Source organism: Micromonospora sp. NPDC047756 (genome assembly GCF_055587245.1).
This window is the reverse complement of sequence record NZ_JBVJGQ010000004.1, coordinates 56,754-111,884: the sequence shown is the minus strand read 5'-3', so window position 1 is coordinate 111,884 and position 55,131 is coordinate 56,754. Positions and strand designations below refer to the sequence as shown.

52 protein-coding genes and 1 pseudogene (2 of these 53 running past the window's edge) are annotated in these 55,131 nt (G+C 70.7%); 18 read left to right on the top strand and 35 right to left on the bottom strand.

The annotated features are described in order from the left end of the window. Window positions 1–1,203, top strand: partial view of a bifunctional phosphoribosylaminoimidazolecarboxamide formyltransferase/IMP cyclohydrolase gene (gene purH / locus ACZ6NZ_RS13660; RefSeq protein WP_465858501.1) — the 3' portion only. Its footprint begins 369 nt before the window's first position; the window shows 1,203 of its 1,572 coding nt (coding positions 370–1,572); its start codon lies off the left edge, out of view; the stop codon is at window positions 1,201–1,203. 132 nt (window positions 1,204–1,335) lie between these two features. Here the strand turns inward: purH and ACZ6NZ_RS13655 are convergent, their stop codons facing one another. The 5 genes from ACZ6NZ_RS13655 to ACZ6NZ_RS13635 all read right to left on the bottom strand — a co-directional run bounded on the left by ACZ6NZ_RS13655 (window position 1,336) and on the right by ACZ6NZ_RS13635 (window position 7,093). After that, on the bottom strand, window positions 1,336–2,373 hold the full coding sequence (locus ACZ6NZ_RS13655; RefSeq protein WP_465858500.1) for an ABC transporter ATP-binding protein: 1,038 nt from the start codon (window positions 2,371–2,373) through the stop codon (window positions 1,336–1,338). Next, window positions 2,354–3,385 carry an ABC transporter ATP-binding protein gene (locus ACZ6NZ_RS13650; RefSeq protein ID WP_465858499.1) on the bottom strand — a complete coding sequence of 344 codons (1,032 nt, stop codon included), beginning with the start codon at window positions 3,383–3,385 and terminating at the stop codon, window positions 2,354–2,356. The genes ACZ6NZ_RS13655 and ACZ6NZ_RS13650 overlap by 20 nt, the downstream gene beginning before the upstream one ends. A 7-nt stretch (window positions 3,386–3,392) precedes the next feature. Next, entirely contained in the window at window positions 3,393–4,349 is a 957-nt protein-coding gene (locus tag ACZ6NZ_RS13645; protein ID WP_366612042.1) for an ABC transporter permease, read from the bottom strand. 6 nt (window positions 4,350–4,355) lie between these two features. After that, window positions 4,356–5,294: an ABC transporter permease gene (locus ACZ6NZ_RS13640; RefSeq protein WP_238658631.1), complete on the bottom strand. Its 939-nt coding sequence runs from the start codon at window positions 5,292–5,294 to the stop codon at window positions 4,356–4,358. A 197-nt stretch (window positions 5,295–5,491) separates the two neighbouring features. Further along, on the bottom strand, window positions 5,492–7,093 hold the full coding sequence (locus tag ACZ6NZ_RS13635; RefSeq protein WP_465858498.1) for a peptide ABC transporter substrate-binding protein: 1,602 nt from the start codon (window positions 7,091–7,093) through the stop codon (window positions 5,492–5,494). A gap of 463 nt (window positions 7,094–7,556) precedes the next feature. Between ACZ6NZ_RS13635 and ACZ6NZ_RS13630 the strand changes: the two genes are divergently transcribed. Both ACZ6NZ_RS13630 and ACZ6NZ_RS13625 read left to right on the top strand, forming a co-directional pair. Then, a complete protein-coding gene (locus ACZ6NZ_RS13630) occupies window positions 7,557–8,417 on the top strand; it encodes a bifunctional methylenetetrahydrofolate dehydrogenase/methenyltetrahydrofolate cyclohydrolase (RefSeq protein ID WP_465858497.1) in 861 nt (286 codons plus the stop codon). A gap of 126 nt (window positions 8,418–8,543) precedes the next feature. After that, window positions 8,544–9,494 (top strand): malate dehydrogenase, encoded by a 951-nt coding sequence (locus tag ACZ6NZ_RS13625; protein ID WP_112583765.1) that lies wholly within the window; start codon window positions 8,544–8,546, stop codon window positions 9,492–9,494. Between the two features lie 416 nt (window positions 9,495–9,910). On the opposite strand, the gene ACZ6NZ_RS13620 is transcribed toward ACZ6NZ_RS13625, so the two are convergent. Beyond that, window positions 9,911–10,855 carry an MBL fold metallo-hydrolase gene (locus ACZ6NZ_RS13620; protein WP_465858496.1) on the bottom strand — a complete coding sequence of 315 codons (945 nt, stop codon included), beginning with the start codon at window positions 10,853–10,855 and terminating at the stop codon, window positions 9,911–9,913. Between the two features lie 137 nt (window positions 10,856–10,992). On the opposite strand from ACZ6NZ_RS13620, the gene ACZ6NZ_RS13615 reads away from it, so the two are divergent. Further along, complete coding sequence (locus ACZ6NZ_RS13615) at window positions 10,993–12,210, top strand: NADP-dependent isocitrate dehydrogenase (protein WP_366607695.1); 1,218 nt, start codon at window positions 10,993–10,995, stop codon at window positions 12,208–12,210. Between the two features lie 442 nt (window positions 12,211–12,652). On the opposite strand, the gene galT is transcribed toward ACZ6NZ_RS13615, so the two are convergent. The 4 genes from galT to ACZ6NZ_RS13595 all read right to left on the bottom strand — a co-directional run bounded on the left by galT (window position 12,653) and on the right by ACZ6NZ_RS13595 (window position 17,794). Next, on the bottom strand, window positions 12,653–13,729 hold the full coding sequence (gene galT / locus ACZ6NZ_RS13610) for a galactose-1-phosphate uridylyltransferase (protein WP_465858495.1): 1,077 nt from the start codon (window positions 13,727–13,729) through the stop codon (window positions 12,653–12,655). Next, the gene (locus ACZ6NZ_RS13605; RefSeq protein WP_465858494.1) at window positions 13,726–14,550 is read right to left on the bottom strand and encodes a DeoR/GlpR family DNA-binding transcription regulator; all 825 of its coding nucleotides are present in this window, start codon (window positions 14,548–14,550) and stop codon (window positions 13,726–13,728) included. The genes galT and ACZ6NZ_RS13605 overlap by 4 nt, the downstream gene beginning before the upstream one ends. Before the next feature lie 111 nt (window positions 14,551–14,661). Then, window positions 14,662–16,191, bottom strand: coding sequence for an adenylyl-sulfate kinase (cysC, locus tag ACZ6NZ_RS13600; RefSeq protein WP_366607701.1), 1,530 nt, complete (start codon window positions 16,189–16,191; stop codon window positions 14,662–14,664). Window positions 16,192–16,279: 88 nt separating this feature from the next. Next, window positions 16,280–17,794 (bottom strand): glycosyltransferase family 2 protein, encoded by a 1,515-nt coding sequence (locus tag ACZ6NZ_RS13595; protein WP_465858493.1) that lies wholly within the window; start codon window positions 17,792–17,794, stop codon window positions 16,280–16,282. 239 nt (window positions 17,795–18,033) lie between these two features. Between ACZ6NZ_RS13595 and ACZ6NZ_RS13590 the strand changes: the two genes are divergently transcribed. The 5 genes from ACZ6NZ_RS13590 to ACZ6NZ_RS13570 all read left to right on the top strand — a co-directional run bounded on the left by ACZ6NZ_RS13590 (window position 18,034) and on the right by ACZ6NZ_RS13570 (window position 22,204). Further along, complete coding sequence (locus ACZ6NZ_RS13590) at window positions 18,034–18,948, top strand: ABC transporter ATP-binding protein (protein WP_238681676.1); 915 nt, start codon at window positions 18,034–18,036, stop codon at window positions 18,946–18,948. Further along, window positions 18,941–19,846: an ABC transporter permease gene (locus ACZ6NZ_RS13585; RefSeq protein WP_366607705.1), complete on the top strand. Its 906-nt coding sequence runs from the start codon at window positions 18,941–18,943 to the stop codon at window positions 19,844–19,846. The genes ACZ6NZ_RS13590 and ACZ6NZ_RS13585 overlap by 8 nt, the downstream gene beginning before the upstream one ends. Then, window positions 19,843–20,754 carry an ABC transporter ATP-binding protein gene (locus ACZ6NZ_RS13580; RefSeq protein WP_366607707.1) on the top strand — a complete coding sequence of 304 codons (912 nt, stop codon included), beginning with the start codon at window positions 19,843–19,845 and terminating at the stop codon, window positions 20,752–20,754. Before ACZ6NZ_RS13585 ends, ACZ6NZ_RS13580 begins: the two co-directional genes overlap by 4 nt. Window position 20,755: 1 nt before the next feature. After that, on the top strand, window positions 20,756–21,466 hold the full coding sequence (locus ACZ6NZ_RS13575; protein ID WP_366607709.1) for an ABC transporter permease: 711 nt from the start codon (window positions 20,756–20,758) through the stop codon (window positions 21,464–21,466). A gap of 93 nt (window positions 21,467–21,559) precedes the next feature. After that, the gene (locus ACZ6NZ_RS13570; protein ID WP_465858492.1) at window positions 21,560–22,204 is read left to right on the top strand and encodes a hypothetical protein; all 645 of its coding nucleotides are present in this window, start codon (window positions 21,560–21,562) and stop codon (window positions 22,202–22,204) included. A gap of 46 nt (window positions 22,205–22,250) precedes the next feature. On the opposite strand, the gene valS is transcribed toward ACZ6NZ_RS13570, so the two are convergent. The 6 genes from valS to ACZ6NZ_RS13540 form a co-directional block, all read right to left on the bottom strand. Further along, window positions 22,251–24,872, bottom strand: coding sequence for a valine--tRNA ligase (valS, locus tag ACZ6NZ_RS13565; protein WP_465858491.1), 2,622 nt, complete (start codon window positions 24,870–24,872; stop codon window positions 22,251–22,253). Between the two features lie 91 nt (window positions 24,873–24,963). Continuing rightward, complete coding sequence (locus tag ACZ6NZ_RS13560; RefSeq protein ID WP_465858490.1) at window positions 24,964–26,844, bottom strand: ABC transporter ATP-binding protein; 1,881 nt, start codon at window positions 26,842–26,844, stop codon at window positions 24,964–24,966. Next, window positions 26,841–28,697, bottom strand: coding sequence for an ABC transporter ATP-binding protein (locus tag ACZ6NZ_RS13555; protein WP_465858489.1), 1,857 nt, complete (start codon window positions 28,695–28,697; stop codon window positions 26,841–26,843). The genes ACZ6NZ_RS13560 and ACZ6NZ_RS13555 overlap by 4 nt, the downstream gene beginning before the upstream one ends. Before the next feature lie 37 nt (window positions 28,698–28,734). Continuing rightward, a complete protein-coding gene (locus tag ACZ6NZ_RS13550; RefSeq protein ID WP_465858488.1) occupies window positions 28,735–29,244 on the bottom strand; it encodes a methylated-DNA--[protein]-cysteine S-methyltransferase in 510 nt (169 codons plus the stop codon). Next, window positions 29,241–30,740, bottom strand: a complete 1,500-nt coding sequence (locus tag ACZ6NZ_RS13545) for a DNA-3-methyladenine glycosylase 2 family protein (protein ID WP_465858487.1) — start codon at window positions 30,738–30,740, stop codon at window positions 29,241–29,243. Before ACZ6NZ_RS13545 ends, ACZ6NZ_RS13550 begins: the two co-directional genes overlap by 4 nt. 78 nt (window positions 30,741–30,818) lie before the next feature. Then, window positions 30,819–32,243, bottom strand: a complete 1,425-nt coding sequence (locus ACZ6NZ_RS13540; RefSeq protein WP_465858486.1) for an FAD-binding oxidoreductase — start codon at window positions 32,241–32,243, stop codon at window positions 30,819–30,821. A gap of 295 nt (window positions 32,244–32,538) precedes the next feature. Between ACZ6NZ_RS13540 and ACZ6NZ_RS13535 the strand changes: the two genes are divergently transcribed. Both ACZ6NZ_RS13535 and ACZ6NZ_RS13530 read left to right on the top strand, forming a co-directional pair. Beyond that, window positions 32,539–33,042, top strand: coding sequence for a hypothetical protein (locus tag ACZ6NZ_RS13535; RefSeq protein WP_465858485.1), 504 nt, complete (start codon window positions 32,539–32,541; stop codon window positions 33,040–33,042). Between the two features lie 114 nt (window positions 33,043–33,156). After that, window positions 33,157–33,891, top strand: coding sequence for a Type 1 glutamine amidotransferase-like domain-containing protein (locus ACZ6NZ_RS13530; protein ID WP_465858484.1), 735 nt, complete (start codon window positions 33,157–33,159; stop codon window positions 33,889–33,891). Between the two features lie 3 nt (window positions 33,892–33,894). On the opposite strand, the gene ACZ6NZ_RS13525 is transcribed toward ACZ6NZ_RS13530, so the two are convergent. Beyond that, window positions 33,895–34,464: an exonuclease gene (locus ACZ6NZ_RS13525; protein WP_465858483.1), complete on the bottom strand. Its 570-nt coding sequence runs from the start codon at window positions 34,462–34,464 to the stop codon at window positions 33,895–33,897. Window positions 34,465–34,607: 143 nt separating this feature from the next. On the opposite strand from ACZ6NZ_RS13525, the gene ychF reads away from it, so the two are divergent. Together ychF and ACZ6NZ_RS13515 are read left to right on the top strand one after the other, a co-directional pair. Further along, a complete protein-coding gene (gene ychF, locus ACZ6NZ_RS13520) occupies window positions 34,608–35,693 on the top strand; it encodes a redox-regulated ATPase YchF (protein WP_366607729.1) in 1,086 nt (361 codons plus the stop codon). 474 nt (window positions 35,694–36,167) lie between these two features. Continuing rightward, a complete protein-coding gene (locus ACZ6NZ_RS13515; protein WP_465858482.1) occupies window positions 36,168–36,410 on the top strand; it encodes a hypothetical protein in 243 nt (80 codons plus the stop codon). Between the two features lie 114 nt (window positions 36,411–36,524). Here ACZ6NZ_RS13515 and ACZ6NZ_RS13510 read toward each other — a convergent pair whose 3' ends face one another. Next, the gene (locus tag ACZ6NZ_RS13510; RefSeq protein ID WP_465858481.1) at window positions 36,525–36,683 is read right to left on the bottom strand and encodes a hypothetical protein; all 159 of its coding nucleotides are present in this window, start codon (window positions 36,681–36,683) and stop codon (window positions 36,525–36,527) included. A 132-nt stretch (window positions 36,684–36,815) separates the two neighbouring features. Continuing rightward, window positions 36,816–37,190, bottom strand: coding sequence for an ArsR/SmtB family transcription factor (locus ACZ6NZ_RS13505; RefSeq protein WP_465858480.1), 375 nt, complete (start codon window positions 37,188–37,190; stop codon window positions 36,816–36,818). A 77-nt stretch (window positions 37,191–37,267) separates the two neighbouring features. Here ACZ6NZ_RS13505 and ACZ6NZ_RS13500 point away from each other — a divergent pair, with 77 nt between their 5' ends. Further along, window positions 37,268–37,735: an ArsI/CadI family heavy metal resistance metalloenzyme gene (locus tag ACZ6NZ_RS13500; RefSeq protein WP_465858479.1), complete on the top strand. Its 468-nt coding sequence runs from the start codon at window positions 37,268–37,270 to the stop codon at window positions 37,733–37,735. Between the two features lie 144 nt (window positions 37,736–37,879). Beyond that, window positions 37,880–38,593: a hypothetical protein gene (locus tag ACZ6NZ_RS13495; protein ID WP_465858478.1), complete on the top strand. Its 714-nt coding sequence runs from the start codon at window positions 37,880–37,882 to the stop codon at window positions 38,591–38,593. 49 nt (window positions 38,594–38,642) lie between these two features. Here the strand turns inward: ACZ6NZ_RS13495 and ACZ6NZ_RS13490 are convergent, their stop codons facing one another. Next, window positions 38,643–39,212, bottom strand: a complete 570-nt coding sequence (locus tag ACZ6NZ_RS13490; RefSeq protein WP_465858477.1) for a DUF3592 domain-containing protein — start codon at window positions 39,210–39,212, stop codon at window positions 38,643–38,645. A gap of 40 nt (window positions 39,213–39,252) precedes the next feature. On the opposite strand from ACZ6NZ_RS13490, the gene ACZ6NZ_RS13485 reads away from it, so the two are divergent. After that, complete coding sequence (locus tag ACZ6NZ_RS13485; RefSeq protein WP_465858476.1) at window positions 39,253–40,023, top strand: class I SAM-dependent methyltransferase; 771 nt, start codon at window positions 39,253–39,255, stop codon at window positions 40,021–40,023. Between the two features lie 35 nt (window positions 40,024–40,058). Here ACZ6NZ_RS13485 and ACZ6NZ_RS13480 read toward each other — a convergent pair whose 3' ends face one another. The 8 genes and pseudogenes from ACZ6NZ_RS13480 to ACZ6NZ_RS13445 form a co-directional block, all read right to left on the bottom strand. Beyond that, the gene (locus ACZ6NZ_RS13480) at window positions 40,059–40,865 is read right to left on the bottom strand and encodes a hypothetical protein (protein ID WP_465858475.1); all 807 of its coding nucleotides are present in this window, start codon (window positions 40,863–40,865) and stop codon (window positions 40,059–40,061) included. Window positions 40,866–40,926: 61 nt separating this feature from the next. After that, the gene (locus ACZ6NZ_RS13475; protein ID WP_465858862.1) at window positions 40,927–41,301 is read right to left on the bottom strand and encodes a VOC family protein; all 375 of its coding nucleotides are present in this window, start codon (window positions 41,299–41,301) and stop codon (window positions 40,927–40,929) included. Between the two features lie 69 nt (window positions 41,302–41,370). Beyond that, window positions 41,371–42,600 (bottom strand): annotated as a pseudogene (locus ACZ6NZ_RS13470) (MFS transporter); the annotation flags it as partial. A gap of 81 nt (window positions 42,601–42,681) precedes the next feature. Then, on the bottom strand, window positions 42,682–42,882 hold the full coding sequence (locus tag ACZ6NZ_RS13465) for a hypothetical protein (RefSeq protein ID WP_465858474.1): 201 nt from the start codon (window positions 42,880–42,882) through the stop codon (window positions 42,682–42,684). Between the two features lie 97 nt (window positions 42,883–42,979). Further along, a complete protein-coding gene (locus tag ACZ6NZ_RS13460; protein WP_465858473.1) occupies window positions 42,980–43,711 on the bottom strand; it encodes a class I SAM-dependent methyltransferase in 732 nt (243 codons plus the stop codon). 223 nt (window positions 43,712–43,934) lie between these two features. After that, window positions 43,935–44,297, bottom strand: a complete 363-nt coding sequence (locus tag ACZ6NZ_RS13455; RefSeq protein ID WP_030337500.1) for a PH domain-containing protein — start codon at window positions 44,295–44,297, stop codon at window positions 43,935–43,937. A 10-nt stretch (window positions 44,298–44,307) separates the two neighbouring features. Next, window positions 44,308–45,063: a class I SAM-dependent methyltransferase gene (locus ACZ6NZ_RS13450; RefSeq protein WP_465858472.1), complete on the bottom strand. Its 756-nt coding sequence runs from the start codon at window positions 45,061–45,063 to the stop codon at window positions 44,308–44,310. Further along, entirely contained in the window at window positions 45,060–45,944 is an 885-nt protein-coding gene (locus ACZ6NZ_RS13445; protein ID WP_465858471.1) for a LysR family transcriptional regulator, read from the bottom strand. Before ACZ6NZ_RS13445 ends, ACZ6NZ_RS13450 begins: the two co-directional genes overlap by 4 nt. 114 nt (window positions 45,945–46,058) lie before the next feature. Here ACZ6NZ_RS13445 and ACZ6NZ_RS13440 point away from each other — a divergent pair, with 114 nt between their 5' ends. Beyond that, complete coding sequence (locus tag ACZ6NZ_RS13440) at window positions 46,059–46,502, top strand: VOC family protein (RefSeq protein WP_465858470.1); 444 nt, start codon at window positions 46,059–46,061, stop codon at window positions 46,500–46,502. Here ACZ6NZ_RS13440 and ACZ6NZ_RS13435 read toward each other — a convergent pair. Then, a complete protein-coding gene (locus ACZ6NZ_RS13435) occupies window positions 46,489–46,797 on the bottom strand; it encodes a 4a-hydroxytetrahydrobiopterin dehydratase (protein WP_357602244.1) in 309 nt (102 codons plus the stop codon). The two genes, ACZ6NZ_RS13440 and ACZ6NZ_RS13435, sit on opposite strands and share 14 nt — an antisense overlap. A gap of 183 nt (window positions 46,798–46,980) precedes the next feature. Between ACZ6NZ_RS13435 and ACZ6NZ_RS13430 the strand changes: the two genes are divergently transcribed. After that, a complete protein-coding gene (locus ACZ6NZ_RS13430; RefSeq protein WP_465858469.1) occupies window positions 46,981–47,427 on the top strand; it encodes a (deoxy)nucleoside triphosphate pyrophosphohydrolase in 447 nt (148 codons plus the stop codon). Between the two features lie 136 nt (window positions 47,428–47,563). On the opposite strand, the gene ACZ6NZ_RS13425 is transcribed toward ACZ6NZ_RS13430, so the two are convergent. The 6 genes from ACZ6NZ_RS13425 to ACZ6NZ_RS13400 all read right to left on the bottom strand — a co-directional run. Beyond that, entirely contained in the window at window positions 47,564–48,628 is a 1,065-nt protein-coding gene (locus ACZ6NZ_RS13425; RefSeq protein WP_465858468.1) for a succinate dehydrogenase/fumarate reductase iron-sulfur subunit, read from the bottom strand. Continuing rightward, entirely contained in the window at window positions 48,625–50,553 is a 1,929-nt protein-coding gene (locus tag ACZ6NZ_RS13420; RefSeq protein WP_366607762.1) for a fumarate reductase/succinate dehydrogenase flavoprotein subunit, read from the bottom strand. Before ACZ6NZ_RS13420 ends, ACZ6NZ_RS13425 begins: the two co-directional genes overlap by 4 nt. Window positions 50,554–50,565: 12 nt before the next feature. Beyond that, on the bottom strand, window positions 50,566–51,372 hold the full coding sequence (locus ACZ6NZ_RS13415; RefSeq protein ID WP_124859396.1) for a hypothetical protein: 807 nt from the start codon (window positions 51,370–51,372) through the stop codon (window positions 50,566–50,568). A gap of 265 nt (window positions 51,373–51,637) precedes the next feature. Continuing rightward, window positions 51,638–53,044, bottom strand: coding sequence for a TldD/PmbA family protein (locus ACZ6NZ_RS13410; RefSeq protein WP_465858467.1), 1,407 nt, complete (start codon window positions 53,042–53,044; stop codon window positions 51,638–51,640). A gap of 182 nt (window positions 53,045–53,226) precedes the next feature. Continuing rightward, window positions 53,227–54,663 carry a TldD/PmbA family protein gene (locus ACZ6NZ_RS13405; protein WP_465858466.1) on the bottom strand — a complete coding sequence of 479 codons (1,437 nt, stop codon included), beginning with the start codon at window positions 54,661–54,663 and terminating at the stop codon, window positions 53,227–53,229. Window positions 54,664–54,695: 32 nt separating this feature from the next. Further along, a protein-coding gene (locus ACZ6NZ_RS13400; protein WP_465858465.1) for a Uma2 family endonuclease crosses the window boundary here: on the bottom strand, window positions 54,696–55,131 show its 3' portion. 134 nt of this gene lie beyond the right edge of the window; 436 of the gene's 570 nt are visible here — the last part of the coding sequence; its start codon lies off the right edge, out of view — the gene reads right to left on this strand; it ends in the stop codon at window positions 54,696–54,698.

Here is a 55,131-nt window from a genome sequence, read left to right as displayed (position 1 = left end):
GTCGAGGAGTGCGTGGAGCAGATCGACATCGGCGGACCGGCCATGGTGCGCGCCGCCGCCAAGAACCACGCCTCGGTCGCCGTGCTCACCGACCCGGCCGCTTACCCGGCGCTGCTCGGCGCGCTCGCCGAGGGCGGCTTCACTGTGGCCCAGCGCCGCGCGCTGGCCGCCCGGGCGTTCGCCGACATCGCCGAGTACGACGTGGCGGTGGCCCGGTGGTTCGCGCAGGAGCTGGCACCCGCCGACGACTCGTGGCCGCGGTTCGCGGGGCTGGCGCTGCGCAAGTCGACAGCGCTGCGCTACGGCGAGAACCCGCACCAGCCCGCCGCGCTCTACACCGACCCGGACGCCCCGGCCGGGCTGGCCCAGGCCGAGCAGCTGCACGGCAAGGAGATGTCGTACAACAACTACGTCGACGCCGACGCCGCCTGGCGGGCCGCGAACGACTTCGCCGACCAGCCGGCGGTGGCGATCATCAAGCACGCCAACCCGTGCGGGATCGCAGTCGGCGCAGATGTCGCCGAGGCGCACCGGCTGGCGCACGCCTGCGACCCGGTGTCGGCGTTCGGCGGCGTCATCGCGGTCAACCGGCCGGTCTCGGTCGAGCTGGCCCGGCAGGTCGCCGAGATCTTCACCGAGGTGGTGGTCGCCCCCGCTTTCGACGAGGGCGCGGTCGAGGTGTTGCAGGGCAAGAAGAACATCCGGCTGCTGCGGGCACCCGCCTGGACGCCGGCGCTGGTGGAGGTGCGGCAGGTGACCGGCGGCGTCCTGGCCCAGGTCGCCGACCGGGTGGACGCCCCCGGCGACGACCCGGCCAACTGGCAGTTGGCGACCGGTGAGGCCGCCGACGACGAGCTGCTGCGGGACCTCGCGTTCGCCTGGCGGGCGGTCCGCGCCGTGAAGAGCAACGCGATCCTGCTGGCCAAGGGCGGCGCCACCGTCGGGGTCGGCATGGGTCAGGTCAACCGGGTCGACTCGGCGCAGCTCGCCGTCACCCGCGCCGGCGCCGACCGGGCCCGCGGCTCGGTCGCCGCCTCGGACGCGTTCTTCCCGTTCGCCGACGGCCCGCAGATCCTCATCGACGCCGGCGTCCGCGCCATCGTGCAGCCCGGCGGCTCCATCCGCGACGAGGAGGTCATCGAAGCGGCCAAAAAGGCGAACGTAACGATGTACCTGACCGGAACCCGCCACTTCTTCCACTGACCCTTCGACCCACCGCCTTCGACCTCGTCGGTTTCGACCCGCCTTCGACCTCGTCGATCATGAAGTTATTGCCCTGACACGCCGATGTGCAGGGCAATAACTTCATGATCAACGGTCGAGGCCGGGTTGGGGTCAGGCTGTGGTGGTGGGGCGGAGTTCGGCGAAGTGGCAGGCGGACGGGTGAGGGTCCGCTGCCCTCGGCACCGTCGCCGGGTCCTGGGTGGCGCAGATGTCCTGGGCCTTCCAGCAGCGGGTCCGGAAGTGGCACCCGCTGGGCGGGTCGGCCGGGCTGGGCACGTCGCCGACCAGCCGGATCATGTTGCGCTGGTCGCGGGCCTCCGGGTCCGGCACCGGCACCGCGGAGAGCAGAGCCTGGGTGTACGGGTGGGTGGCCCGCTCGTAGATCTCGTCCTCGGTGCCGATCTCGACGATCCGACCGAGGTACATCACCGCGACGCGGTCGGCGATGTGCCGCACCACCGACAGGTCGTGCGCGATGAAGATGTACGAGAGCCCCAGCTCGCCCTGCAGCTGCTTGAGCAGGTTGATCACCTGGGCCTGGATGGAGACGTCGAGCGCCGACACCGGCTCGTCGCAGACGATCACCTCGGGCTTCAGCGCGAGGGCGCGGGCGATGCCGATGCGCTGACGCTGACCGCCGGAGAACTGGTGCGGGTACCGGTTGATGTGCTCCGGGTTGAGCCCGACCAGGTCCAGAAGTTCCTGGACCCGCTTGGCCTTGCTGCCCTTCGGCGCGGCATCCGGGTGGATCTCGAACGGCTCGCCGATGATGTCGCCGACGGTCATCCGCGGGTTCAGCGAGGTGTACGGATCCTGCATCACCATCTGCATGTTGCGGCGCAGCCGGCGCAGCTCACCCCCGGAAGCCTTGAACAGGTCCCTGCCCTCCAGGGTGGCGCGCCCGGAGGTGGGCGTCTCCAACCGCATCAGCAGCCGGGCCAGGGTGGACTTGCCGCAGCCGGACTCGCCGACCACACCGAGCGTCTCGCCCCGGCGCAGCTCGAAGCTCACCCCGTCGACGGCCTTCACCGCCCCGACCTGCCGCTGGAACAGCACGCCCTGGGTGATCGGGAAGTGCTTCACCAGGTTGTCGACGGAGAGAATGGTCTCGCCGCGGACCTTCGTGGGGTTAGCGGGCGACGCTGTCATCACGGACCTCCTGCGCGAAGTGGCAAGCGCTGGTCCGGCCGTCGCCGAGGACCAGGTCGTGCGGCACCTCGTCCACGCAGACCTGCTGGACGTACGGGCACCGGGGGTGGAACGGGCAGCCGGACGGGATGCGCATCAGGTTCGGCGGCAACCCCTTGATCGTCGACAGCTCCTGGCCGCGAACGTCCAGACGCGGGATCGACTCCAACAAACCCTTCGTGTACGGGTGGGCGGGCGCCTTGTAGAGCGAGCGGACGTCGGCGTGCTCGACGATCCGGCCGGCGTACATGACCGCGATCCGGTCCGCGACACCGGCGACCACACCCAGGTCGTGGGTGATCAGGATCATCGCCATGTTGAGTTCCCGGCGCAGGTCGGCCAGCAGGTCCATGATCTGGGCCTGCACCGTCACGTCGAGAGCCGTGGTGGGCTCGTCGGCGATCAGCACCTTCGGGTCCAGCGCCAGCGCCATGGCGATCATGACGCGCTGCCGCATGCCGCCGGAGAACTGGTGCGGGTAGTCGCCGATCCGCTTGGCGGCACCCGGGATCTTGACCAGATCCATCAGCTCGACGGCACGCCGTCGAGCGTCGGCCCGGGACATGCCGCCGCGCTGACGCAGCGTCTCACCGATCTGCCAGCCGACCGGAAAGACCGGGTTGAGGGCGGAGAGCGCGTCCTGGAAGATCATCGCGATCTCCTTGCCGCGTACCTGCCGACGCTGCTCCTCGGAGCGGGTGAGCAGGTCCTCACCCCGGTAGAGGATCTGGCCGGAGCGGACGAACGCGGGCGGGGTGTCCAGGATGCCCATGATCGCCTGGGCGGTGACCGACTTGCCCGAGCCGGATTCGCCGAGCACGGCAAGGGTCTCGCCGGCGTCCAGGTGGTACGACACCCCGTTGATCACCCGGGCGACACCCTCGTTGGTGCGGAACTCGACGTGCAGGTCCCGCAACTCCAGCAGGTGACCGCCCTCGGGAGTGGCGGAGGCGGGAGTGGGATTGACGGTCATGATGATCTCACCGCAGCTTCGGGTCGAAGGCGTCACGGATCGCGTCGCCGAGCATGATGAACGCCAGCACGGTCAGTGCGAGGAAGGCCGACGGGACGATCAACGGGGTGGCCGCCTCCCGCATGTGGATCCGGCCGGTGTCGATGTCCTGCCCCCAGGAGATGGTGGGCGCCTTCAGGCCGATGCCGAGGAAGGAGAGCGTCGCCTCGGCCGCGATGAACGAGCCGAGCGCGATGGTCAGCACGACGATCGCCGGGGCCAGCGAGTTCGGCAGAATGTGCCGCCACATGATCCGGCCGTTGCCGGCGCCGAGCATCCGGGCCGCCGCGACGTAGTCCTGCTCCTTGGCGGTGATCACCGAGGACCGGACCACGCGGGCGGCGGTGGTCCACCCGAGGAGGGCCAGCACGAAGACGACCGCGCCGATCCGGGCCGCCTGGCTGTCGCTGGACACCCGCTTGAGCAGCACGATCGCGGCCAGCAGCAGCGGAATACCGAGCACCACGTCGATCACCCGGGAGAGCACCGCGTCGACCCAGCGGCCGAAGTAACCGGCCAACATGCCGACCACCAGCGCGATGATGCCGGTGCCGAGGGCGGCGAGCGCGCCGACCAGCAGCGAAGCCCGGGTGCCGTAGACCGCCCGGGAGTACGTGTCGCAGCCCTGGAAGTCGTACCCGAAGATGGCCCCGCCGGACGGCCCGGCGTGCTGCCGGGAGAGCAGGCAGTCGTTCGGGTTGTTGGCGGTGAAGACCCCGGGGAGCAGGGCCATCAGGGTGAAGATGACGACCAGCGCCAGCGAGATCCAGAAGATCGGGTTGCGGCGCAGGTCGCGCCAGGCGTCCCCGGCCAGGCTGCGGGGCTTGTTCGCGGCGCCGACCTGGTTGGGCGTGCCCGGCTCCCCCGAGGGGCCCCGTCGCGCGGCCTGGTTCTCGGTGGCCGCCACAGTTTCGAAGTCACTCATGCCAGCTCACTCATAGCGGATCCTCGGGTCGAGTACGGCGTACAGGACGTCCACCACCAGGTTCGAGACCAGGTAGACCACGACGAGCACGCTGACGATGCCCACCACCAGGGGGCCGTCCTCGGTGCGGATGCCGCGGAAGAGGTTGAAGCCCACGCCGGGGATGTTGAAGACGCCCTCGGTGATGATCGCGCCGCTCATCAGGTTGCCCAGTTCCACACCGAGGAAGGTGACCACCGGGATCAGCGAGTTGCGCAGCACGTGGACGACGACGATGCGTCGCTTGACCAGGCCCTTGGACCGGGCGGTCCGGACGTAGTCGGCGCGCAGGTTCTCCGCCACCGAGGCCCGGGTGAGTCGTAGGGCGGTGGCCAACGACAGCGAGCCGAGCACGATGCCGGGCAGCAGGAGCGCGTAGAACGTCGGGTCGGAGCCGGCGGTGGGTGGGAAGAGCTGCCACTTGACACCCAGGAAGTACTGCGCCAGTGGCGCCAGCACGATGGTCGGGATGCCCAGCACCAGCAGGGTCAGCACCAGCGTCGAGTTGTCGAAGATGCTGGCCCGACGGATGCCGGCGAGCACACCGGCGGTGACGCCGAAGATGATCGCCACAGCGAGCGCGATGAGCGCGAGCCGCACGGTGACCGGCCAGGCCTGCTGGAGGATGTCACCGATGTTCCGACCGGTGAGTGACTCGCCCAGGTTGCCCTGGAGCAGGTTCTTCACGTAGTCGAAGTAGCGGTAGAAGAAGCCGCCGACGCCCGTGGCGTCCAGGTGGTACTTCTCGGTCAGGTAGGCCCGTTGCGCTGGCGTCACCGGCCGTTCGCCGGCGAGCGCCTGGATCGGGTCGCCCTGCCCGGCGAATGTCAGCGCGTAGACGATCAGGGTGGTCCCGAAGAACGCCAGGACCATCTGCAGTAGGCGCCGCAGGATGTAGCGGAACATGCTTAGCAGTCTCTCCGGAAATGTGCGAAAGGGTCGCAGGACGGCATCTCTGGTCGTACCCGAAATATCCGAGACGCGCCGTCCGGCCCGGGGGAGCCGGCGCCACCGGGCCGGACCCGCTGCTGCGGTCCGGCCCCCGGTGGTGCGGTCCGGGCCACCCGGGCTTCGTCGCCCGGGTGGCCCGCACCATGCTCAGCTCAGCTGGCTGCTTCGATCTTGACGAGGTTGACCCGCTGGAACAGGTCCATCTCGACGTTCTTGACCTTGGACGAGTGGCCGAACACGTTCTCGCCGAAGCGGAGCGGGATCACCGGCATGTCCTTGGCCAGGATGTCCTCCGCCTGCTGGTACTTGGCGATCGCCTCGTCCTGCGTCTTGGCGGCGGAACCCTCCTTGACCAGCTTGTCGAACTCCGGGTTGCTGTAGCCGTAGTAGTTCGACGAGCCGTTGGTGCTGTACAGCGGGCCGAGGTAGTCCTCCATGGTCGGGTAGTCCATGACCCAACCCATCCGGAACGCACCCACCGGCGTCTTCTTCTCGACCTTGGTGAGCAGGTCGGCGAACTTCGGCTCGGCCGAACCCACCGCGTCGACACCCAGGTTGGTCTTGAGCTGGTTGACCGTGGCGTCGACCCAGTCCTTGTGACCGCCGTCGCCGTTGTACGAGATGACGATCTTCGAGGGACCACCGGCGGCCTGGTAGAGCTTCTTGGCCTCGGTCGGGTTGAACTCACCCGACTTGCCTGTGGTGTCGTCCCGGTAGCCCGGCAGCACCGGCGAGACGAAGGAGCGTGCCGGCGTCTGCGAACCCTTGAAGACCGACTTGGTGATCTCGTCACGGTCGATCGCCATCGAGATGGCCTTGCGGACGTCCGGCTTGCTGTAGTCCTTGTCGAACGTCGGGAACGCGAGGAACTGGAACGACGACATCGGGCTGGTCTTGTACCGGTCACCCAGGTCGCTCGGCGCGGTGCTCAGGCTCTCGGTCGGGATCGTCGGCAGCACGTCCAGGTTGTCCGCCAGGACGTCCGCGTAGGCCGCGGTGAGCTGCTGGTAGATCCGGAACTCGATGTTCTTGACCTTGGGCTTCTCGCCCGGGAAGGCGTCGTAGCGCTCGACGTCGATCTTGCTGTCGTGCTGCCAGGTGCCCTTCATCTTGAAGGGGCCCTGCCCGATCGGGGCCTGCTCGTAGGAGTCCTTGAGCACGCCCGGAGCCGAGAACGCGGCGTCCGGCATCGGGAAGAACGCGTTGTAGCCCAGCGTGGTCTTGAAGTCGATGTACGGCTCGGAGAGCGTCACGGCGAAGGTGAGGTCGTCGACCTTCTTCAGGCCGGACATCTCCTTGGCCTTCGGCGCCTTGCCCTGCAGGTCGGCGTAACCAGCGATCTTCTCGAAGAAGGGGTTGGTGTCCTGGCCGTTGGGGCCGTACGCGCCGTAGTTCCACGCGTTGATGTAGCTCTGGGACGTGACCTTCTCACCGTTGTGGAAGGTGTAGCCGTCCTTGAGCTTGATCGTCCAGACCTTGTTGTCGGACGAGGTGACCGACTGCGCGGCGACCTCGTACGGCTTGTTCTGGGCGTCGTAGTCGACGAGCGGGCTGAACAGGCCGGCGATGACCTGCGAACCGGACGTCTCGGTGGTGTTGGTGGGAACCAGGTGCTTCGGCTCGGCGATCTGGATGCTGACCACCGAACTGTCGCTGCCACCGGATCCACCGTCTCCGCCGCTGCCGCAGGCCGCGAGGCCCAGCGTCACCGCGAGCGGGAGGGCGGTCCAGGCGGCGAGTCTACGAACTCGCATTGAGCCTCCTCATCTCCTCACGCTGCGCAGTCAGGCCCGACGCTGGGTTTACGCTGCGCAACAAGCGGTAACGGTAGGTCGGTGACGGGTCTTCGACAACGACGCGGTTGCGGGTGGGTAACGGTCCGGGGTTGATTCGGTTGTCGGGGGCGGGTGAATCTGCTACCCCAAACCGGACTCATTGACGTGGCCTGCTGAAATCCCGGCGCTCGACGGTACGTTCGACCTCCTCCCGGTCGTGTCGGCGCCGCCTGGGGTGGCCGTCCCTTCTCCGTGGATACGGCCTGGCCTGTCTGGTTCGACAGTGACCGAATCCATAAATCGTCACAGAAAGTGACTAGCAACACCTCACGTACGGTTACTCCAACGGCTCGTCCGGCGGCCGCCCCACCGCAGTGGAGCGGCGGACGGTCCGCAGCGAGGTCGTCTGATCCGCAGGCGGTGGCCGTGAGACGATCTGGTCGTGACGGCGACGCTTCTGGACGGCAAGGCAACCGCAGCGGAGATCAAAGACGAGCTGCGCATCCGGGTGAAGGCACTGGCGGAACGCGGCATCATCCCCGGGCTCGGCACGGTGCTGGTCGGGGCGGACCCGGGCAGCCAGGCGTACGTCAACGGCAAACACCGCGACTGCGCCGAGGTGGGCATCGCCTCGATCCGCCGCGAACTGCCCGCCGACGCCACCCAACAGCAGGTCGACGACGTACTGGCCGAGCTGAACGCCGACCCGGCGTGCCACGGCTACATCGTCCAGCTGCCGCTGCCGGCCCACCTCGACACCCAACGGGTGCTGGAGTTGATCGACCCGGACAAGGACGCGGACGGCCTGCACCCGGTCAACCTGGGTCGGCTCGTGCTCGGCTACGACGGTCCGCTGCCGTGCACGCCGCGCGGCATCGTCGAGCTCCTCCGCCGGCACGACGTGGCGCTGCGCGGGGCCACCGTCGCGGTGGTCGGTCGCGGCAACACGGTCGGCCGACCGCTCGGCCTGCTGCTCACCAGGCGCAGCGAGAACGCCACCGTCACCCTCTGCCACACCGGCACCCTCGACCTCGCCTCGCACACCCGCGCCGCCGACATCGTCATCGTCGCGGCCGGCGTACCGGGTCTGCTCACCGCCGACATGATCAACCCCGGCGCGGTGGTGGTGGACGTCGGCATCACCCGCGTCATCGGAGCCGACGGCAAGGGCCGCTACACCGGCGACGTGGACCCGGAGGTGGCCGAGACGGCCGGCGCGCTGGTCCCCATGCCCGGCGGCGTGGGCCCGATGACCCGGGCCATGCTGCTCAGCAACGTCGTCGAGCGCGCCGAGCGCGGCTGAACCGGACGCCGACGACGTCGGTGACGTTCGCCCCATCCCGGCGACGGCCGCCGCCCCTGCCCTGTTCGGTGCCAGGATGACTGATACGGTCCGGAAAACCGACTGGTATCAGGGAGTGGGACGACCATGGGTAAGAAGGTCACTGTCGTCGGGGCTGGCTTCTACGGCTCCACCACCGCACAGCGCCTGGCCGAGTACGACGTCTTCGACACCGTAGTGATCACCGACATCGTGGAGGGCAAGCCCGCAGGCCTCGCGCTCGACCTCAACCAGTCCCGGGCCATCGAGGGCTTCGAGACCAAGGTGGTCGGCGTGACCACCGGCCCCAACGGTGAGGGCTACGAGAGCATCGAGGGCTCCGACGTCGTCGTGATCACCGCTGGTCTGCCGCGCAAGCCCGGCATGAGCCGGATGGACCTGCTGGAGACCAACGCCAAGATCGTCCGCCAGGTCGCCGAGAACGTCGCCAAGTACGCCCCGAACGCCGTCGTCATCGTGGTCTCCAACCCGCTGGACGAGATGACCGCGCTGGCCCAGCTCGCCACCCAGTTCCCGAAGAACCGGGTGCTCGGCCAGGCCGGAATGCTCGACACCGCCCGGTTCAGCAACTTCGTCGCCGAGGCGCTGAACGTGCCGGTGGCATCGGTACGCACCCTGACCCTGGGCTCGCACGGCGACACCATGGTCCCGGTGCCGTCGAAGAGCACCGTCAACGGCAAGCCGCTGCGCGACGCCATGCCGGCCGAGCAGATCGAGGAGCTGGTCGTCAAGACCCGCAACGGTGGCGCCGAGGTGGTCGCGCTGCTGAAGACCGGTTCGGCCTACTACGCCCCGTCCGCTGCCGCGGCTCGGATGGCGAAGGCCGTCGCGGAGGACTCCGGCGAGGTCATGCCGGTCTGCGCCTGGGTCGACGGCGAGTACGGCATCTCCGGTGTCTACCTGGGTGTCGAGGCCGAGATCGGCGCCGAGGGCGTCAAGCGGGTCGTCGAGACCGACCTGGACGCCGACGAGCGCGCCAGCCTCCTGGAGGCCGCCGAAGCCGTCCGCGCCAAGCAGGGCGACATCTCCAGCATGTAGTTTCCCGAACCACAGCATCAGCGAAAGGGCGCGCCGGCTCTGCCGGCGCGCCCTTTGCCGTCCACCCCCACCGAGCCAGTCCACCCCACCCCACCAACCCCCACCCGCCCCGTCCTGGCCCTGGCCCCCGCCCTGGCCCTGGCCCCCGCCCTGGCCCCGATTGATCAAGAGGTTTGCGTCAGGAATCGCGCTCGTGGTGACGCAAACCTCTTGATCAACGAAGAGGGGGCGGCGGTGGTGGGACGCTGTGGCCGGTCGGGTGGGGTGGAGCGGAGGTCGGGTGGGCGCAAGCAACGTCGGGGATGTTGCCGCCTTGCGGGCTCTGGAGGCAGCACGTGCGCTGTTGTTGCGTGGATCTTCCATCGAGATCGTGCTCGATCCTGGTGGTAGTGGTCTCCCAGGCTCGCGTTACCCCTCTATCCAGGATCGAGGGCCTTGCTCGACCGCTCCGATGGGTGATCCCTGCGCGGCACCCCGTCGATCATGAAGTTGTTGCCCTCCGGATCGGCGTGTCGTGGCGATAACTCCATGATCGATGCGGTGTGGGGGTGCGGCGGACGATTACGAGGGGCTGGTGAAGGGGGTGCCGAGGTGGGGGGTGGCCAGGACGGTGGGGAGTGGGTGCGCAGGGCGGTCAGCCGGGAGGTGCGGGCGAGTTCCGGGTCTTCCTCGTGGGCGTACGCCAGGTCGGGGTCGACGAGTTGCACCATGTGCACCAGCAGGTCCCCGGTGAGCAGCATCCGCTCGTCGGCCGAGGTCAGGAGCACCGACTGGTGACCGGGCGTGTGGCCGGGGGTGGGCAGCAGTCGTACCGCCGGGGTGAGGGCGGTCTCGCCGTCGACCACCCGGAGCTGGCCGGCGGCGCGCAGGGGCGCGATGAGGCCGGCCGGCAGCCCGGGGTTGAGCGTCTCCGCCGCGTCGATCTCGGCGCGCTGGACCAGGTAGCTCGCGTTCGGGAAGTACGGCCGCCCCGGCGTGCCGGTGACCGCCCAGCCGATGTGGTCGCTGTGCAGGTGGGTCAGGACGACGGTGTCGACGTCGGCGGGGTCGATGCCGGCGGCGGCCAACTCGGCGGGCATCCGCCCCGGCACGGGCGCCCAGCTCGCGGCGGGTGCGTCGGCCGGGCCGATCCCGGCGTCGACAAGCGTGACCGGCCCGTCTCCGGCGCGGATCGCGAAGCTGCGGAACGGCAGCCACCATCGCCCGTCGGCGGTCACCGAGCCGGGATCGCGCCGGTCGGCCTCCGCCCAGTGCGCCGCCGTGGCCTGCGGAAACGCCTCCGTGCGGGGCTGAAAGAAGGCACCCTCACCGTCGGTGAGCGCGGTGACCGTGATAGACCCGAGGGTGCGGCTCAGTGGCATCGGACGATGATTCCAGGGCATTCCTGTTCCGCGCAGCCCGGTTTCGCCGGCCGGTCGAGGCCGGCTGGGGGCTGCCCGCCCAATTGCAGTACGCTCGTACTGCTTGAGCACGTGTCCCCCGAGAGGAGCGCCGGCCGATGGCGAAGATCAAGGTAAACAACCCGGTCGTAGAACTCGACGGCGACGAGATGACCCGGATCATCTGGAAGCAGATTCGGGAGCAGCTGATCCTGCCCTACCTCGACGTCGACCTGCACTACTACGACCTGTCGATCCAGTACCGCGACGAGACCGACGACCAGGTCACCATCGACGCCGCCAACGCCATCAAGGAGCACGGCGTCGGCGTCAAGTGCGCGACCATCACCCCGGACGAGGCCCGGGTCGAGGAGTTCGGCCTGAAGAAGATGTGGCGGTCGCCCAACGGCACCATCCGCAACATCCTCGGCGGCGTCGTCTTCCGTGAGCCGATCATCATGTCCAACGTGCCGCGGCTGGTCCCCGGCTGGACCAAGCCGATCATCATCGGCCGGCACGCCCACGGTGACCAGTACAAGGCCACCGACTTCGTCGTCCCCGGCCCGGGCACGGTGACCATCACCTACACCCCGGCCGACGGCGGCGCGCCGATGGAGATGGAGGTCGCCAACTTCCCCGGCGGCGGCATCGCCATGGGCATGTACAACTACGACGAGTCGATCCGGGACTTCGCCCGGGCGTCGTTCCGGTACGGCCTGGACCGCAACTACCCGGTCTACATGTCCACCAAGAACACCATCCTCAAGGCGTACGACGGTCGGTTCAAGGACATCTTCGCCGAGGTGTTCGAGGCCGAGTTCAAGGCCGAGTTCGACGCCGCCGGCCTCACCTACGAGCACCGGCTCATCGACGACATGGTCGCCGCCGCGCTCAAGTGGGAGGGCGGCTACGTCTGGGCCTGCAAGAACTACGACGGTGACGTGCAGTCCGACACCGTCGCGCAGGGCTTCGGCTCGCTGGGTCTGATGACCTCTGTCCTGCTCTCCCCGGACGGCCGGACCGTCGAGGCCGAGGCCGCGCACGGCACCGTCACCCGGCACTACCGGCAGTACCAGAAGGGCGAGAAGACCTCGACCAACCCGATCGCGTCGATCTACGCCTGGACCCGGGGCCTGGCCCACCGGGGCAAGCTGGACGGCACCCCGGCGGTCACCGAGTTCGCGAACACCCTGGAGCAGGTCATCATCGACACCGTCGAGGGTGGCCAGATGACCAAGGACCTCGCGCTGCTCATCTCGCGCGACGCCCCGTGGCTGACCACCGACGAGTTCATGAACGCGCTCGACGAGAACCTGGCCCGCAAGATCGCCGCCTGATCCAGGCGTACCGCGTCATCGGAGCCCGCCGGCATCTCAGCCGGCGGGCTTCGGCGTGTCCGGCACCGCCTCGTGCCGGCGGGCTTCGGCGTGTCCGGCACCGCCGCGCCGGCTGGCGTCACTGCCCCCGGCGCGCCTCGTTGACCAGGATGGACGAGATGCCAGTCGCGTCCAGGAAGGTTGACCACGGTCGACCCGCGGCACCCGTGCGCCGATCAGCCAGCCTTCCCGGCTGTGCCGTGCACAGCCAGCCGTCCCTTCCCTGCGGGGGGCCCTGTCCCGGGCCCCCCGCGCCCTGTTTCCCGCCAAGCCCATGCGGCACCGCACAACACCGCGCCGCACAACACCGCGCCGCGCCGCACAACACCGCGCCGCGCCGCACACGCCCTGCCAAGCCAAGCCGTGCCACGCCGAGCTCAGGCCCCGCGCGCCGCAGGGCTGCTCAGGCGGCGCGCAGCAGGTCGGCGGCGCGTTCCGGTGCGATGTCGTTGATGAAGACGCCCATCCCGGATTCGGAGCCCGCCAGGTACTTCAGCTTGTCCTTCGCCCGCCGGATGCTGAACAGCTGAAGGTGCAGGTGGCCCAGCTCGCGGTCGACCCGCACGGGAGCCTGGTGCCAGGCCGAGATGTACGGCATCGGCATGTCGAACAGGCCGTCGAATCGGCGCAGTAGATCCAGGTAGAGCGGCCCGAAGGCGTCCCGCTCGCTGTCGCTGAGCGCCGGGATGTCCGGCACCACGCGGTGCGGCGCGACGTGCACCTCGAACGGCCAGCGGGCGGCCGCCGGGACGAACGCCGTCCAGTGTTCGTTCTCGGTGACCACCCGGTCACCGGTGGCGCGCTCGGCGGCCAGCACGTCCGCGTACAGGTTGCCTCCGCCGGTCCGCTCGGCGTGCCGGCGTGCCGCGGCCAGCAGCGCGCGGGTGCGCGGCGTCACGAAGGGGTACGCGTAGATCTGGCCGTGCGGATGGTGCAGCGTGACGCCGATTTCAACGCCCCGGTTCTCGAAGCAGAAGATCTGCTCGACGCCGGGCAGCGCGCCGAGCACCTCGGTGCGGTCGGCGAGGGCGTCCAGCACGGTGCGGACCCGGCGCGGGGGCAGGCTGGCGAAGGAGGCGTTGTGATCCGACGTGAAGCAGACCACCTCGCACCGGCCGAGGCCCGGCCGAACCGGTGTGAACGGGGTGATCTCGCCGGGCTCCTCGGCCACCCGACCGCTCAGCGACGGGAACCGGTTCTCGAAGACCACCACGTCGTAGTCGGGTGCGGGGATCTCGGTCAGCCGGTCGCCCACCGACGGGTCGAGAGGGCACTCGTTCGCCGGCGGGAGGAAGGTGCGGGTCTGCCGGTGCACGGCGACCGCCACCCACTCGTCGGTCAGCGGGTCGTAGCGCAGTTGCGACGCGGGGGGCGGCGGCGGCAGGTCCCGGCGGTCCGGCTGGTCGCGGACCGCGTCGTCGCGCTCGTCGAAGTAGATCAGCTCCCGGCCGTCGGCCAGGTCGATCGCGGTGCGCTTCACGGCGCCGTCCCCTCAGTTGTCGGCGTGCGCGTTCCGCGGCCCGCCCCTGTCGCCTTGACCATGATCAGTTCGCCCACCTTCTCGCCGAGTACCCGTCGTGCGGGTGGAGGCAACCGGTCGTCGCTGACCAGTACGTGGGCCGCCGTCAACCCGACGATCGAAGAGATGCCGACGGTGCCCCACTTGCTGTGGTCGGCGAGCACCACCAGCTGGTCCGCCGCCGCCACGAGCGCCCGATCGGTCTCCGCCTCCATCAGGTTGGGGGTGGTGAAGCCGGCCCGTTCGGTGATGCCGTGGACGCCCAGGAAAAGCAGATCCAGGTGCAGTGAGCGGACGGCCCCGACCGCGAGCGGACCGACCAGCGCGTCCGACGGTGTGCGTACGCCGCCGGTGAGCACCACCGTCTGGTCCGGGCGGCCACCGGCGTGCATGATCTCGGCCACCGGCAGCGAGTTGGTCACCACTGTCAGCTCGGGCACGTCCACCAGCCGGCGGGCCAGCTCGGCGGTGGTGGTGCCGGCGGAGAGCGCGACCGCCGCTCCCGGCCGGACCAGCTGAGCCGCCCGGTCGGCGATGGCGGCCTTCTCCGGCAGTTGGCGGACCGACTTGGCGCGGAAGCCCGGCTCGTCGGTCGAGCTTGGCCCGGTCATGGTGGCGCCGCCGTGCACCTTGGCCAGCAGGCCGCGCTCGTGCAGCGCGTCGAGGTCACGCCGGATGGTCATGTCGGAGACGCCGAACTCGCCTGCCAACTCGCTGACCCGGACGCCGCCGGTCGTGCGGACCCGCTCCAGGATGGCCGCCTGCCGCTGCTGAGCGAGCATCAGCCGTGCCTCCCCGAGCGTTCCGTACCCTCACGCGGTCAAACGTGTTCCAACAAAGGTGAACACTAGCGCGGGTCGCTCAGCGGCGAGAGGAACGGGTACGGCGACGCCTCAGGCGGTGGCGATCTTCAGCTCCACCCAGCCGGTCTCGGTCAGGTGGTGCAGCACGGCCTGCACCGCGTCCGCCACGCTCAGGTCGGTGGTGTCGAGCACCAGATCGGCGTCGGTCGGCTCCTCGTACGGGTCGTCGATGCCGGTCATCCCGGTGAGTAGGCCGGCTCGCGCCCGCGCGTACAGGCCCTTGCGGTCCCGCCGCTCGCACACCTCCAGCGGAGTGGCCACGTGCACCAGCACGAAACCCGATCCGGCGGCGAGGGCCATCTCCCGGGCGGTGGCCCGGGCCGCCGCGTACGGGGCGATCGGACAGCAGATGCCCACCCCACGGTGCCGGGCGATCTCGGCGGCCACCCAGCCGATCCGCCGGACGTTGAGATCCCGGTCGGTCTTGCTGAAGCCCAGCCCGGCGGAGAGTTCCCGACGCACCACGTCCCCGTCGAGCAGGGTCACCGTGCGGTCGCCGCTCTCCCGTAACGCGTCCGCCAGCCCCCGGGCGATCGTCGACTTGCCGGAGCCGGAGAGACCGGTCAGGAAGACCACCAGCCCTCGCTGCCGACGCGGCGGCCGGGCCCGGGCCAACTCCCGTGCCACGGCGGGCGGCGTGTGCCACTCCGGTAGCGGGAAGCCCCGGTCGAGCAGGTCGTCGATCTCCGGCTGGGTCAGCGCGAGCCGGCGGTTACGCGGCGGGATGTCCTCCCGCCACCGCCACTGCCCGTCGCGGTTGTCGTAGGCGAGTTCGCGCGGCACCAGCACCCGCAGCCCGGCGCCGGAGAGCATCTCTCCGGTGGAGAGCAGGTGGGTGACCCCGTACGCGGCCGAGACCCGGGCGCGCAGCAACGCGTCGCTGATCTCCTCGCGTCGGTGCGACAGTGGCACCGCGATCAGGGTGGCGGGCGGCATCCGGTCCCGCGCGGCGAAGATCGAACGGACCAGCGCCTCCGGTGGGAGCCCGTCTGCGCCGCCCTCGCCGACCGGGATCATCACGAGCAGATGAGCGGCCAGGGTACGGGCGGCATGGGCGATCTGGGCGAGCTGAGGCCGATGCAGCGGCCGATCGGCGATCACACCGAGCACCCGGCCCGGGGGCAGCAGCGCGCGGACCTCCTCCGGGTTGCGCCGCAGTCGCTGGAACGGACCGTGCCCGCCGTCGCCCAACCGCCGAACCTGGCCGCCCACTCCCGCCACGCCCTCGCGGACCGGCCAGACGTCGGCCACGTCCAGGGCCGCCGCCGGGGCGCCCTCCCCGTCGGTCAGCACGAGCGCCCGCCGGGCGGGGTCGCGCGGGTCGAAGCTCTGCGCCAGGGCGGCCGGCACCTGGAGAACGACCGCGACCTGCCACGGTGTGCCGTCCGCCAGCCGGCCGCGTCGGCTCACCGAGACCAGGTCGGCGCGGGTCATGAAGCCGGTCAGCGGGGCGTACGCGCCGGTCAGCAGCAGCTCCAGATCCGCGAGCTCACCGGGACGTGGCGTGTACGCCGGTGCGTCACGCAGCACCTCGTCGGGCAGCACCCAGCCGTTGCTCATCCACACCCCCCACTCGCTGACCGGCACACAGTTTCGCAGCCGACCGCCCATCGGTCGAGAGCGCCACTCCAGGACCCAGGCGGGCGGATCAGCGCTTGATCCGCCGGCCTACCGCCGACCGCACCCGGTTCCACACCTTCCGCTGGTCGCGGATCCGGGGCCGCGATCCGTCGGCCCGGCAGATGAACACCAGCGGCAGTCGGGCGTCCTCGGTCCAACCCACGTTCGTGATCCGGACCTTGAGCTGCCAGCTGCCTCTGGTCCGGCCCCCGTTGAGGGCGGCGAAGTCGATCGTGGCGGTGGCCCGGTGCACCAGGTGGACGGTGTCCGCTCCGGTCGTACCGGTGATCCGCTCGGTCTCGAAGGTGTTCGGAAGAAAGATCTCGGTGCCGGTCTCCCGGTGGCGGGCCACCAGGTCCAGGCGGGCCTTACGCACCTGCGCGGTGGCGTCGAGCACCTCGGGGGCGATCTCGTCCATCGGGAGCACCAGCACGTCGCGGCCGTCGTCGGTGCGGAAGCCGACTGGCTGGTCCTCCGAGCGCAGCTCGGCGGCGAGGGTCACCGTGACAGCGTGGTCCGCGTGCTGGAGCTCGTCGATCTTGCCGTGCGCGGCGATGCCCGCCTCCCAGGCGGCCAGCTTGCGCAGGTCGGCGACGCGGCCCCGCTCCGCCAGGTACGCCACGGCCCGCAGCAGGGGCGGCAGGCCGGCGGCGACGCCAGGGGCGAAGCGGTCCTGGATGATCTTCTGGACCTCCAGCGCGACCTGCTCCAGCCACGCCTCGTCGGCCTCGAGTGCCCGCTTGCCGCGCAGGCGGCTGATCATCTCGTTGCGCAGCCAGCGTCGGTGCAGCCGGTCCCGCAGCGGACCGGGCTCGGTGTGCGCGTCGACGATGTCCAACGCCTCCCGCACGGCCCGGTAGTAGCTCGTCGGCTCCAGCGGACCCGCGGTGACGTTGCGCGCGTCGGTCCGGTGGACGTGGTGGTAGCAGACGTAGTCGGACAGCACCGAGGTGTGCCGGCTCAGGAAGTAGGCCCGCACGACCATCGCGTGGTCCTCCAGCCGACGCTTCCCGCCCTCCGGAAACCGCAGATCGTGCTCGTTGAGGAACGCGCGCCGGAACAGCTTGTGACAGGTCAGGCTGTCGATCAGGGGCGAGTTCGCCAGGGTGGCGTCGAAGCGGTTCTTGCGGAACAGCTCCCGCGGCACCGGGCGCCCGTACCCGGCCATCTTCCCCACCACGATGTCGGCGTCGTTGGCCTTCGCGCAGGCGTAGAGCCGCTCCAGTGCCTCCTCGGCGAACCAGTCGTCGTCGTCGGCGAAGAAGACGTACTCGCCGCGGGCGTGTTCGACGCCGAGGTTGCGCGGACGCGACGGCCAGCCGGAGTTCTCGATGTGCAGCACCCTGATGTGGGGGTGCTGGGCGGCCAGCCGGTCCAGCCGCTGCGCGGTGTCGTCGGTCGAGCCGTCGTCGACGAAGATGGCTTCGAACTCGTCGGTGGGCAGTGACTGGCGCAGCAGCGAGGCGGCGAGCTTCTCGATGTGTCGGCCGCTGTTGTACGCCGGCACGACGACGCTCACCTTGGGGACGCCCACCTCGGCCATCAGGATTCCTCCCGCGTCGTCGGTCGATCACCGGGCGGCTCGATGCCTGGTGAACGGGAGGTGAATGGTGTCACCCTGGACGGGTCTTTCCCAAGGCGGGGTCGGGTCGAGCGCGGGACCGGCGCAAACGTCACCGGAGCCGCGGCGGGGGACCTTAGGGGTCCGGCGGGAAAAGGATCAGGGGAGTGCCGGGGGCGTGCCGGTGTCCCTGCTGGGCATCGACTCCCTACGCTGGGCCCGTGACACTGATCGCGACCCAGTCGCTCACCAAGACGTACGGAGGTCGGGTCACCGCGTTGGCCGACCTCACCGTCGCCGTCGAGCCCGGGATCATCGGCCTGGTGGGCGCGAACGGCGCCGGCAAATCCACGTTGATCAAGATTCTGCTCGGCCTGATCGCACCGACCAGCGGTCAGGTCTCGGTGCTCGGCATCGACCCGACCGCAGACCCGGCGGCTGTCCGCAGCCGCGTCGGCTACATGCCGGAACACGACTGCCTCCCACCGGACCTGTCCGCCGCCGAGCTGGTCACCCACCTCGGTCGGATGAGCGGCCTGCCCCGCACCGCGGCTCGCGAGCGGGCCTCGGAGGCGCTGCGGCACGTCGGGCTCTACGAGGAGCGCTACCGCCCGGTCGGTGGCTACTCGACCGGCATGAAGCAGCGCGTCAAGCTGGCCCAGGCGCTGGTGCACGACCCCGACCTGCTGTTGCTGGACGAACCGACCAACGGCCTGGACCCGGCCGGCCGCGACGCCATGCTGGCCCTGGTACACCGGATCGGCACCGAGTTCGGCATCTCCGTGCTGGTCTGTTCGCACCTGCTCGGCGAGGTGGAGCGGATCTGCGACACGCTGATCGCCATCGACGGCGGCCGGCTGCTGCGCGCTGACAACATCTCCGCGATGACCACGGCCACCGACGTGCTCGCCGTGGAGGTCAGCGAGGGCACCGAGGAACTCGCCGCCCGACTCGCCGAGCTGAAACTGCCGGTCGCCCGGGACGGGCGACTGCTCCTCGTGCCGCTCGCCGACGACGGCACCTACGACCTGATCCTCGGTGCGGTCGCCGAACTGGACCTGCCACTGCACCGACTGGACCAGCGCCGGCACCGGGTGGCCGAACTCTTCGCCACGAGGGAGCTCACTCATGCCTGAGCCGTCCACCGCCGCCGTGCGCTCCACGCCGACCGGTGTCATCCACGACATCGGTTACCAACGCTACGAGGGCCCGAGGCTCGGCCGCCGGCAGGTCTTCGGCGCTCTCTACGGGCACGGTCTGCGCACCGCGTTCGGTCTCGGCCGCAGCGCCAAGGCCAAGATCTTCCCGTGGCTGGTGGTCGGCATCGTCAGCCTGGTCGCGGTGGCCCTGGCCGCGATACGCAGCCAGATCGGCGAGCCGGTGGCCACGTACGCCCAGTTCGCCGACGCGATGAGCTGGCTGGTCATCTTCTTCGTCGCGGTCGTCGCCCCGGAGCTGGTCTCCCGGGATCTGCGCAGCGGCGTGCTGCCGCTGTACTTCTCCCGGCCGCTGCCGCGCTCCGACTACGCGTTGGCCAAGCTGCTGGCGCTGGTCACCGCCCTCTGGCTGCTGCTCGGCGGGCCGCAGCTACTGATGTTCCTGGGTGCCGCGTTCACCACCAAGCAGGGCATGCGCGGGGTGTGGAACGAGCTGCTCGACCTGCTTCCCGGGCTGCTCTACGCCGGGCTGTGGGCGGTGGTCTTCGCCTCGGTCGGCCTGCTGGTCGCGTCAATGACCGGTAAGCGTGCCTTCGCCGCCGGCGGCGTGGTCGCGGTCTTCCTCATGACCACCCCCATCGTGGGCGTGCTGAGCATCCTGCCGTCGCGTGCCGCCAACGAGCTGGCCGGGCTCGCCTCACCCTCCACGCTGGTTCAGGGGGTGGGCATCTGGTCCCTGGGTGACCTGCTGGTCGAGGGCGATCCGGGCGAGATGATGATCGGCGGGTTCGGCCCGGTCTACGCCCTGGCCGCGGTGCTGCTGGTCGCCGGCGCGACCGCCCTCCTACTGGCCCGCTACCGGAAGGTCGCCTCATGAGCACGCTGAGCCTGACCGGGGTGTCCCGGTGGTACGGCAACGTGGTCGCCGTCAACGACATCAGCATGGCCCTCGGCCCGGGCGTGACCGGGCTGCTCGGCCCGAACGGCGCCGGCAAGACCACGCTGCTGCACATGATGGCCGGTTTCCTCTCCCCGTCGCGTGGCACCGTCACCCTCGACGACGAGCCGACCTGGCGCAACCCCGACGTCTACCGGCGGCTGGGGCTGGTCAGCGAGCGGGAGGCGGTGCAGGGGTTCCTCACCGCCTACGAGTTCGTGCTGGCCAGCGCGAAGCTGCACCGGCTGCCCGATCCGGCGGCCGCGGCCCGACGGGCGATCGATCTGGTGGAGCTGGAGTCGGCGCAGGACCGCCGGATCGGCACGTACTCCAAGGGCATGCGCCAGCGTGCCCGGGTGGCCGCCGCGATGGTGCACGACCCGCAGGTGCTGCTGCTCGACGAGCCGTTCAACGGCATGGACCCGCGCCAGCGGCTGCACATGATGCAGCTGCTGCACACCCTGGGTGACGCTGGCCGGACGATCCTGTTCAGCTCGCACATCCTGGAGGAGGTCGAACAGGTCTCCGGGACGGTGCAGGTGATGGTGGCCGGCCGGTTGGCCGCCTCCGGCGACTTCCGGACCATCCGCCGGTTGATGACCAACCGCCCGCACGTCTTCGCGGTGCGCTCCACCGACGACCGGGCGCTGGCCGTCGCGCTGATCGCCGAGGCGTCGGTGAGTGGGGTCGAGTTGGACCCGACCGGCTTGACCGTGCGGGCCGGCGACTACGGCGCGTTCACCCGGGCGCTGCCCCGGATCGCGCTGAACAAAGGCATCCGGGTACGGCAGCTGGTGCCGTCCGACGAGTCCCTGGAGAGCGTCTTCTCCTACCTGGTGGAGGCCTGACATGTCGACAGTTACCTGGATCACCGCGCGCGGGTTGTTCGGCCGACGTCGCTTCCTGCTGCTGCTGCCGCTGCCGTTGGTGCTGCTCGGGCTGGCCGTGCTCTGCCGGTCGCTGGGGGTGGACCCACGCCAGTGGGGGCCGCCGGTGCTGGTCGGCCTCGGGCTGGCCGTGGTGCTGCCGGTGGTCGCGCTGATCATCGGCACCGGCGTGCTGGGCGCCGAGATCGACGACGGCACCGTGGTGCACATCCTGACCAAGCCGCTGCCGCGCTGGCAGATCGTGCTGCCGAAGCTCGCGGTGGCCGCCGGGGTCACCGCGCTCACGGTGGCGGTGCCGCTCTACGTCGCGGGTGTGCTCGCCGATTCGGTACGCCTCGGACTGGGACTCGCGGTCGCGGGGGCGCTCGGCGCGCTGGCGTACTCGGCGCTGTTCCTGGCGCTCAGCCTGGTCACCAGGCGACCGGTGCTGCTCGGGCTGGTCTACGTGCTGATCTGGGAGGGGCTGCTGGGCAACTTCGTCAGCGGCACCAAGGTGCTCTCCATCCAGCAGTACGTGATCGCCCTCGCCGACCGGATCGCCCCCACCGGGCTGCTGGAGACCAGCGTGTCGGTGCCGGTGGCGTCGGTGATGACCGCGCTGGTCAGCGTCGGCTTCACAGTGCTCGCCATCGACCGCCTGCGCTCGTTCAGCGTGGCCGGCGAGACGAGCTGACAACGGTGCGTGCCGCTGTTCCGGCCAGCCCCCGCGCGGCGGTAGGGCTGGCCGGATGGACCGGTCGGGCCACCTCGGGCCAGGCTGGTGGGCGTGAGCGTCGAAGCGGAGCGGACGTCGTTGGCTGAGCCGTATTCCCGGAGCAGCCGGCCGTGGCTGACCAGCCTTGCCGTCGCCGGGCTGGCCTGTGCCACGGTCGCCACGGCGGCTCAGGGCAGCGGCAAGTTCCACTGGTGGGCGGTCTTCATCCTGATCCCGGCCGCGCTGATCGCGGCCAGCGGTGGGCCGTTGCTGGCTCGCGGGGGCGGCCGGGCCTTCGCCGGCTACATGCTCGCCTGCGTCGGCACGATCGTCTTCGCGGTCGGCGCGCTGCTGATGTTCGGCGTGATGGGGCGAGGTTGGCCGCTCCTGGTGGTGCTGCCCTGCCTGGCGGTGGCCGGCACCTACTGGTGGCGGGCGGCCCACCCGCTGGTCCGCGGCCTGCACCGGGCCGTGGCGCTGCTCGCGCTGACCGGCGCGCTGCTCGGCCTGACCCTGCAACTGATCCGGGTGGATCTGATCCACCTGAAGACCGGTTGGTGGGGCGCCTTCCTGATGCTGGCCGGGGCCATCGTGCTGGGCAACGCGGGGGAGCTGACCCGGCACCGGATGCCGTACCGCCTCCAGGCGATCACCCTGCTGGTGGGGCCCGCCGTGATCGCGTTCCTGCTCGGGCTGCGTTTCCTGCGCGGCTGGTAAACCCCCGGTTCGCCGCCGCCCGCTCGGGCGGCGGCGAACCGGCGGGTCAAAAGGCGCAGGCGATGACCAACTCCGGGGTACGGTCCGGGAGCAGGTCGAGTTTGCCGATCCGGCCCGCCGCCCGTAGGTCGTCGGCGACCAGCGTCAGCTGCTCCAGCAGCGCCGCCGGGCCGAGCGCCTCCGCCAACGGCACCTCCGCCTTCATCGACAGCTTCCGCTCCGATTTGGCCCGTCGCACCTGGCTCAACGCGTCACCGGCGAGCCGCAGCAGCGCCGGGTCGCCTGAGCCGCCCTCCATCGTCCGGGCCACCTCGTAGGTGGTGGGCCAGGGCGCCTTGTGCACCGAGCCGTACCGCCACCACGACCAGATCTCCTCGGTCACGTACGGCAGCACCGGCGCGAACAACCGCAGCTGCACCGAGAGCGCCGAGGCCAGCGCCGCCCGGGCGGAGTCAGCCGCCGCGCCGGTGCCGTAGGCCCGCTCCTTGACCAGCTCGATGTAGTCGTCGCAGAACCGCCAGAAGAACGCCTCGGTGACCTGAAGGGCCGCCGTGTGGTCGTACGCGTCGAAGGCCGTGCCGGCAGCGGTGACCACGGTGGCCAGCTCGGCGAGCATGGCCCGGTCCAGTGGTGCGGTGGCCGACAGCTCCAGGTCGCGGCGTGGCGTCAGACGCGCCGAGCTGGAGTTGTCGTACGGGGCGCGCAGGGCGTCGGCGGCGCCCAGCCCGAGCGCGAACTTGGACGCGTTGAGCAGTTTGGTGGCCAGTCGGCGGCCGACCTTGATCTGCGCCGGGTCGAAGGCCAGATCCATGCCGGGCTTGCCGCTGGCCGCCCAGTACCGCACCGCGTCGGAGCCGTGCTGCTCCAACAACGCCAGCGGGGTGACCACGTTCCCCTTGGACTTGGCCATCTTCTTGTGGTCCGGGTCGAGGATCCAGCCCGAGAGCACGGTGTCCCGCCAGGGCAGCACCCCGTGCTCGAAGTGCGAGCGGACCACTGTGTCGAAGAGCCAGGTCCGGATGATCTCCTGCCCCTGCGGACGGAGGTCCATCGGGAAGACCCGGGCGAACAGGTCCGGGTCGGTCTCCCAGCCACCGATGATCTGCGGGGTCACCGAGGACGTGGCCCAGGTGTCCAGAACGTCCGGGTCGCCGATGAAGCCGCCCGGCCGGCCGCGTTGCGACTCGTCGTAACCGGGTGCCGGGTCGCTCGACGGGTCGACCGGCAGCGCGGACTCGTCCGGCGTGAGAGGGTGGGACCAGTCCGGCTCGCCAGTGTCGTCGAGCCGGTACCACACCGGCACCGGCACGCCGAAGAAGCGCTGACGGCTGACCAGCCAGTCCCCGTTGAGGCCGCCCACCCAGTTGTCGTAGCGGTGTTTCATGTGTGCCGGCACCCAGTGCAGTTGCTCGCCCCTGCCCAGCAGCGTGGCTCGCAACGCCTCGTCCCGGCCGCCGTTGCGCAGATACCACTGTCGAGTCGACACGATCTCCAGTGGCCGGTCGCCGCGTTCGTAGAACTTGACCGGGTGGGTGATCGGACGCGGCTCGCCGATCAGGTCACCGGCGTCGGCCAGCATCCCGACGATCTCCCGGCGGGCGCCGTTGACGGTCTGCCCGGCCAGCGCCGCGAACGGTTGGGCCGGCACCCCGTGCGGCGGTTCGGGGAGCAGCCGACCGTCCCGACCGATCACCACCCGGGTGTCCAGCCCCAGCTCGCGCCACCAGGTCACGTCGGTGAGGTCACCGAACGTGCAGACCATCGCCACACCGGTGCCCTTGCCGGGCTCGGCGAGGGGATGGGCGTACACCGGCACGTCGACGTCGAACAGCGGACTGCGCGCGGTGGTGCCGACCAGGTCGGCGTACCGCTCGTCGTCGGGGTGGCAGACCAGCGCCACGCAGGCCGGTAGCAGCTCCGGCCGGGTGGTGTCGATGAGCACCTCCCGCCCGTCGGCCGCGGTGAACCGCAGCCGGTGGTAGGCGCCGGGGCGCTCCCGGTCCTCCAGCTCCGCCTGGGCGACGGCGGTGGCGAAGCCGACATCCCACAGGGTCGGCGCCTCCGACTGGTACGCCTCGCCGCGGCGCAGGTTGCGGACGAACGCCCGTTGGCTGGTGGTCCGGGCGATCCGGCCGATGGTCGTGTACGTCAGGGACCAGTCCACCGACAGCCCGAGCCGTCGCCACAGCGCTTCGAAGGCCTGCTCGTCGGTGACCGTCAACCGTTCGCACAGCTCGATGAAGTTGCGCCGGGAGATCGGGGTGGGGTCGCGGCGGGCCGCGTCGTCGACCGGAGCCGCCGGTGGCCGCCACACCGGGTCGTACGGCAGGGCCGGATCGCAGCGCACCCCGTAGACGTTCTGCGCCCGGCGCTCGGTGGGCAGGCCGTTGTCGTCCCAGCCCATCGGGTAGAAGACGGACTTGCCGCGCATCCGCTGGTACCGCGCGGTGGTGTCGGTGTGCGTGTACGAGAAGACGTGCCCCATGTGCAGCTCGCCCGATACGGTCGGCGGTGGGGTGTCGATCGAGAACACGTCGCTCCGCTGCTTCGAGCGGTCGAACGCGTACGTGCCTTCCTCCTGCCAGCGGCGTGCCCAGCTCTCCTCGAGCCCGTCCAGGGTCGGACGCTCGGGAACGCCGGCGCGGGCCGTCCTCGCCGTATCGGTCATCCTGCGATCGTAGGCACCTACCGGCTGCGGGGCGACGGAGTTGCGACCGAACACACCGGCCGGCGGTCGTGGTCGCGCAGGGGCGGCCCGGTCAGATCAGCGAGTCACGCCACTGGCGGTGCAGGGCGGCGTAGCGGCCGTCGGCCTCGGCGAGCACGGCCGGCGGGCCGTCCTCGACGACCCTCCCGCCGTCGAGGACGAGCACCCGGTCGGCGGTCTCCACAGTGGAGAGACGGTGGGCGATCACCAGCGCGGTGCGGTCGCGCAGGATCGTGCCGAGTGCCCGCTGCACGAGACGTTCCGTCGGCACGTCCAGCGACGACGTCGCCTCGTCCAGGATCAGCACCCTCGGGTTGGCCAGGAACGCGCGGGCGAACGCGACGAGCTGCCGCTGGCCGGCGGAGAGCCGGCCGCCGCGCCGGTGCACCTGAGTGGCGTACCCCTCGGGTAGCGCGGCGATGAAGTCGTGCGCGCCGATCGCCCGCGCGGCGGCCTGGACGGCGGCGTCGTCCGCCCCCGGGCGACCGAACCTGATGTTCTCCGCGACGGTCCCGCTGAACAGGTGGTTCTCCTGCGTCACCAGCACCACCGCGCGGCGCAGGTCGGCGTCGCGTACGTCACGCAGGTCGACCCCGTCGAGCCGGACCGTGCCGGTGTCGGGGTCGTGGAACCGGGCGACCAGCTTGGCGATCGTCGACTTGCCCGCTCCGGTGGGGCCGATCAGCGCAACGGTCTGCCCGGCCGGCACCGTCAACTCCAGCCGGCAGAGGATCGGCGTGTCGGACCGGTAGCCAAAGCCGACCGAGCAAAAGATCAACTCGCCGCGGCCGGGCCCGGTCGGCAGCGGTGTGGGCCGGGCCGGTTCGGCGACGGCCGGTCGTTCGTCGAGCACCCCGGCCAGCTTCTCGAGTGCGGCGGTGGCCGACTGCAACGAGTTGTAGAACTGGCTCAGCTCCTGCATCGGCTCGAAGAAGCGGCGTAGGTAGAGCAGGAACGCGGCGAGCACCCCGATCTCGGTCTGCCCGCCGAGCACCCGCCAACCGCCGTAGCAGAGCACCGCCGCCACTGTGACGTTGCCGATCAGCTTGATCGCGGGCGAGTACGTGGCGATCAGCCGGAACGCGTGCAGGCTGCTCCGCCGGTAGTCGTCGCCGAGCGCCACGAAGATCCGTTGGTTGCGAGGCTCCCGGCGGAACGCCTGCACCGCCCGGATGCCCCGCATCGACTCGACGAAATGCACGATGACCAGCGCGACCGCGTCCCGGGTTCGTCGGTACGCGCTGGCCGACGACCGGGCGAACCAGCGGGAGAGCCAGAACAGGAAGGGGAAGGCGAGCAGCGTCACGGCCGCCAGCGGCAGGTCCAGCCAGAGCAGGATGGCGGCCACCGACAGGATGGAGAGCCCGGCCAGCACCAGGCTGTCGATCCCACCGTCGACCAGCTCGGCGATCGAGTCCAGGTCACTGGTGAGCCGGGAGACCATCCGGCCGGACGTGTACCGCTCGTGGAAGCCCACTGACAGTCGCAGGAAGTGCCCGAACACCCGCTGCCGCAGGTCGAGCAGGACGGCCTGGCCGATCCGGGCGGAGAGGGTGAGGAAACCGCGGCGGGCCGCGTACTCGGTCACCGCGGCCACCGCGAACGCCCCGGCGACGGTGACCAGCGGGCCGGCGTCGCCGGCGCGCAACGGCGGGATGGCCCGGTCGATGCCGATCATGACCAGGTACGGGCCGGCCATCGCGGCGGCGTTCTGCGCCAGTAGCAGGGCGACCGCCGCGGCGAGACGCCGCCGGTGCGGGCGGAGCAGGTCGCCCAGCAGGGTGCGGCTGAGCCGGCGTAGCCGGGCCACCGCCTCGGGGCTGGTGTCCTCGGCTCGACTGCGGTCGGCCTCCGGGTCGGTGGCGGTTCCGCGCCAGCGGGCAAGCTCGGGTTCCTCCTCGGGAGGTGGATCGGCCTGCTCCGGCACCCTCACGAGCGCACCAGCCCCCACCCGTCCGACGGCGACGCACTCGGGCCGCTGGCCCCGGCCGGAGGTGGATGGCCGCCGGGCGGCTCGGCTGCCAGCAGCGCCCGGTACGCCGGGACGGTGGCCAGCAGGTCGGAGTGCCGGCCCGTCGCCGTGATGCGTCCGTCCTCCAGCAGGGCGACCCGGTCGGCCAGCGCGATCGTCGACGGCCGGTGCACCACCAGCAGCGCGGTGCTGTCGCGCAGGACCCGCCGCAGCGCCGCTTCGACCAGGGCCTCGGTGTGCACGTCGAGCGCGGAGAGCGGATCGTCCAGCACCAGCACCGCCGGTCGTCCGAGCACGGCCCGTGCCAACGCGAGCCGTTGCCGTTGCCCGCCGGAGAGGGACAACCCCTGCTCGCCCACCCGGGTCGCCAATCCCCAGGGCAGGTCGTACGCGAAGTCTGCCTGGGCCAGCGCGAGGGCCGCGCGAATCTCGTCGTCGCCGGCGTCCGGGTGACCCAGGGTGAGGTTCTCCCGCACCGACATGGAGAAGAGCGTCGGCTCCTCGAACGCCACCCCGACCAGCCGACGCAGCGAGGCCAGCCGCAGCTCGCGCAGGTCGTGACCGTCCAGGGTGATCCGGCCGGTGGTCACGTCGTGCAGCCGGGGGACCAGGGAGAGCAGCGTGCTCTTGCCGGAGCCGGTGGCGCCGACCAGTGCCAGCGTCTCACCCGGCTCGATGGTCAGGTCGATCTCGCGCAGCACCGCCGTGGTGGCACCCGGATAGCCGAACGCGACCCGCTCGAAGCGCAACCGACCGTGCACCGCGTTGCGCGGCAACGCGACAGCGCCGGCAGAATCCACGATCTCCGGTGGAGTGTCCAGCACCTCCTGGATCCGGTCGGCGGCGGTGGCCGCCTCCTGACCGTTGGCGATGATCCAACCCAGTGACTGCACCGGCCAGATGAGCATCAGTTGGAGGCTGACGAACGCGACCAGCTCGCCAATGGTGAGCGCGCCCCGCGCGGCGGCGGCCGCCCCGGCCGCCAGCACCACGCCCAGGGTCACGTTGGGCACCAGGTCAAGTAGCGCCGAGGTGTTCGCCAGCAGCCGCCCCTTGCCGACGCCGGTGTCGTGCAGCCGCCGGGCCGCACCGGCGAAGCGAGCGCCCAGCTCCGGCCCCCGCCCGTACGCCTTCATGGTGCGCAGGCCCTGCGCGGTCTCCTCGACCAGCGTCGCCACGTCGCCCTGCTGATCCTGCATCCGGCGGGACGCGGCGTGGTAGTGCCGGCCGAACCGGCGACTGATCAGCAGCAGCGGCACCGCGCTGGCCGCGACCAGCACCCCGAGCGCCGCGTGCAGGTTGATCAGCAGCACCACCACCACCACGTACGTGGTCAGGTTGAGCACCAGGAAGAAGACGCCGAAGGAGAGGAACCGGCGGATCACCGACAGGTCGCTGGTGATCCTGGAGAGCAACTGGCCGGACTGCCAGCGGTCGTGGAAGCTGGTCGGTAGCCGTTGCAGGTGGGCGTAGACGTCGGCGCGCAGCGCCGCCTCCATGCCCACCGCCGAGGACGACTGGACCCACCGGCGGATGAAGATGAGCACCGCCTCGACCACGCCGAGCAGCAGCGCCAGGCCGCCGAGCTGGAGCAGCCCGGCCGGTTCGTGCCGGGCCACCGGCCCGTCCACGACCCGCTGCACGACCAGTGGTACGGCGATCCCGGCCGCGGTGCCGGCGAGGCCCGCGACGAGCAGCCAGGCGAACTCGGCGGCGTACGGGCGCAGGTAGGGGCGAAGCCGCCAGAGGTTGTGCACGGGGTGGGTGCCCGCGGCGGCCCGGGCGGCCGGGTCGCCGTCGCTCTCCACAGGCACTACCAGACGGTAGCGTCAATGAGTGTCGGTGCTCCTGTCAGCTTGTTGTCAAGCGTCGCTCATGACCGAGAAGCCACTTCTTCACGTCCAGCCCCCAGCGGTAGCCACCGAGCGTGCCGTCGGTGCGAAGAACCCGGTGGCAGGGCACGAAGAGGGCTGCCGCGTTCCGGGCGCAGGCGGCCGCCGCGGCTCGGACCGCCGGTGGTCGACCGGCCAGCGCGGCGTACCCGGTGTAGGTGACCGGGGTGCCCGGCGGAACCTCGCGCAACACCTGCCAGGCGTGCGCCATGAACTCGCCGCCGGTGCGTTGCCGCACCGGCACGGTGTCGATGGCGGCGAGGTCACCGTCCAGGTAGGAGTGGACCGCCGCATTGACCGGACCGAGGTCGGCCCGCTCCCGTAACGGTGCCCGCAGGGCCGGGTGGACCAGGGGCAGCAGCGCCGCCGGGTCCGGGGTGAAGCCGGCCGCCCGGACGTCACCGTCGGGGCCGGCGAGGATGCTCAGCGGGCCGGCCGGTGTGCTCAGGACGGTGCTGTCGATGTTCATGCCGCTCTCCAGAGTCTGATCGTGGCGTAGGACCGCCAGGGACGCCAACGCTCGGCGTACCTGTCGAGGGTCTGTGGGGTGTGGGGCAGGCCGAGCGCCGCCGCGCCGCGCCGGACCGCGAGGTCGGAGCTGAGGAGGACGTCCGGGTCGCCGAAGGCGCGCATGCCCAGGTAGTTGGCAGTCCACGGGCCGACGCCGGGCAGCGCGAGCAGCCGCCGGACGGCCTCCTCCCGATCCACCCCCGGCGCGAGGTCGACGGACCCGTCCACCACCGCCCGAGCCAACCCCCGTAGAGCCTCCCGCCGCCCCACCGGCATCCCGAACCCCGAATCCGGCAGGGTCAAGAGTTCCTCCGCGCTCAAGAACCCCCGCAGCTCACCCCCCGCCGGCCCACCGCGTTGATCATGAAGTTGTTGTCCCGACACGCCGTCGTCGGTGGCAATAACTTCATGATCGACGCGGGCGTGGGCGGTGAGGAGGCGGGCGAGGGTCGTTCTTGCCGAGGTGACCGAGACCTGCTGGCCGATGATGGCGCGGACGGCCTGCTCGAAGCCGTCGACGGCACGGGGAACACGGATGCCGGGTTCGGCGGTGATCGCCGGAGCCAGCGCCGGGTCGGCGGCCAGCGTGGCATCGATGGCCGCCGGGTCCGCGTCCAGGTCGAGCAACCGGCGGCAACGGGCCACCGCCGGCGCCAGGTCGCGCAGGTCGGCCAACCGCAACGTCGCCGCCACGTGCCCCTCCGTCGGGGTCAGCGCCACCTGACCGGTGCCGTGCGGCAACCGCAGACCCCGGTGGTACGTCCCGTCGCGGACCGCCTCCACGCCGGGCAACGCCCGCACCGCGAGGAAGTCCAGCAGCGCCCGGTCGTGCAACGGCGGGCGGTACGCCAGCCGGAGCGAGATGGTCCCCGCCCCGGCCGGCGCCTGCCGGCGGCCACGGGCCGTGCGCAGGTCCGACGGGGCGCTCGCGTACACCTCGCGAAGCGTGTCGTTGAACTGCCGCACGCTGCCGAAGCCGGCGGCGAACGCGATCTCGGCCATCCCGAGGTCGGTCGTCTCGATCAGGATCCGGGCGGTCTGGGCGCGTTGCGCCCGGGCCAGCGCGAGCGGCCCGGCACCCATCTCGGCGCTCAGCATCCGGTGCAGGTGCCGCTCGGTGTAGCCCAGCCGGGAGGCCAACCCCGGTACGCCGTCCCGGTCGACAACCCCGTCGGCGATCAGCCGCATCGCCCGACCGACCACGTCCGCGCGGACGTCCCACAGCGGTGAGCCGGGCGCGGCGTCCGGCCGGCAGCGGCGGCAGGCGCGCAGCCCGGCGCCCTGCGCGGCGGCGGCGGACGGAAAGAACCGGACGTTCTGCCGCTTGGGCGTGATCGCCGGGCAGGACGGCCGGCAGTAGATCCCGGTGGACGTCACACCGGTGTAGAACCAGCCGTCGAACCGCTGGTCACGGCTGTCGACGGCCCGGTAACACCGCTCGAAGTCCATCTCCATGGCACCGATGATGCCCCGCCCGGCCGGCCTTCGGCTGGCGGGAATCGGACCTGGGCGTGCCGGTGCGCGCAGAGCCGGTCAACGGGGGCGTCGACGCCGCCGGTGCGGCTGACCCGATCGGCTCGCCTGGCTCGGCTGTGCGGCTCGGCTGGGCTGTGCGGCTCGGCTCGGCTGGGTGGCGCGGTGGGGCTGGCCGGTCAGCAGGGCCGATCGGAACACACCGTCCGGGTCGTACCGTTTCCACAGCCGGCGCACCCGGGCCCCGGTCTCGCCCGGGTAGATCCGGGCGAACGCGGCCGGGTCCGGTCGGCTCTCGAAGTTGACGTACGCGCCGTCGGCGCGGGCCCCGGCGGCCCGCCAGGCGGCGTTCAACGCGGGATCGGCCTGCGGCGGAAACACCGAGGCCACGATCAGCGTGTCCTGGTGGCGATGGGGGTACGCGGTCGCGTCGGCAGCGACGTCGTTGACCGCGCCACCCAACGAGCGGAGCTGGATCACCGCCCGCCCCGGCCCGGTCACCGCTCGCGTCACGGCCCGCGCCCCGGCGTCGTCCAGCGAGGTGAACAGACCGTTCGTGGTCGTGCCACGCTGCTGCCCGACGTTGGGATTGAGGTGCGCGGTCGGCACCAGCGTCGGGTAGGGCAGCAGGTCGGTCCGGTGTTCGAGCACCTTGCCGATGGCGAGCAGCGGTTCCACCGCCGGCCGGGCCCGGCGCAGGCTCTCGGCGGCGACCACCGCGGTGATGGACATGAGGACCGATCGACCCTCGGCGAACACCACGGCTGCCGCTGACAGCTCTCGGGGCGCCTGGGCGAGGTAGGTCGTCCACTCCCGGACGGTGCGGCCGTCCGGATGCGCCTCGACGACCAGCTGCGCGACGCCCACGTTGCGCTGCTCGGCCGCCTCGATCTCGAAGGCCACCACGATGCCCGCGCCGGCCCCGGCGCCCCGGACCAGCCAGAACAGTTCCGGCTCGTGGTCGGCGTCCGCGCGGACCAGCGTCCCGTCCGCCAGCACCACCTCGACGGCGCGGACCCGGTCGATGGTGAGGCCGTGGGCGCGGACCAGCCAGCCGACACCACCGCCGGTGGCCAGGCCGCCGACGCCGACGCCGCCGTAGTCACCCGAGCTGATCACCAGCCCGTACGGGGCGAGCGCCTTCGCCACGTTCGCCCAGCGGGCCCCGGCCTCGACCCGGACCAGCCCGGCCCGCTCGTCGATCACCTGAACCCGGTTGAGCATGGACAGGTCGATGACCAGCCCGCCGTTGTTGGACGAGGCTCCGGAGAGGCCGTGCCCGCCGCTGCGGACCGCGATGGGCAGCCGCTGCTCCCGCGCGTAGCGGAGCGCGTCGACCACCTGCGCCGTGGTCTTCGGCAGCAGGACCGCGGCCGGTGACGCCGACCTGGTGTACGTCGAGCGCAGTTGCGCGTACCGACGGTCGCCGGGCGTGACGATCTGCCCCCGGAGGGAGTCGGGCACCCGGGCCATGGCGGTGCTCATCGTCGCTGCCGCCGCTCGCTTCTCGGGCTTCCGGGATCGGTCATGGCCCAACAATGAGCGGGCAGCCCGGCCTCGACAAATCCGCCGCCGATCGGCACGGCCCGGGACGCTCGCCGGTACGGGGAGCGCCGCGCGAAGGTGACCCGAATCATCCACCCACCACCGCCGCTGAATCGTCACCGAGGCAGACGCCCCAGGTCATCGTCGCCGTCCGCGATCGGTGGGGGTTTTCGGCCCGAAAGTGTCGGTCGTGCCGGGTAGCGTCCGGCCACCAACTGAAGAAGGGGTGCGGCGGATGACGAGCGTGGCGGGTTGGGCGGCGGCGTCGACACCGGGTGCGTTCCCGCCGCTGCCCCGGGCGGTGGCGCAGTCCTTCTACCGCCGGATGCGGGCCGTCGCTCCGGCCGCGGTGGGCGCCATCGAACGGGACCGGGCGGGCGACAGCGAGCAGAGCTTCCCCGACACGGCCTGCGGCCGGTTGGCCGGCTCACTCGACGACGCGGGCCTGCGGGCCCTCGGGATGTGGACACACCACTGGTGCATGCGCTTCTACGATGACGACACGAGCGTCGGCCGGCGGTTGATCCGCGAGATCGCCGCGCGGCCGGGGCTGGGCTGGACGGCCGACGAGGTGCGTTGGATGCTGCGCGAGTCGGTCTCGGCCGGGCCGGCCGCCGCCGACCGGTTCACACTGCCCCGCGCCGCCGCCGGGCAACTGCCTCCGGCCGACCGTCGAGGGCTGGGTCACTGGCCCGAGGTCGAGGTGCCCCGCCAGCGGCGGCCCGACCAGTCTGATTGATCATGGTGGGGTTCGGCCGCCACCCGCGGCTGGCGGTCGGCCCCGCACCGAGCGCACCGCAGACCCGCTACGGCAGGATGGACGGCGCACCGCCCCCGACGGAAGGACGCTCCGATGCCCGCCAGCGAACCGACCATCATCGCCACCAGCATGGGCTTCTTCCGGGGCGACCGCGGGCCGTACGACCTGAGCCCCAGCCCGGTCTTCGAGCTGGCGGCCGAGTTGGCCGAGGCCGGTCCGCAACCGCGGCTCTGCTACCTCGGGCAGGCCGTCGGCGACCAGCCCACCTCGCTGACCGCCGTCTACAGCGCGTTCGCCCCCACCCGGTTCCGGCTGTCACACCTCGCCCTGTTCCCGATGCCGAACGTCGAGGACGTCCGGGCCCACCTGCTCGCCCAGGACGTGATCTGGGTCGGCGGTGGCAGCGTGGCCAACCTGGTGGCGGTGTGGCGGGTGCACGGGCTCGACGAGATCCTGCACGAGTGCTGGCAGGCCGGCGTGGTGCTGGCCGGCGTCTCCGCCGGCTCGATCTGCTGGCATGTCGGCGGTGCCACCGACAGCTTCGGCCTCCGGCTGCGCGGCTTCACCGAGGGTCTGGCCTGGTTGCCGTACGGCAACGGGGTGCACTACGACAGCGAGGCCCAGCGCCGCCCGCTCATGCACGAGCTGGTCGGTGACGGCACGCTCCCCACCAGCCACTGCACCGACGACGGCGTCGGCCTGGTCTACCGGGGCACCCGGCTGGTCGAGGCAATCGCGGACCGCGATGGCGTTTCGGCGTACGAGGTCAGCCGTGGCGCGGACGGCAGCGTCCGGGAGGCGGTCATCGCTCCCCGCCGGCTCGGCTGAGCCTCACGCCTGCTCGACCGGCCGTCGGTGGCGCAGCACCGCGTCGAAGACCTGGGCCAGCTCGGCGGCGTCCTCCCCGGCGTGGTGCGTGTGCGGCATGTCGTGCAGACCCAACTCGTGCTTGATCGTGTCCTGCCGGGTCCGGGCCCAGTCACTGCCGGTCAACCCCATCCAGTAGCTGCGGAGATCGACACCGGAGCCGGTCGCGCCGAACGGGCTGTGCCCGACGAAGCGGACGAAGTACCAGTGCACGAACATGCCGTCCCAGACGGCCGGGGCGGCGAGGAAGACCGGACGGCCGAACCGGCGCAGCCCGTCCACCCAGGCCGCCGCGGCGGACATCGCCTCCTGCGCGGTGGGTGCCTCTCGCAGCACCCGATCCCGGTCCAGGCCGGAGACGGCCAACGCCGCCGGGACGAACTCGTCGGAGATGGGGCGCAGCTCGGTGTAGAAGGTCAGGTCCGGGCGGCCGGCCACGGCCATGCCCAGCGAGATCATGCTGTACGGCCCGGGGATCGGCCCGTCCGCCTCCACATCGACGGCGATGTACAGCTCGGGCAACGTCGAGGTCATCCCACCTCCAGCAGCGGAACGTCGAATCGGGAGATTAGCAACGCCTGACCGGGCGCGGTGGGAGCGACGATCGACCAGCGGCGCGGCGAGGAATCGGAGCCGCGTGGACCGGCCCGGCCGGGACCGGCGTAAGCTGGCCCGTCGTGAGTCTCACCATCGGCATCGTCGGCCTGCCCAACGTCGGCAAGAGCACGCTGTTCAACGCGTTGACCAAGAACGACGTGCTGGCGGCGAACTACCCGTTCGCCACCATCGAGCCCAACGTCGGCGTGGTCGGGCTGCCCGACGAGCGGCTGGGCAAGCTGGCCGAGATCTTCTCCTCGCAGAAGGTGCTGCCGGCGCCGGTGTCGTTCGTCGACATCGCCGGCCTGGTCCGCGGCGCGTCGAAGGGGCAGGGCCGGGGCAACGCCTTCCTGGCCAACATCCGGGACGCCTCGGCGATCTGCCAGGTCGTCCGGGCCTTCTCCGACCCGAACGTGGTGCACGTCGACGGCAAGGTCTCCCCGGCCGACGACATCGAGACGATCAACACCGAGCTGATCCTCGCCGACCTGCAGACCCTGGACAAGGCGCTGCCCCGGTTGGAGAAGGAGGCCAAGCTCCGCAAGGACCGGGCCGTCGCTGTCGCCGCCGCGAAGGCCGCGATCGAGGTGCTCGACGGTGGCACCACGCTCTACTCCGGGGCCGCTGCCGCCAAGATCGAGCTGGAGCACCTGCGCGAGCTGCACCTGCTCACCACCAAGCCCTTCCTGTACGTCTTCAACGTCGACGAGGCCGAGCTGGCCAACGAGACGTTCCTCGACGAGCTGCGCGCCCTGGTCGCCCCCGCCGAGGCGGTCTTCATGGACGCCAAGATCGAATCTGAGCTGGTGGACCTGCCCGAGGAGGAGGCCCGCGAGCTGCTGGAGTCGATCGGGCAGAACGAGCCCGGCCTCAACCAGCTCGTCCGGGTCGGCTTCCGTACCCTCGGCCTCCAGACGTACCTCACGGCCGGCCCCAAGGAAGCGCGCGCCTGGACCGTCCCGGTCGGCGCCACCGCCCCCGAGGCCGCGGGTGTCATCCACAGCGACTTCCAGCGCGGCTTCATCAAGGCCGAGGTGGTCTCCTACCACGACCTGGTTGAGCACGGTTCGATGGCGTCGGCCAAGGCGGCGGGCAAGGTCCGCATCGAGGGCAAGGAGTACGTCATGCAGGACGGCGACGTGGTGGAGTTCCGCTTCAACGTCTGACGCTAAGAAGTAGATCCAACACCGTAGAGCCGCGCGCCGCGCACTTCCCCGCTGATCGCGTTTGTTGCGGGCAGCGTCAGTCGAACGTCGTTACCCATCGCTCGGCTGGTCGGGCGGGACCAACGTCCGGCGGCTCAGTCGCCCTGCGGAGGGCTCTCTGTGGTGCCGAAGCTGTTCGGGTCAGCCCTCGGCGGTCAGAGGGGATCTTGTTCGTCGGGATCGTAGGAGCTCCAGACGATCATCTCCAGCCCGGGGCCGCTCCCGGTGTCGAACCACACGGTGACCGGTTGTCCCGGGGGAGCGTCGGTAACGGCCACGGGCACCGCCGATAGGTGGATCATGTCGCCTCCCTGCTACACGCGATCATCTATGCCAACTATTCCACTTTTCGGTTGGCCAAATGTCAAGGCATTAGTTTGGCCAACAAGATGGATACGTGAGTTGGCCTAGCGTCGGAGCTGCTGGAATGGCCAAATGGCGGACCTGGAGGCGGCGGTAAGGAAGTTGCGCGCGGCGCAAGCCGGGGTGCCCCGTGCCGAGGAGCGGGCCGCCCGACTGGTGGCCGAGGCCCGGGAGAAGGTGGACCAGGCGCGCGCCGCGCTGGCCGAGGAGGTCCGGGCCGCTGACCGGGACGGCGTCCGTCAGGTGGACATCGTGGCGGCCACCGGGTACAGCCGAGAGCGGGTCCGCCAGATCATCCGCGACGGGGAATCCTGACGCTTAACTGTCAGGCCCGGTCCCCGCGTCACCGGGCGAGCATGGCAGCGCCCAGCCGCTCCAGGATCGCCTCGGCCGCTTCCTCCCAACCTCGCGCCCGGTCACGCCCGAGACTTACACGTTGAACGTCACCCCACCCAGGTTGGTGGCCGAGGCCCCGTCCCCACCGCGCGGCCGTCCGGCCGTGAAACTGGGGAGGTCAGCGGTCAGGCCCAGGAGCGTGTCCTGAATCGAGCGGCGCTGGTCCTCGATGCCGTGCCGGAAGCCCTTCATCACCCGCTGACCCGCGTCGTACAGGACGAAGACGGGCGTCGGTGGGGGAGAGCCGGGCGGCGGCGATCCCGGAGCTGACCAGGAGGGCGGTGCCGGCGAACTCCGCCGCGGCCCGCCGGGGCAGGGCAAGGCTCAGGCGGTACTGCTGGCGGCCGGGGCGGCGGAGATGTCCAGGAGCGCGCCGAGCTGTCGGAATGCTTCCGGCTTCGCCCGATACCAGACCCAGGTGCCGCGCCGCTCCGAGTCGACCAGCCCGGCCTCGCGCAGCACCTTGAGGTGGTGAGAGATGGTCGGCCCGGACAGGTCGAACGCCGGGGTCAGGTCGCAGACGCACATCTCCGGGACCGAGGCGATCATCGACATCAGCCGCAGCCGGATCGGATCCCCGAGGGCCTTGAACAGCGGTGCGACCGTCGCGGCCTGCTGGGCGTCCATGGGGCGGACCGCGAGCGGGGAGCAGCAGGCCACGGCGTTGAGGTCCACTACCGGCGGCTCTTGTTTCGACATGCCTCTACCTTGACAGACTTCGAAATAGGGTGCAACGTGGGTCTTGCTTCGATAAGCATCTAGACAAGGAGATGGCCGTGTCCCGAGTCCAGCTCGCCCTGCGTGTGTCCGACCTCGAAGGCTCCGTAGCCTTCTACGGCAAGCTGTTCGGCGTCGAGCCGGCCAAGCGCCGCCCCGGCTACGCCAATTTCGCCATTGAGAACCCGCCACTCAAGCTCGTGCTCCTTGAGGGTGAGGCCGACCAGCCCACCGTCATGGACCACCTCGGCGTCGAGGTGTCCACCACCGGCGAGGTCAACGCCGCTACCAAGCGCCTCACCGACTCCGGTCTCATAACGCTGGAAGAGAACAACACCGAATGCTGCTACGCCCTCCAGGACAAGGTGTGGGTGCGCGGGCCCGGCAACGAGCCGTGGGAGGTCTACACCGTCAAGGCCGACGCCGACACCCTCGCCAAGACGACCGGGGGTGAGTGTCGCTGCGGCGAAGCGACCGACGCTGAGAAGCAGCCGGCCGCCAGCGGGGCTGCATCGAGCTGCTGCTGATCTTTGCGCCCTCGCGCGCCCGTCCTCGGTCTAGAAGACGGGCGCGCAGTGCGCCAGGGTCGCATTCTCGTGCCTTGGCCGTCAGGCAGGAGCGAGACGGCGGGGCGCGCCGTTACGGCTGCATCGAGGCTGGATACTCCCACCATGGACCAGATCTGGCCGGTTCTTCTCGTCGCCGTGCTTGGCGTTGCCGGCACCCTCGGGGCCGCTGTTTCGACCCAGTTCCTGACCACTCGCCGCGAGGACCGTCGGTGGACCCTGGAGCGCGAACGAGAGCGGGAACGCTGGGAGCGGGAGTGCCAGGACCGGGCGGCGCAGTGGCAGCGGGAGGATGAGCTTCGGCATCGCGAGTCCCGCGAGGAGACCTACAAAGAGTTCATGCAGACCATCTGGAACTGGGGTCGAAGGGCGGCCGACATCAGGCAGATGATCGAAGACCGAATGGGTCATCTGTTCATTATCGACACCCAGGAAATCTACGATGCCAGCGTGAAAGCCGTGGGCATCATGGCGGAGCTGGAGCTTTCGGCCTCCGCGCCGGTCCGAGACTCCGCCCGTGAATGCTGCGACCTCATGTCGAGGTTCGTCTCCGAAGTGGATGCCGTACTTCCCATCTCGGAAGGAGCGGACGGGCTCGACGTGCCGGTCAGGCTTCATGACAGCTACAAGGTTGTCGCCAGAAAGACCGTTGAACTGATGCGCGCCGATCGTGGCCTCATGTCGCTGGCCGCAATCGATCCGCAGATGCTGCCCAATGCCCGGTCTGGTTCGCCAGCGCCGTTCGACCGGGACGTCGATCGGTTCGAGCGCTTCCAGCTGGTTGGCCTGGGCGGGGTGAGGGTCAGCTCCGATTCGTGACGGCTAATGCCCAGGACGATCAGCGAAAGCTGCCGACCGGCGATGTCGATCACTTGGTGAACGACGTTCGTCGCCGACTCGGCTTGCGTTTTCTTCCAGCCCTGGGGTTCTCGAACTGTCGTTGGCGCTGGTCTCGTTGCTGGCGCTGCCAGTCCTGACGCCGGTGGCCGCGTCGTTGCTGATGGAGGTGGGTCATCACGGCCAGCGCCATCCACCCGGACAGAACCAGGCCTGCCGCTCCGACCACCCCTTGCAGCCGGCCTCGATGCCCGCTGAGGATGCCGAAGTCGGTCACGAAGTCATCCGGGTCGTCGGGGTTGACCCAGATCCGCACCGCGCTGCCGGCCGCCAGGCAGATCTCCCAACAGCCAACCTCGGCCTGACGCCGGGCACCGGCGAACTCGTAGCTCAGGTGCATCGTCTTACGGCGCTCGCGCACCAGTTCATCGACGACGGCCTGGGCTGGCACGCCATGGGCTCGCAGTCGGCTCTCCCAGGCGTCGTTGTCCTGAAAGGTCTTGAAGGGCAGCCACATCATGACCATCCCGACCACGAGGCCGAGCGCGTAGACGGGGTAGCGGACGCGCCACCAGCTTCGCAGGATCTGCACGGTGGCCATGGTGGCAGTCGATGTCGACGAGCGGCGGTACGTTGACCGGATGACGGAACAGATGCTCCGGTCGTCGTTCGGCGCGGCGGCGACCGCGTACGCGGAACACCGCCCGGATTACGCGCAGGCCGCGGTGCGGTGGGCGTTGGAGCCCGCCCCCGGCCTACGCGTGCTCGACCTGGGCGCCGGCACCGGCAAGCTGTCCGCGACGCTGGCGGCGGTGGGCGCGGACGTCGTGGCTGTCGAACCCGACCCGGCGATGCTCGCCGAGCTGCGCCGTGCGGTGCCGACCGTCCGTGCCCTGCCGGGCAGCGCCGAGGCCATCCCGTTGCCGGACGGGTCCGTCGACGCCGTGCTCGCCGGCAACGCCCTGCACTGGTTCGACATGGCCGTCGCGGGGGCGGAGATCGCCCGGGTCCTCGCGCCCGGCGGTGTCCTGGCCGGTCTGTGGAACATCCTGGACGACCGGGTCGACTGGGTTGCCGGGCTCGAACGGGTCAGCGGGAACGCGGCGATCGGCCCGCGTGACACGTTGAGCAGTTGGCGTGCCGCGACGGCGGGCATGCTCGTTCCGAGCGCCGGCGTGATCGCCCGGTTCGGGTTGGCGGAGCAGGTCGAGTTCCCGCACGGGCAGCGCCGCAGCGCCGACTCGCTCGTCGCGACGCTCGCGACACGGGCCGGGATGCTGGTCATGCCGGAAGAGGAGCGAGCGGCCACCCTCGGTCGGATCCGCTCCTTCCTCGACAGCCGAGCCGAGACGGCGCACGGCGAGTTCACGCTGCCGATGCTGACCGGCGTGCTGCGTGCCCGGCGACGCTGACGACCGGCGAACCGACAGCGGGGTGGGGCGGTAGGTCAGGGGCGGGCTGCCTTTTCGCCGTGGACCGCCACGTACTCAGCGGCCAGCCAGGGCCCGAGGTCGTCGATGAGTTCGCCGAGCACGCCTGGATCCGGCGAAGGCCGGCGGCCGACGACGGCAGCTCTCCGCATCTGCCCGGCGCGTTCCGGATAGTGAAGTCCGAACGCCTCGGCGGACTCGGTGAGATCGCTCGTCCAGCCACCCCACCGAGGCATGACCAGGGTGAATCCAGTCCTGACGATGCGACGAGCGACGAGCCGCGTGAGAGTCTGACGTTGCTGGTCGGTGCTCGCTTCGGCTGCCTGGCGGCGCCACCCCGCAAGCGCGAGAGAGAGGTCACCGTTCGTCTCGCGGGCGAGCAGGGGAGTGGGCCGGTAGCGGGGGAGTTGGTCGGCGAGGTCGTCGCCCAGCAGGGGAGTGCACAGGCAGGCGACGAAGAAGCCAAGGTCGTGCCGCTCAAGCTCGCTGAGCAGCGTACGGGCACTGAACAGCAGGATGCCCACACCGTCGATCTGTGGGAAGGACCGGTCGAGGTCCTGCTCGATCCTGGTGGCAGCCGCCCGGTCGGCCTCGGTCGGTTCGGTGCGCAGGGCGAGAAGCAGATCGAGATCGGAGACGCCGAGGATGGCGGTGCCGCGCGGGATGCTGCCGTAGAGGTAGGCGCTGTGCAGCCGACCACCGTCGAAGGACTCGGCTGTCCGAGCGCGTGCCGCGTCGACAACACCGGCGAAGGCGGCCGGGACCCGGCTCAGTGCACCCTCACGCGCAATCCATCCCTCGGCGTCCACTCCTCTTCCGGTCATGGGGGCACTCTGCCGGAGCGGGCGATGACGACCACCCCCCGGTCCGAACGATCGGGGAGCCCTACTGCTCTGCCCAGGCGCCCAGCTCGTTGCCGCTGGGATCGGTGAAGTGGAACCGCCGGCCACCGGGGAACTCGTACGGCCCGTCCACCACCTGGCCGCCGGCCTCCTTGACGGCCTGCACGGACCGGTCCAGGTCGCTGGAGTAGAGCAGCACGAGCGGGCCGCCTGCCCGGACCGTCCTGTCCAGACGGAGACCGCCGACCTCGGGCGCGGTGTCGCCGTGCGGGCTGCGGATGCCGGCGTACTCCGGCCCGTAGTCGTTGAACTGCCAACCGAACGCGTCGGCGTAGAACCGCTTGGCCACGGCGAGGTCGGTCACCGTGAGCTCGACGTAGTCGATGGCGTGGTGTCGGTGGGGCGTTGGCTCAGACATGTGCCGATCGTGCACCCCGGGTACGACGGAACCGCGACGCGCAACGGAAGGTTGCGCGAGCTGTCGTAGGTCGCTTCGCCGTGAGATCGCGATCCCCCCGGCGGCCAGGCCGAGAGCGGCTATCGCCACCGCGCAGAGCAGCAGCGTCGGGCGTGCCCCGAAAGCGCTCACCAACGGCCCGCCCAGCATGGTGCCCAGGGGCACCGCCAGCACGAGGATACTGCCGTTCGCGGCGAGCACCGTCGGGAGCTGCGTGGTCGACGTGCTGCGCTGGAACAACGCTATCGAGGTCGAGCGGTAGGGCGCCCAGATGACGCCCGCGAGCGCGAAGGCCGGCAGCGACAGGCTGACCGGTGCGCCCAGGCCGAGGGGCAGCATGGCCACCCCGAACCCGATGACGATGCCGATGGTGGTGGCGCGCAGCGGCCAGTCGCGAAGGTGGCCGGCGATCACACCGCCGACGAGCCCGCCGAGACCGAAGGCGGTGTAGTAGGTGCCGAGCAGCGTCGCGGACGCGTGCAGGTCGTCGGTGATGTGAATGGGCATCGCCACGTACACCGGCCCGAAGAGGAAGAAGAACCCGAGGCTCAACACCAGCAGGCCCAGCAGGGCGGGGTTGTGGCGGATGACAGCGAAACCGGCCGTCCGCGACGCGCCGCGCTCGGCCCGCTGGACGCCGCCGGCGTCGGGAAGGGCGAAACGGTACGTGAGGGCCAGCACGGCGAAGGTGACGGCGTCGACAGCGATCACCCACACCGGGCTCACCCAGCCGATCAGAACGCCCGCCAGCGGCGGGCCGACGATGGTGGCGGATGCGGCGATGGTGGTGAGAAGGGCGTTCGCCGGCAGGTGGTGCTGTGGCGGCAGCAGCTCGGCGATCAGGGTGAAGCGCCCGGCGGTTCCCCACGAGTGCAGTAACGCCGAGGCGGCCAGCAGGAGGACGTACAGCCAGACGGTGAGCACACCGGTGAGGTGCGCGAGAGGGATCGCCCCGAGCGCGCTGGCCCGCAGGATCGCGTCCCACCCGGCGAGTTGTGCGCCGCTGCGCCCGCGCAGCAGCCGACCGAAGACGACGGTCCCGGCCGCGCTGGGCAGTGTGTACGCCGCAATGGCCAGCGCGATCCAGGTGCCCCGCTGATCGTGCGGGGCGAGTTGGATGGCGAGCCAGGTCACCGCGACGACCGCCAGGCCGTCCCCCAACGCGGAGACGGCGAGCCCGGGTAGGACGCGTCGGAGCCGAGGGTGACTGACCACCGGCCAGTACGGAGAGGAGCGCGGGAATCGGGCGGCGTCTGTCATGAAAGTCAGCTCACCCGGCGCGGGACCCGCGGATCAACACCTACTGCTGGCAGCAGAATCAGCCGAGGGTGAACGGCCGGGTCACCGGTTCGGGCGGTCGTTTCGGCGGGCAGCGCGGGAGGACGAGCCGATGCTCGCCACGATCGAACCCACCGAGGCGAGCGACACCGCCACGGTGCCGGCCGTGTCGGCTCCGCCGTCCCCGGTCACCTTGAGAATGATGCCGGTGACCATGAGGACGACCGACAGGGCCAGGACCACGTGGATGGCTCGTCTGCTCATGGCGGCAACTCACTCTCGGTCGGCGGGAGATCGACTCGGGTTCCTTGACGTCGGGCGATGACTGTTCGACTTTCCGGAACCCGAGCCGATCAAACCGCTACTCCGCCCGGTAGACCGAGATGTGCGACGGGCTGTCGGCCTGGAACGGTCGCCGGTGCCAGTCGGCGTACCGCTCGGAGAGCCGGAGCCCGGCCCGCTGCGCCATCTCGTCGATCTGGTGCGGCCAGGCGTAGCGCATGGCGAACGGCTTCAGGTGCACACCGTCCGCGTCGAACGTGATCGTCTGCCGGATGAACCGCTGCGCCGGCCGGTCGTACCGGTGCAGTCGGATCGTCGCGGAGTCCTCGGTCACGGCATGTACCTGCACCTGCTCGTGGCGGTCGAAGTCACGCGGATCTGGCACGAACGTCTCGATGACGAACGCGCCGCCGGGCGACAGCACCCGGGCGACGTTGCGGAAGCAGTCCGCCTGCCGCTCGGCGTCCACCAGGTTGAACAGGGTGTTGAAGACCAGGTACGCGAGCCGGAACTCGCCAGGCACCGGCACGTCCGCCATGTCGGCGACGACCACCGGGATCCGGTCGCCGCCGGGCTTCGCCCGCAGGTGCGCGAGCATCTCCTCGGACGCCTCGACGCCGTGCACGGCCAAGCCGCGCTCGGCCAGCGGAAGTGCTACCCGGCCCGTGCCGATCGCCAGTTCGAGAACCGGACCTCCGTCGGCCAGGTCGGCCAGGAAATCCACGGCGGGGGCCGGGTCGGGGTTGCCGGGGCCGTCGTAGTCGGCGGCCCAGAGCCGGCCGAAGAGGCCGGGATCGTCGAAGACCGACATCAGCGGCCTCCGAGGTTGGGGTCAGTGGCGCTGCGCAGCGCCAGGGGAACAGTCCTGCTCACGAAGTCTCGATTCGTCGGGTCGGATGACGGTCGGTTCGGGGGACTTCGTCGTGTTGGGCATGGTGGCTGCTCCCTTCGCGTGACTGTCGACCGAGGACACCAGAGACGCCGAGGGCCCGGCAAGGCAATTACGCCAGCCGGGCCCACGACGGGACGTGCGGTCAGGAGATGTGGTGCAGGATCACGTTGTGCACGTGGTGGCTCTTCTGCGCGCCACGGAACTCCACCTCGTAGGTGTGCGTACCGACGTGGATGGCGATGGCGCCGGTGGAGAAGAACGACCCACCCCACGACTTGTTGCTGACCACGCTCACGCTGGTGATCTTCGAGTACGGGATGCTCGTGATCGCGAACCGCTTGCCGACGAACGAGCGGTCCTGGATGATCACGCGCCGGTCGGTCAGCCCGATGAACCCGGTGCCGGTGCCGACGGCGTCGTAGACGGCGATGATCTGCTCGCCTTCGAGGAGGCCACTCTCGATCTGCTGGACCTGCTCCTTGCGGTCGTACGCGATGTTCGCCATGAGCTCCAGGTTAGGAAACCGGCGCCAACGTGCCCACCCGGGCGACGACCACGAACTCGCCGTCGCCGAGGCCGACGGGCTCGCCGAGCCAGCCCCCGTGAACACGCTGCACGACGAAGCCCGCCCTGGTCAGCGAGGTGCGCAGCTCGGCCTCGGTGCGGAAGCGCAGGCTCGCCGAGCTGAGCAGTTCCTCCCCGTCGTCGAAGAGGTAGCGGTGGGTGAAGTCGACCACTCCGTCGCGTACCCCGGTGACCTCGGTCCACGCGCGGACCTGGCCGCCGTCGGGCAGCGTGACCACCCGGTGCGAATCCACCGGGTTCCACCGCTCCCAGCGACGGTCCGCCGGGTCGCGGGCGTCGAACACCAACCGGCCGCCGGGCACCAGCGCCCGGGCCAGGTCGGCGAGGGTACGCGCCCACTCCGCGTCGTCCACGAAGAACTGCGCGACGTGGCTGGTCAGCACCGCCACGTCGAACGCCCGCTCCGGCAGCAGCGCCGAGGTGCCCTCGATCCAGGTCACCCGATCGCCACCCGGTCTGGCACGGGCGGCGGCCAGGGACGCGCCGGCCGGGTCCACCCCGGTGACGGTGTGGCCGGCGGCGGCGAGGGCGACGGTCAGCCGGCCGGTGCCGCAGCCGAGGTCGAGCACCCGGGCGGCCGGGGTCTCGTCGACCACCGTTCGGAAGAAGTCGTCGTCCGGCCCCCACCGGCACTCCGCGTCGTACACCGGAACCAGCCGGTGGTGGCGGAACTCGGCGTGCCTCATCGGGGGTTCGCGTCGGTCGCGGCGCGGACGAACTCGCGTACCCGGGTGGTGGTGTTGCTGGGCAGCCAGACCGGCCCGCGTTCGATCGGTGGCGCGTCGTGGATGGGCACGTACGCCACGTCGGGGCGCGGGTAGTAGCGCCGCGTGTGCTCGCCCACCGGCAGGACTCCCCGGCCCAGCGCGACCAGGGACAGCATCTCGGAGAAGGTGTTGCCGGCGGGCCCCCTCGGCACCGCCCGGCCGGACGGGGTGCGCTCCGGGGTGCGGTCCCGCTTGAACTCCGCCGAGGTCACTGTCGGGTACTGCACCACCGGGTGATCGGCGAGCACCTCCAACGACACCGACCGTTCCCGGGTGAGCGGATGCTCCGCCGCCACCGCGAGCGCCCGCTCCTCGCAGAGCAGCGCCGGGCCGGTGGCCATGCCGTCGAACGGGTACGAAGCGATCAACACGTCGGTCGAGCCGTCGAGCAGCCCGGACCGGCTGGTGGACAACTGCGCCTCGTGCACCTCGACCCGACAGTCGGGGTGCCGTTCACCGAACAGGGCCACCGCCCGGAGCAGCGCCGGCGCGGTCCACTCGCCGAGGAACGCCACCCGCAGCGTCCCGGTCACGCCCCGGGCGGCGTCGGTCGCGCGGCGGACGGCCTCGTCGATGCCGGCCACCAGCGGGGCCAACTCGTCGGCGAGCTGTCGGCCGATCGGGGTGAGCCGGACGACCCGACTGGTACGGGCGAACAGCGGTGCGCCGATCTGGCGCTCCAGTTTCTTCACGATGTGGCTGACCCGGCCGGTGCTGACGGTCAACCGCTCGGCGGTCCGGCCGAAGTGCAGTTCCTCAGCGAGGGTCAGGAACGTCTCGACCTCGTACCGCTCCAGCACACCAGTCCCATCGTTGACCTGTGGGCAACGATCGTAGCGGCATCAGGTCTTGGTCGGTGTCCCTCGTCCGGGGATCGTGAACGCGGCAGGGAAAACCGAGCGGGAGGCTCCGAGATGAGCATTGACAATGACCTGGCCAGCGCGGTGCGGGTAACCGGTTTCGACCATCTGGTGCTGACCGTGGCCGACGTGGAACGGTCCCTGAGCTTCTACTGCGACCGGCTCGGGCTGGCACCGGTACGGGTCGACGAGTGGCGTGCGGGCACCGTCCCGTTCCCGTCGGTGCGGATCAGCTCCGACAGCATCATCGACCTCGTCCGCGGCGAGCCGCAGGGCGCGAACGTCGACCACTTCTGCCTGGTGGTGGCTCCACTGGACTGGACGCAGGTGATCGACTCGGGGGTCTTCACAGTGTTGACCGGCCCGGTCAGCCGGTTCGGTGCGCGCGGTTCGGCGACCTCGATCTACGTACGGGACCCGGACGGCAACTCGGTGGAGCTGCGCTGGTACCCGCAGGACGCCGGGTCGGATGCGGAGACGGTCCTCAGCCCTCGGTGACCGCCCGGTAGGCGTCCTCGATGCGGGCGGCCAACAGCACCTCGCCCTCGGTCAGCGGCTCGCCGCTGCCGTGCCCGACCCGGATCTGGGTGCTGTCGGCCCGGCGGCTGATCTCGGGCCGCAGATGCAGCGCATCCGCGACGACCTTGACCCGTTCAGTTAGTGCGGCGTGTTGGGTATCGTCGATCACGAGCGTCCGTCGGATCTGCTCGCCCTCGCGCGTCCAACCAGATAGCAAGGTCAACGCGTCGGAAAGGTAGTCGTGCTTGGCCCTGCTGCTGAACAGCACGCGCATCACCGCACCCCCCAAGCGCCGTTGCCGGCTTGTGGCCAAATCGTCGCCATCCCGTGTCTTGTCGGTGTCCCCTAGTCTCTCGCTGCCCGGAGGGGGTGTCCACGCCCACACTTCCGTGTCTTATTGGCCTAGCGGACGGCTACGGTACCCAAACCGCCGATTGATCTGGCACCCTGGACGCCCGTGCGGACCGAACGGGCGAATGATGGCGGGCAGGCCGAACGACGGGACCTGAAGGTGATCGTCGGTGCGGCGATCATCCGGGATGGGCGGGTGCTCGCCTGTGCGCGTTCCGCGCCACCCGAGGTGGCGGGCATGTGGGAGTTTCCGGGCGGAAAGGTCGAGCCGGGGGAGGCCGAGACCGACGCGTTGATCCGGGAGTGCGCCGAGGAGTTGGCCGTACGCGTCGAGATCGGCGACCGGGTCGGCCGCAACGTACGGATGGCGCACGGCCGCTCGGTGCTCAAGGTGTACGCGGCCCGCCTGCTCGGCGGCGACCAGCCCCAGGCGCTGGAGCACCAGGCGCTCCGCTGGCTCGCGGCCGACGAACTGGACTCGGTCACCTGGCTCCCCGCCGACGCCCCCATCGTGGCCGCCCTCCGCCCCCTCCTCCTGCGCAACCCTCGTTGATCATGAAGTTATTGCCATGACACGCCGCGCAGGAGGGCAATAACTTCATGATCGCCGGGGCCGGGGCCGGGGCCGGGGTGGGGAAGTGGGACGGGGGCCGTGGCGACAGCCACGGCCCCCGTTTCTGTTCGGGTTGTCAGTGCTTGTTGTCCTGCTCCGGGTGGGCGAAGTTGAGGTGCTCCGGAGGCAGCGGGAAGGTCACGTCGTCGCCGAAGGGCGACGGCGCGGCGGCCCGGTCGAAGGTGAGCTCGGTCAGCGGCAGCTTGCCCCGGTCGTCGACCGCCGGAGCGGTCGGGTGGGGCACCTCCCGGTGCCAGTTGACGCCGCTCTGCGCCTGCGCCTCGGCCCCCGAGTCGTGGGAGCCACCCGCGTGCGAGTGCACCCCACCCCGGGCGGAGCCCGGCGTCGCCGAGCCCGGACGGGCGGTGGTCACGCTGGTCTGGGGCGTCTCGCCCCGACGGAAGATCTTGCTACCAAGCCACACAAGGGGATCGTACCTGCGGTCGACGACCCGTTCCTTCATGGGGATGATCCCGTTGTCAGTGATCTTGATGTGCTCGGGGCAGACCTCGGTGCAGCACTTGGTGATGTTGCAGAAGCCGAGGCCCTGTTCGGCCTGCGCGTACTCCTTGCGGTCGGTCCGGGCGTCCAGCGGGTGCATGTCCAGCTCGGCCGCCCGGATGAAGTACCGCGGACCGGAGAACGCCTGCTTGTTCTCCTCGTGATCGCGGATCACGTGGCAGACCGTCTGGCACAGGAAGCACTCGATGCACTTGCGGAACTCCTGCGAGCGCTCCACGTCGACCTGCTGCATCCGGTAGTCACCGGGCGCCACGTCCGCCGGAGGGGCGAACGCCGGGGTCTCCCGTGCCTTCTCGTAGTTGAACGAGACGTCGGTGACCAGGTCCCGGATGACCGGGAAGGTGCGCAGCGGGGTGACCGTGACCGTCTCGTCGTCGCCGAAGGTCGACATCCGCGTCATGCAACCCAGCCGCGGCTTGCCGTTGATCTCCATCGAGCAGGAGCCGCACTTGCCGGCCTTGCAGTTCCACCGGCAGGCCAGATCGGGCGCGTCGGTGGCCTGCAGACGGTGGATGACGTCGAGGACGACCTCGCCCTCGTTGACCTCCACCATGTAGTCCTGGAGGTCGCCGCCGCTCTCGTCGCCCCGCCAGATCCGGAACTGACGCTTCCCGCTCATCGGTTGTCCGCCTCTCCAGCGTCGTCAACGAGGGCGTCGAAGTCGGCGAGCTCCTCGTCGGTGAGGTACTTGGCCAGCTCGGCCCGGTCGAAGAGGCCGATCAGCTCCGACCGCATCTTCGGCAGCGGCTTGCGGGTCAGCTGCACGGTGTCGCCGTCCAGCGCACAGACCAGGTTGACCTGCCGCCACTTCGGCTCCATCGTCGGGTAGTCCTCCCGGGTGTGCCCGCCGCGCGACTCCTGCCGCTCCAGCGCCGCCTTCGCGGTGCACTCCGAGACCACCAGCATGTTGCGCAGGTCCAGGGCCAGGTGCCAGCCCGGGTTGTAGCGTCGGCCGCCGGCCGCGCTCACCTTGGCCACCCGCTCCCGCAGCTCGGCGAGCCGGACCAGCGCGTCGGCCAGCTCACCCTCCCGGCGGATGATGCCCACCAGATCCCCCATCACCGCCTGGAGGTCCTGCTGAAGGGTGTACGGGTTCTCGCCGGTGTCCCGTTGCAGCGGCGCGAGGGCGGTCTCCACGGCCGCCTCGACCTCGTGCACGGCCACCTTCGGTCGGGCGGTCAGCCCGTCGGCGTAGCTGGCCGCGTGCCCGCCCGCCCGCTTGCCGAAGACCAGCAGGTCGGACAGGGAGTTGCCGCCGAGGCGGTTGGAGCCGTGCATGCCGCCGGAGACCTCACCGGCGGCGAACAGGCCGCGTACGTGGCCGAAGGCCGCACCCGAGTCCGGGTCGACCTCGACGCCGCCCATCACGTAGTGGCAGGTCGGACCGACCTCCATCGGCTCGGCCGTGATGTCGACGTCGGCCAGCTCCTTGAACTGGTGGTACATCGACGGCAGCCGGCGGCGGATCTCGTCGGCCGACCGTCGGCTCGCGATGTCCAGGAAGACGCCACCGGCGGGGGAACCCCGGCCGGCCTTGACCTCGCTGTTGATGGCCCGGGCCACCTCGTCGCGGGGCAGCAGCTCCGGCGGGCGTCGGTTGTTGTCCGGGTCGGTGTACCAGCGGTCCGCCTCCTCCTCGGTCTCCGCGTACTGCTTGCGGAAGACGTCGGGGACGTAGTCGAACATGAACCGCTTGCCCTCGGAGTTCTTCAGGACGCCACCGTCACCACGCACCGACTCGGTGACCAGGATGCCCTTCACCGAGGGCGGCCAGACCATGCCGGTCGGGTGGAACTGGAGGAACTCCATGTTGATCAGCGTCGCCCCGGCGCGCAGCGCCAGCGCGTGCCCGTCCCCGGTGTACTCCCAGGAGTTCGACGTGACCTTGTAGGAGCGCCCGACGCCACCGGTGGCCAGCACGACCGCCGGCGCCTCGAACAGGATGAACTCGCCCGACTCGCGGTAGTAGCCGAACGCGCCGGCCACCCGGTCACCGTCGAGCAGCAGCTCGGTGATGGTCGTCTCGGAGAACACCCTGATCCGGGCGTCGTACGAGCCGAACTCCCGCTGGTCCTCCTGCTGAAGCGAGACGATCTTCTGTTGGAGGGTGCGGATCAGCTCCAGCCCGGTCCGGTCACCCACGTGCGCCAGGCGCGGGTACTCGTGGCCACCGAAGTTACGCTGCGAGATCTTGCCGTCCTTGGTGCGGTCGAAGAGCGCACCGTACGTCTCCAACTCCCAGATCCGCTGCGGCGACTCCTTCGCGTGCAGCTCGGCCATCCGGAAGTTGTTGAGGAACTTGCCACCGCGCATGGTGTCGCGGAAGTGCACCTGCCAGTTGTCCCGGCTGTTCACATTGCCCATCGCGGCCGCGGCGCCGCCCTCGGCCATCACCGTGTGCGCCTTGCCGAACAGCGACTTGGAGATGATCGCGGTCTTCTTGCCGGCCAGCCGGGCCTCGATCGCCGCGCGCAGACCGGCGCCGCCGGCCCCGATGACGACGACGTCGTAGTGGTGTCGTTCGATGCGAGTGGTTGTGGTCATGTCAGGGGCCCTTTAGTTGATGAACCGCAGGTCGGAGAACCAGCCGGCAGCGAGCGCCATGATGTAGAAGTCGGCCAGCGCCAGGGTGCCGAGGGTGATCCAGGCGAGCTGCATGTGCCGGACGTTCAACGCCGAGACGAACGTCCAGGCCTTGTACCGCACCGGGTGCTTGGAGAAGTGCTTGAGCCGGCCGCCGATGATGTGCCGGCAGGAGTGGCAGGAGATCGTGTACGCCCAGAGCATCACCACGTTGAGCAGCAGGATGATGTTGCCCAGCCCGAAGCCGAAGCCCTTCGGCGAGTGGAAGGCGAGGATCGCGTCCCAGGTGTTGATCAGCGAGATGATCGCGGCGGCGTAGAAGAAGTAGCGGTGCAGGTTCTGCCCGAGCAGCGGGAAACGGGTCTCACCGCCGTACTCCTTGTGCCCGTCCGGGACCGCGCAGGCCGGCGGCGACAGCCAGAACGACCGGTAGTACGCCTTGCGGTAGTAGTAGCAGGTGAGCCGGAACAGCAGCAGGAACGGCAGGGTCAGCGCGGCGTCCGGGATGATCCACCAGCCGGGCAGGAACCGGCCGAAGTGCGAGGCTTCCTCGACACACCGGTCGGTCACGCACGGGGAGTAGAACGGGGTCAGGTAGTGGAACTGATCCACCCAGTACCACTTGTGCATGAAGACCCGGACCGTCGCGTACGCGACCCAGGCGCTGAGCCCGATCACGGTGATCAGCGGGGCGAACCACCATCGGTCGGTACGCAACGTCTTCGCCGCGATGGCGGCGCGCGCCCGCGCCCCCTTCGGCCTCGTTGCCGTTGAAGTCATTCGAGTCGTCTCCTCGACGGGCCCGTACGGGCGGGCTGGTCTCTCTCCGGTCGGCACGCGGACCGGCGAACCCGCACCCGCTGCCACGTCATGCGCACACCAACGACCACGCCGGATCGACCGACGCAGCTAAGTGACACACGTTACGCCGATCTCCGCGAGCCGTCCGCGCAAGGGAGTGTCCCGTGTGTCTGGCCTGCGGAAAAGCCCTCGACGCGCCGCTTTTGGCGCGCGTCGCCGAGATCGGCGAGCGTGGCCGACACCGTCAGCCGGAAGCTCCTCCGGTGAAGTGCCAGGACGCCAGCCGCAGCGAGGGGGCCGCCCACCAGGCACCGTCCACCCGGTCCGGTTGGCGCACCGCCCGCGCGCCGAGCCCGAGCACCGCCCCCGGCCCGAGCGCCCGCGGGTACGACTCGGTGAACCGCAGGTCACGGACCGCCCGGACGACAGTGCCGTCCTCGATCAGCCAGACGCCGTTGCGGGTCAGCCCGGTGACGACGAGGCTCTTCGGGTCGAGCACCCGGGTGTACCAGAGGTCGGTCACCAGCAGCCCTCGGCGTACGCCAGCCACCAACGCGGCGGTGTCCGCGTCGACGACGGCCCCGGCCGCCGTGCCGGTGGTGCTCCGGCCCACGGCGCTGGCCGGCCCCGCCACCGCGCCGCTCAGCCGCAGGTTGCGGGGCATCGGCCCCCAGGTGGCTCCCCCCGCGACCGCGTGCCCGGTGGACTCCGCGCCCGCCTCGGCGGCGGTCCGCCGATCGTGCGCCACCGCCCGGGTGGTGCCCGCCTCGACGAGCGTCAGCGCCCGTCGGCCGGTGCCCTCGGAGTCGAACGGCAACCCGGACCCGCCCAGCGGGTCGTCCACCACCGTCACCGCCCTGTCGAACTGGGCCGCGCCCGGCTCGGCGAACGACTGCCGCTCGGCGTACCGCTTGCCGTTGAAGCCGTAGAAGGACAGGTTCTGCAGGAGATCCGCCACCGCGGCCGGCTCGAACACCACCTCGTAGTGCCCCGGCGGCAGCTCCACCGGGTCGGCCGCCGCCCGCACCTTCGCGGCCGCCTGCGCGCCCAACTCGGCGCCGTCGAGGTCGGACAGCCGGTCGGTGCTGCGCCGGGCCACCCCGTCCGCGCCGTCGAGGCGGGCGATGCCGTCCATCGCCGCGTCGACCGAGCGGCCGTACGCCGAGTGCCCGGCCGAGTTGGCGAACGCCGACGAGCGGTGTGCGGTGCGGCAGTAACCGGCCGTGCTGAGGCCCCCGGCGGCGGCCACGAACGCCCGCACCCGATCGGCCCGCTGATCCGGCTCAGCGTGCGCGGTGGCCTCGTCGACGGGCGGGGCGTCCGGCGTGGGCATGGGCGGGGTAAGCCCCGGCCAACCCGGGTCGGGCGGGCAGAGTCGCGCCGCGGCCAGGGTGCGCTCCACCAGATCGGACAACCCGTCGGCGGTGACCACGCTGCCGCCACCGGCAGCCGTCCGACCGTCGACGTGCACCCGCAGCCGGACACCGACCGTGGACTCGGAGACGTTCTGGTGGATGCCCGAGTTGGCGAACCGGGTCAGCGCCAGGTCCGCCCGCGTCACCACCGCCTCGGCCTGCGCGGCCGGCCCGCCGAGACGCCGAACCAGCTCCACCACCTGCCCCGCCAGCTCCAACTCCGTCTGCCCAGTCATGCCGAGCCGCCTTTCGTTCGCGACTGCGGGGCTCGCAAACCCGGCTCACTCCTCGCGCTCACGCTGGGCCACCTTTCGTTCGCGACTGCGGGGCTCGCAAACCCGGCTCACTCCTCGCGCTCACGCTGGGCCGCCTTTCGTTCGCGACTGCGGGGCTCGCAAACCCGGCTCACTCCTCGCGCTCACGCCGAGACCCCGACGCGGACGTTGCGGAACCGGGCCGGCGCGGCCGGGTGGCCGGTGTGCCCGATCTGGCCGGGCTGGCCCTTACCGCAGTTGGGCGTGCCCCAGGAGACCGTCTCGCCGGAGAGCATGTCCATCGAGCGCCAGAACAGGGGGCCGATCCCGGTGTACGTGGGGTTGCGCAGCATCCGCCCCCGTCGCCCCTTCTTGACCTCCCAGCCGACCTCGCAGCCGAACTGGAAGTTGAGGCGCTTGTCGTCGATCGACCAGGACCGGTTGACGTCCATCAGCACGCCGTCGTCGGTGGCCGCGATGATCTCCTCCAGCGTGTGCGGGCCGGGTTCCAGGCCGACGTTGGTCATCCGCACCATCGGCAGCCGGGCCCACCCGTCGGCCCGTACGCTGCCGCCGTAGTCGAGGCTGGCCATGGCCGCGGAGTCGCGGCCGGCGAGCACGCCGACCCAGCGGCCGTCCCGGACCGCGTCCCGTTTCACCGCCGGGGAGCCCTCGTCGTCGAAACCGAAGCTGCCCAGCGCACCCGGGATCGTCGGGTCGATGGTGATGTTCATCAGCTCCGAGCCGTAGCGGAGCGAGCCGAGCTGGGCCAGGTCCAGCCAGGACGTGCCGGCGAAGGCCGCCTCCCAGCCGAGGATCCGGTCCAGTTCGATGGCGTGCCCGACCGACTCGTGGATCTGCAGGGCCAACTGCTCGCCGCCGAGGATCAGGTCTGTCTCACCGGCCGGGCAGGCTGGCGCGGTGAGCAGCGCACGGGACTCCTCGGCGATCTGCGCGGCGTGCGCGGCCAGCTCCAGCGACTCGACCAGCTCCCACCCGGTGGTGCCGTACTGGCCGCGGTAGCTCGGCCAGGAGCGGCGCTGCGTCTCGCCGTCGCCGATCGAGGTGGCCGAGATACCGCCGCCGCACTCGCGGATGCGCTGGTCGATCCGGTGGCCCTCACTGGAGACGAACCACTTCGCGGTGTCCCAGATCTGGTACAGGCCCTCGGCCAGGTCCGCGCCGTGCTCGGCCATCGTGCGCGTGGCGTCGACCAGCAGATCGCCCTTGGTCGACAGCGGCACCCCGAGTGGGTCGATCTGGCAGCCGGAGGCCCAGCTCGCGGTGACAGCCTGGACCGGCACCAAATCGACCGGAGGGCCCGGCACCCGCGCACTCGCCATGGCGGTCCGCGTCGCGCGCCGGCCGGCGTCGCGGGCGGCGGCGTCCGACAGATCGGGTACGGCGTGGAAGCCCCAACCCGCCCCGACGAGCGCTCTGACCCCGAGGCCGATGCTCTCGTCCTGGGTCAGTTCCTCCACGTCACCGTTGCGCGCGGTCATCGACTCGTAGCGGCGGTGCATCACCCGGGCGTCGGCATACCGGGCGCCCGCGTCGAGGGCGGCCTGGACGGCGGCGGCAGCCGCGTCGAACTCGGTCATGGACCGACCCTAGGCCAGCCGACCGGCACCCGTCAGGGGAGCAGTTTCTCCGGCCGGATGGTGGCCTTCACCGGCTCGGTCAGCTCCAACACCTCGCCGGTCCTGGTGGTCGACCGCTCTACGTAGTGGGCCCCCTCTAGCTGGTAGAGGTTCACGCTCAGGCCTTCTTGCTCAACGAGGAGATACCACTCGATCCCGGCTCTGGCGTACAGGTGCGGCTTCAGCACCCGGTCGATGGTGGCGGTGTGTGGTGCGGTGACCTCCCCGACCAGCAGGACCGGGCCCGCCGGCACGCAGTCGGCCGTGAGATCCAGCTCCGCCGTCACCACAAGGTCGGGGTTGAGGATCCGCGTGCCATTCAGTCGTAGGTTGATCACCGGGAGCAGAAGGCGATTCGCCGCAGCGCAGCCGGGTTCCAACGCGGCCGTCAGACCACGGACGATCACCTGGTGTCGGACGGACGGCGGT

Bases quoted from the DNA above. Each gene is read 5' to 3' on its own strand.
- ACZ6NZ_RS13655 (WP_465858500.1), bottom strand. From the start codon at position 2,373: ATGACAGCGTCGCCCGCTAACCCCACGAAGGTCCGCGGCGAGACCATT.
- ACZ6NZ_RS13650 (WP_465858499.1), bottom strand. From the start codon at position 3,385: ATGACCGTCAATCCCACTCCCGCCTCCGCCACTCCCGAGGGCGGTCAC.
- ACZ6NZ_RS13645 (WP_366612042.1), bottom strand. From the start codon at position 4,349: ATGAGTGACTTCGAAACTGTGGCGGCCACCGAGAACCAGGCCGCGCGA.
- ACZ6NZ_RS13640 (WP_238658631.1), bottom strand. From the start codon at position 5,294: ATGTTCCGCTACATCCTGCGGCGCCTACTGCAGATGGTCCTGGCGTTC.
- ACZ6NZ_RS13635 (WP_465858498.1), bottom strand. From the start codon at position 7,093: ATGCGAGTTCGTAGACTCGCCGCCTGGACCGCCCTCCCGCTCGCGGTG.
- ACZ6NZ_RS13625 (WP_112583765.1), top strand. From the start codon at position 8,544: ATGGGTAAGAAGGTCACTGTCGTCGGGGCTGGCTTCTACGGCTCCACC.
- ACZ6NZ_RS13620 (WP_465858496.1), bottom strand. From the start codon at position 10,855: ATGCCACTGAGCCGCACCCTCGGGTCTATCACGGTCACCGCGCTCACC.
- ACZ6NZ_RS13615 (WP_366607695.1), top strand. From the start codon at position 10,993: ATGGCGAAGATCAAGGTAAACAACCCGGTCGTAGAACTCGACGGCGAC.
- ACZ6NZ_RS13605 (WP_465858494.1), bottom strand. From the start codon at position 14,550: ATGCTCGCTCAGCAGCGGCAGGCGGCCATCCTGGAGCGGGTCCGCACG.
- cysC (WP_366607701.1), bottom strand. From the start codon at position 16,191: ATGAGCAACGGCTGGGTGCTGCCCGACGAGGTGCTGCGTGACGCACCG.
- ACZ6NZ_RS13595 (WP_465858493.1), bottom strand. From the start codon at position 17,794: ATGGCCGAGGTGGGCGTCCCCAAGGTGAGCGTCGTCGTGCCGGCGTAC.
- ACZ6NZ_RS13585 (WP_366607705.1), top strand. From the start codon at position 18,941: ATGCCTGAGCCGTCCACCGCCGCCGTGCGCTCCACGCCGACCGGTGTC.
- ACZ6NZ_RS13580 (WP_366607707.1), top strand. From the start codon at position 19,843: ATGAGCACGCTGAGCCTGACCGGGGTGTCCCGGTGGTACGGCAACGTG.
- ACZ6NZ_RS13575 (WP_366607709.1), top strand. From the start codon at position 20,756: ATGTCGACAGTTACCTGGATCACCGCGCGCGGGTTGTTCGGCCGACGT.
- valS (WP_465858491.1), bottom strand. From the start codon at position 24,872: ATGACCGATACGGCGAGGACGGCCCGCGCCGGCGTTCCCGAGCGTCCG.
- ACZ6NZ_RS13550 (WP_465858488.1), bottom strand. From the start codon at position 29,244: ATGAACATCGACAGCACCGTCCTGAGCACACCGGCCGGCCCGCTGAGC.
- ACZ6NZ_RS13545 (WP_465858487.1), bottom strand. From the start codon at position 30,740: ATGGAGATGGACTTCGAGCGGTGTTACCGGGCCGTCGACAGCCGTGAC.
- ACZ6NZ_RS13540 (WP_465858486.1), bottom strand. From the start codon at position 32,243: ATGAGCACCGCCATGGCCCGGGTGCCCGACTCCCTCCGGGGGCAGATC.
- ACZ6NZ_RS13535 (WP_465858485.1), top strand. From the start codon at position 32,539: ATGACGAGCGTGGCGGGTTGGGCGGCGGCGTCGACACCGGGTGCGTTC.
- ACZ6NZ_RS13530 (WP_465858484.1), top strand. From the start codon at position 33,157: ATGCCCGCCAGCGAACCGACCATCATCGCCACCAGCATGGGCTTCTTC.
- ACZ6NZ_RS13525 (WP_465858483.1), bottom strand. From the start codon at position 34,464: ATGACCTCGACGTTGCCCGAGCTGTACATCGCCGTCGATGTGGAGGCG.
- ACZ6NZ_RS13515 (WP_465858482.1), top strand. From the start codon at position 36,168: ATGGCGGACCTGGAGGCGGCGGTAAGGAAGTTGCGCGCGGCGCAAGCC.
- ACZ6NZ_RS13510 (WP_465858481.1), bottom strand. From the start codon at position 36,683: ATGAAGGGCTTCCGGCACGGCATCGAGGACCAGCGCCGCTCGATTCAG.
- ACZ6NZ_RS13505 (WP_465858480.1), bottom strand. From the start codon at position 37,190: ATGTCGAAACAAGAGCCGCCGGTAGTGGACCTCAACGCCGTGGCCTGC.
- ACZ6NZ_RS13495 (WP_465858478.1), top strand. From the start codon at position 37,880: ATGGACCAGATCTGGCCGGTTCTTCTCGTCGCCGTGCTTGGCGTTGCC.
- ACZ6NZ_RS13490 (WP_465858477.1), bottom strand. From the start codon at position 39,212: ATGGCCACCGTGCAGATCCTGCGAAGCTGGTGGCGCGTCCGCTACCCC.
- ACZ6NZ_RS13485 (WP_465858476.1), top strand. From the start codon at position 39,253: ATGACGGAACAGATGCTCCGGTCGTCGTTCGGCGCGGCGGCGACCGCG.
- ACZ6NZ_RS13480 (WP_465858475.1), bottom strand. From the start codon at position 40,865: ATGACCGGAAGAGGAGTGGACGCCGAGGGATGGATTGCGCGTGAGGGT.
- ACZ6NZ_RS13475 (WP_465858862.1), bottom strand. From the start codon at position 41,301: ATGTCTGAGCCAACGCCCCACCGACACCACGCCATCGACTACGTCGAG.
- ACZ6NZ_RS13465 (WP_465858474.1), bottom strand. From the start codon at position 42,882: ATGAGCAGACGAGCCATCCACGTGGTCCTGGCCCTGTCGGTCGTCCTC.
- ACZ6NZ_RS13460 (WP_465858473.1), bottom strand. From the start codon at position 43,711: ATGTCGGTCTTCGACGATCCCGGCCTCTTCGGCCGGCTCTGGGCCGCC.
- ACZ6NZ_RS13455 (WP_030337500.1), bottom strand. From the start codon at position 44,297: ATGGCGAACATCGCGTACGACCGCAAGGAGCAGGTCCAGCAGATCGAG.
- ACZ6NZ_RS13450 (WP_465858472.1), bottom strand. From the start codon at position 45,063: ATGAGGCACGCCGAGTTCCGCCACCACCGGCTGGTTCCGGTGTACGAC.
- ACZ6NZ_RS13440 (WP_465858470.1), top strand. From the start codon at position 46,059: ATGAGCATTGACAATGACCTGGCCAGCGCGGTGCGGGTAACCGGTTTC.
- ACZ6NZ_RS13435 (WP_357602244.1), bottom strand. From the start codon at position 46,797: ATGCGCGTGCTGTTCAGCAGCAGGGCCAAGCACGACTACCTTTCCGAC.
- ACZ6NZ_RS13425 (WP_465858468.1), bottom strand. From the start codon at position 48,628: ATGAGCGGGAAGCGTCAGTTCCGGATCTGGCGGGGCGACGAGAGCGGC.
- ACZ6NZ_RS13420 (WP_366607762.1), bottom strand. From the start codon at position 50,553: ATGACCACAACCACTCGCATCGAACGACACCACTACGACGTCGTCGTC.
- ACZ6NZ_RS13415 (WP_124859396.1), bottom strand. From the start codon at position 51,372: ATGACTTCAACGGCAACGAGGCCGAAGGGGGCGCGGGCGCGCGCCGCC.
- ACZ6NZ_RS13410 (WP_465858467.1), bottom strand. From the start codon at position 53,044: ATGACTGGGCAGACGGAGTTGGAGCTGGCGGGGCAGGTGGTGGAGCTG.
- ACZ6NZ_RS13405 (WP_465858466.1), bottom strand. From the start codon at position 54,663: ATGACCGAGTTCGACGCGGCTGCCGCCGCCGTCCAGGCCGCCCTCGAC.